We start from the raw sequence: 55870 nt of genomic DNA on the forward strand, positions 1-55870 counted from the left end.
CTCCCGGACCGGTCACACCATACGAATCAGCGACCCGCGAAGTACGGGTCTAGAGCGGGGTCACATAGGCACCGGCGATACCGCCGTCCACCAGGAACTCTCCGGCGGTGATGAAGGAGGAGTCGTCGCTGGCGAGGAAGGCGACCGCGGCGGCGATCTCCTCCGGCCGGGCGAAGCGGCCCAGCGGGATGTGCACCAGCCGGCGGGCCGCCCGCTCCGGGTCCTTGGCGAACAGCTCGCGCAGCAGCGGGGTGTCCACCGGCCCCGGGGAGAGCGCGTTGACCCGGATCCCCTCCCGGGCGAACTGCACGCCCAGCTCGCGCGACATCGCCAGCACCCCGCCCTTGGAGGCGGTGTAGGAGATCTGCGAGGTGGCCGCGCCCATCCTGGCCACGAAGCTCGCGGTGTTGATGATCGAGCCGCGCCCGTGCCGGCGCATGTACGGCAGCACGGCCTTGCAGCAGAGGTAGACCGAGGTCAGGTTGACCTCCTGGACCTTGCGCCAGGCGGCCAGCTCGGTGGTGAGGATGGAGTCGTCCTCCGGCGGGGAGATGCCCGCGTTGTTGAAGGCGACGTCCACGCTGCCGAAGGTCTCGTAGGCCTCGTCGAAGAGCGCCTCGACCATCGCCGGGTCGGTCACGTCGGTGTGCACGAAGAGGCCGCCGACCTCCTCGGCGGCCGCCTTGCCGGCGGTCTCGTCGATGTCGGCGCAGACCACCGCGGCCCCCTCGGCGGCGAGCCGGCGGGCCGAGGCGAGGCCGATCCCGCTGCCCGCGCCGGTGATCACGGCCGTCCGGCCGACCAGCCGCCTGCAGACCGGCGCGTCCGCGTCCCGGGACTCGTGGCGACGGTGGGGGTGGGCCTTCTGGGTCACCTGGTGCTCCTACTCGTGTCGATGCTGCTCACATCCGCTCGAAGGATCGGTAGCGCTCCCAGTCGGTGATCGCGCTGTCGTAGGCGTCCTGTTCGACCCGGGCCATGTGCAGGTAGTGCTCGACCACGTCGTCCCCGAAGGCGGCGCGGGCCAGTTCGCTGCCGGCCCACAGGTCGGCCGCCTCGCGCAGCGAGCCGGGCACCCGGGCGTACTCCTCGACGGCGTAGGCGTTGCCCAGGCAGGGCGCGGGCAGGTCCAGCTTCTGCTGGACGCCGTGCAGGCCGGCGGCGATCATGCCGGCCACCGCCAGGTACGGGTTGACGTCCCCGCCGGGCACCCGGTTCTCCATCCGCAGCCCGGCGCCGTGCCCGACCACCCGGTAGGCGCACGTCCGGTTGTCCCGGCCCCAGGCGACCGCGGTCGGCGCGAAGGAGCCGGGGCGGTACCGCTTGTAGGAGTTGATGTTCGGCGCGTACAGCAGGGTGAACTCGCGCAGCGCGACCAGCTGCCCCGCCAGGAAGTGCCGCATGGTGTCGGTCATCCGGCCGTCGTCGGCGGCGAACGCGGGCGCGCCCACGGCGTCCCGCAGCGACAGGTGGATGTGGCAGCTGTTGCCCTCGCGCTGGTCGTACTTGGCCATGAAGGTGAGCGCGCAGCCGAGTTGGGCGGCGATCTCCTTGGCGCCGGTCTTGTAGACGCTGTGCTGGTCGCAGGTGGTCAGCGCGTCGGTGTAGCGGAAGGCGATCTCGTGCTGGCCGAGGTTGCACTCGCCCTTGGCGGACTCCACCACCAGGCCGGCGCCGGCCATCTCGGTGCGGATCCGGGAGAGCAGCGGCTCCACCCGGGAGGTGCCCAGCAGCGAGTAGTCGACGTTGTAGAGGTTGGCCGGGGTCAGCCCGCGGTAGCCGCCCTGCCAGGCCTGCTCGTAGGTGTCACGGAACACCAGGAACTCCAGCTCGGTCCCGATGTCCGCCTCCAGGCCGTGCTCCGCGAGCCGGGCGATCTGGCGGCGCAGCAGCTGGCGGGGGGCCGGCGCCACCGGGTGGCCGCCGTGGCCGGCCAGGTCGGCGGTGACCTGGGCGGTGCCCGGTTGCCAGGGGGTGAGGCGCAGGGTCGACAGGTCGGGGCGCATCGCGAAGTCGCCGTAGCCGGTCTCCCAGGAGGAGAGCGCGTAGCCGTCGACGGTGTTGAGCTCGACGTCGACGGCCAGCAGGTAGTCGCAGGCGTCCGCGCCGTGCTCGGCCACCTCGTCCAGGAAGAAGCGGGCCGCGAAGCGCTTGCCCTGGAGCCGGCCCTGCATGTCGGTGAAGGCCATCGCGACGGTGTGCACCTCGCCCGCGTCGACCAGGGTGCGCAGCTCGTTCAGGGTCAGCGGGGCCCGCCGGTGCGGGGTGCCGGGTGCGGCGGCCCCGGGTGCGGCGGCCCCGGGTGCGGTGGTGCGGTCGGACATGGCGGACGCCCTCCTCCTCGATCACTCAGCGAGATCAAGCGGTCACAGCGAACCGTACGGCCTGGCGCGGACGGCATGGAAGAGGGCGGACGGGTGTGGCGCGCCGACAGCCGAGGTTGACGGGTGATCGGGCGGGACGGGAGGAGAATGCGCGCCATGGATCGCAGGCCTTTTGTCGGCGTCAGCACCTATCTGGTGGACGCGAGTTGGAGCGACTGGCGGGCCCGCCGGGTGGCCCTGGTGCCCGAGCGGTACACCGCGTACGTCCGGGACTCGGGCGGGGTCGCGGTGCTGCTGCCGCCCGACGCCCCCGAGCGGGCACCGGAGGTGCTGGCCCGGTTGGACGCGCTGGTCATCGCGGGCGGGCCGGACATCGACCCCGCCTACTACGGGCAGCCGCCGCACCCGATGAGCGACGTCGACACGGTCGAGCGCGACGTCTGGGAGTCCGCGCTGCTGCGGGCGGCGCTGGCGGCCGGGATGCCGCTGCTGGGGATCTGCCGGGGCATGCAGGTGCTCAACGTGGTGTGCGGGGGCACCCTGGTCCAGCACCTGCCGGACGTCGTGGAGGTGGACGTGCACGGCGGGACGCCCGGCAAGTACGGGACGCACGTGGTGCGGCCGGTGCCCGGGACGCTGCTGGGCGGGCTGCTGCCGGAGCCGGAGCTGACCGTGCCGACCTTCCACCACCAGGCGGTGGACCGGCTGGGGACCGGGCTGCGGGTGAGCGCGCACGCGCCGGACGGGACGGTGGAGGCGGTGGAGGGGCCGGGGTTCACGCTCGGGGTGCAGTGGCATCCGGAGCAGGGCGACGATCTGCGGGTGATGCAGGCACTGGTGCGGGCCGCCACGGCGGCGCGGTCGGTGCAGCTGGAGCCGGTCGAGGTCGGGTAGGGCCCGGTGGTCCTCCTTCGGATCCTGCCGGGCGCCCGGCAGGATCCGAAGGGCACTAGCGGTGGGTGGCGGGGACCGGGGCGGGGAGGGCGTCGGCGGCGGTGAGGAGGGCGGGGAGCATCCGGGTGGCGTGTTCGGCGTAGCCCCGGGGGGACGGGTGGACGCCGTCGGGGCCGAGGAGGTGGTCGGCCCGGTCGCGGAACTCGGGGCCCGAGGAGACGGCCACCGGGGTGCCGGTGCGTTCGGCGGCCCGGGTCTGGCGGTGGGCGAGGCGGCGGGAGCGGGGTGCGCCGAGGAGGCGGGCCGGGGCGCGGAAGCCGGGGGCGTGGCCGGGGTCCGGGCAGGGCACCACGACCGGGTGCCAGCCGGTGTCGCGGAGCCGCTGGAGCACCACGGCGAAGCGGCGGGCGGCGCGGCCGACCGGGAGCGGGAGGAGTGCGTCGTTGCCGCCGACGATCAGCACCGCGAGGCCGGGCCGCATCCGGTCCGCCCGGGTGACCTGGTGCCGCAGGGCCGCGGTGGTGGCGCCGACCCGGGCGAGGACCCGCAGCTCGACGGGGCGGTCGAGGTGCTCGCCGAGGGCCTGCGCGAGGCGGGCGCCGAGGGTCTCCTCGGGCCGGGTGGCGCCGAAGCTCCGGGCGAGCGAGTCGCCGAGCATCAGCAGGGTGAGCGGCTGGGGGTCGGCGGGTTCGGCCGGGCCGTAGCGGCCGTCGGCGGGCGGGACGGTCCAGTCGGCGGGCGGGCGGCGCATCAGCAGCCGGTTGTAGAGGAGGGCGGCGGTGAGCCGGGCCCGGGCGAGCGGCCGGCGGGTGGCGGGGGTGGGCATGGCGGGCTCCGGGGGCGGGACGGCGGCGGGGGCGGGGTTGAGTGGTGGTGGCGGCTCAGGCGGTGGTGAGGACGACGGCCGCGTTCTGCCCGCCGAACCCGCTGGAGACCGAGACGGCGGCGTCCAGGGCGAGCCGTCTCGGCACCTTGGCGACCACGTCGAGGCCGAGGGCCTCGTCGGGCCGTTCGAGGTTGGCGGTGGGCGGGACCAGTCCGTGCTGGAGGGTGAGCACGGTGACCGCCGCCTCGATCGCTCCGGCACCGCCCATGGTGTGGCCGATCGCGCCCTTGAGCGAGGTGACCGGCGGCGGCCGGTGGAAGACCCGGTGCAGGGCCGCCGCCTCGGCCGTGTCGTTCAGTCGGGTGCCGGTGCCGTGCGCGTTGACGTGCCCGATGTCGTGCGGGGCGAGTCCGGCGTCGGCGAGGGCCGCCCGGATCGCCCGGGCCAGGCCCTCACCCCCGGGGTGCGGGGCGGTGAAGTGGTGGGCGTCGGCGGTGGAGCCGTGGCCGGCCAGGTAGGCGCGCGGCCTCGCGCCGCGCGCCCGGGCGTGCGCGACCCGCTCCAGCACCAGGACGCCCGCGCCCTCGCCGAGCACGAAGCCGTCCCGGTCCGCCTCGAAGGGGCGGGACGCGCCGGCCGGGTCGTGGCGTCGCCGGGAGAGCGCGCCGAGCCGGTCGAAGGCGGTGGCCACCATCGGTGCCCGGGGGCAGTCGGTGCCGCCGGCGAGGACGAGGTCGCAGGTACCGGCCCGGAGCAGGTCGCAGGCGACGGCGAGGGCGGTGGTACCGGAGGCGCAGGCGGTGCTGGTGACGAGGTTGGGCCCGCGGGCACCGAGGTCGAGGCCGACCTCGCCGGCGGCCATGTTCGGGATCGAGCGGGGCAGCATCAGCGGGGAGACGAGGTCGGCCCGGCCGTCGGCGAGCCGGGCGTACTCGGTTTCGTAGGTGAGGGTGCTGTTGGCGCTGACGCCGAGGACGACGCCGACCCGGGCGGCGTCCCAGGCCGACGGGTCGAGCCCGGCGTCGGCGACGGCCTCGCGGGCGGCCAGGACGGCGAGTTGGGCGAAGCGGTCGAGCCTGCGGACCAGCCGGCCGCCGAGCAGCTCAGCCGGTTCGAATCCGTCGGCCTGGCAGGAGAAGTCGACGGCCAGGCCCGCGAGCCGGGGGTCGGTACGGGCGGTGGACGTGCCGTCGAGCAGGCGGGCCCAGCTCGCCCCGGCGCCGAACCCGGCGGGTGTGACCAGGCCGAGCCCGGTCACGGCGACCGCCCGTGTCAAGCGGGTGCTGCGAGTGCCGGGGGTGCTCAACTGACGGCGCTCGACGCGAGGGTGGTGCTCGCGGCGGTCGCGGGATCCGCGGCCCGGGCGGCGTCCGCGCGGGCGGCCAGGTCTCCGAGGGTGGACTCGGGGCGGATGTCGCTGACGGTCGCGCCGATCCGCTCCTCGACCAGCAGGGAGAGTTCGACCAGGGCGAGGCTGTCCAGCTCCAGCGAGGCGAGCGTGGCCCCGGGCGCGACCCGGTCGGCCGGAACGTCGAACTCGGTGACCAGGCAGTCGCGCAGGACGGTGAAGGTGTCGGACATGGGGTTCCTCTCGGGAGATGGTGGGAGGGGTGACGGGTTCGGTGGTCAGCCCGGTTCGGGTGCCGCCGGGGCCGCCGGACAGGTGGCCGCTGCCGAAGGTTCGCGGCCGGGCAGCCGGAACCAGGCGAGCAGGACGGCCAGCACGGCGACCGCCGCGCCGACTTGGGCGGCGGCGCTCAGGCCCTCGGTGAACGCGGCCCGGTCGCCCGGTGCGGCGTCGGCCGCGACCGTGGCGAGCACGGAGCCGAGCACCGCCACGCCGAGCGTCGAACCGACCTGCCGGGTGGCGTCGTTGAGGGCCGAGCCGACCCCGGCCATGGCCAACGGCACGGCGCTCATCACGAGTTCGGTGGCGACCGGCGCGAGCAGACCCGCGCCGAGCCCGGCGACCGCCTCGAAGAGGAGCACCGGGGCGTCCCCCGTCTCCGCTTCGAGCAGGGCGAGTTGGACGAATCCGGCGGCGATCAGCAGCTGGCCGGCGGCCACCGGCACCCGGGCCCCGGCATGTCGGGCGACCACCGGCCCCAGAACGGCGCCGACGGCCAGCCCCAGCGAGAGCGGCACCATCCGCAGCCCGGCCTGCCAGGCCGAGAGGCCGCGCACCTGCTGGAGGTGGAGGGTGAGCAGGAACAACGCGCCGAACATCGCGAAGGACATCAGCGCCAGGCTGGCCGTGGCCGGCCAGACCGGCCCGCCGCGCAGCAGCCGGAAGGGCACCATCGGTGCGGCGCAGCGGAGTTGGCGCCAGAGGAAGAGGGCGAGCAGCCCGGCGGAGGCGGCGAACGCCGCGAGCACCGCGGCGCTGGTCCAGCCCCGTCCCGGCGCCTCGATGACACCCCAGACCAGGGTGAGCAGGGCGGCGCAGGAGAGCGGTGCGCCGAGCCGGTCCAGCGGTCGGGCCTCGGGGTCGCGGGACTCGGGGACGACCGGGGTGACCGCCAGGATCACGGCCACCACGGGGAGGTTCAGCCAGAACGCGGCCTGCCAGCCGTGCCGTTCGACCAGCCAGCCGCCGACCACCGGGCCGAACAGTGCGCCGACGCCGGCCACCGCCGCCCAGATGCCGATCGCCCGCCGCCGGTCCTCCGGCGCGTCCAGCACATGGACGACGGTGGAGAGCGTGGCGGGCATGAAGAGCGCCGCGCCGAGGCCCATCGCGCAACGGGCGGCGACGAGTTGGCCGGGGGTGCCGCCGAGCGCGCCGGCCACCGAGGCGAGCGCGCAGAGCGCGAGTCCGGCGGCGAACGCGCGGCGCCGCCCGTACCGGTCGCCGAGGGCGCCGGCGGCGAGGACGCAGCCGCCGAGGGCGAGCGCGTAGCCGTCGACGATCCACTGCGTCCCGGCGAGGGTGGGGCCGAGTTCGGCGCGCAGGCCGGGGATCGCCACGTTGAGCACGGTGAAGTCGAGACCGAGCAGGAAGAGCGCGGAGCAGACGACGCCCACCGCGCCCCACGCCCGCCGCCTCCCCACCGGCCCGGGGGCGTCGGGGACGGCGGGGGTGTCGGGGACGGCGGTGTCGGGGACGGCGGCGGGGGCGGAGGAGGGTTGCATGCGGCCGGCCCTCAGGCCGCCGGCCGGAGCGGCTCGTCGCGCCGCCGGAACCCGATCCGGTAGAGGGTGGCCGCGCCGCGCAGGAAGGTGACTTCGCAGGCCCGCAGGTACCGGCGGTAGCGGCGGTAGCCGTCCGGGCCGACGAGTCGCTCGGCCTCCGCGCGGGCCCGCAGCAGCCGGGCGGACCAGGCCCCCAGGGTGCGGGCGTAGTCCTCGGCCGAGGCTCGGACGAGGACGACGGCGAAGTACGGGTCGCTCGCGAGGACGATCTCGCCCAGCCGGGGCAGCACCGCGCCGGGGAAGATCTCGGCGGCGACGAACGCGCCGACCGGGCCGTCGCCGCCGAGTACGCCGTCGTACGCGATGGTCTGCAGCGACATCCGGGCACCGGGACGCAGCCAGCCGTGGCAGCGCTCGAAGTAGGCGCGGTAGGCGGCGAGTCGGGCGGCGGCGTCCAGGTCGGCGGTGGCGAAGTGCTCGAAGGCGCCGACCGAGACGATGCCGTCGTACGGCCGCTCGGGCCGGTGGCCGTCCCAGCTCTCCAGTCGGACGTCGACGCCGGGCAGTCCGAGCGACCGGACGTGGGCCTGCTGGGCCCGGGAGAGGGTGAGCCCGGTGGCCTCGGCGGCCCGGCCGGTGCCGACGGCGCGGGCGAGCAGGCCGCCCCAGCCGCAGCCGACGTCGAGCAGGCGCAGCCCGGCCCCGGGGGCGGCGCCGGCCAGGTCGAGGTGGAGGTCGAGCTTGGCGCGCTGGGCGCGGGGCAGGGACGTGGTGTCGGGCTCGGCGGGGTCGATGCCGTCCCAGACGGCGGCGGAGTAGCTGAGCGTCTCGTCGAGCCAGAGGGCGTAGAAGTCGTTGCCGAAGTCGTAGTGGAACTCGATGTCGGCGGCGCTGGTGCCGACGGTCGCGGTGCCGTCGGTGGTGGCGGTGTCGTCGAGGGTGGTGGTCATGCCTCTCCTGTCCGGGGGGCGGGGAACGCGGGTCAGTTGCGGGCCGCGCGGGCGTCGAGCGCCCGCGCGCGGCGTTCGACGAACCGGGCGGCGCGGGCGTCGAGCCGGGCGAGGTGCTCGGCGAGCCCGTCGCGGGCCCGCTCGCCGTCCGGGCCGAGTCCGGTCAGTTCGAAGACCCGCAGGGAGCGGAGCAGCGGGGCGAGCACCTCGTCGTGGTGGACCCGCAGGTCGTAGACGCCGGCGACGGCGATCTCGCCGGCCAGGGCGGCGAAGCCGGGCATGCCCTGGCCGGGCATGGCGAACGCGCGGACCGTGGCGTCGAGCCGGAGGAGCACCTCGTCGGGGTCCAACTCCAGTGCGGCGCGCAGCAGTTCGCGATAGAAGACCATGTGCAGGTTCTCGTCCTGGGCGACCCGGGCGAGCAGCCGGTCGCAGACCGGGTCGCCGCTGAGCCGGCCGGTGTTGCGGTGGCTGACCCGGGTGGCCAGCTCCTGGACGGCGGCGTAGGCCACCAGGCCGAGCACGCCGTCCGGCACGGGCAGGGTGCCGGTGGCGAGCTGGGCCGCCCGGGCGCGCTCCAGGGCGACCGGGTCCACGGCGCGGGTGGCGTGCAGGTAGGCGCGGATGGCGGCGGCGTGCCGGTCCTCCTCCGCCGTCCAGTGGTGCAGCCAGGCACCCCAGGCGCCGTCGCGGGAGGTCTGCGCGCCGATGGTCCAGTGGTAGCCGGGGAGGTTGTCCTCGGTGAGCAGGTTGACCACCAGGGCGGAGCGGACGGCGGGGGCGAGCGCGGACTGCTCCGGCCGCCAGGGCTCGCCGCCGAGCGGTCCGTCGAAGTCCCGGCCGAGGCTCCACGGCACGTACTGGTGCGGGAACCACTCGCGCGCGGCGTTGATATGACGATTCATCAATTCGTCCGCGACGGGCTCCAGTTCGGAGAGCCAGTGGACGGCTCGCGCCGCGTTGATCTTCACGGGCGTCGATCGTGGCGCAGGCGCACGGGGGCGCGCAAACCGGGCTCACCCGGTCGAGTGAGCCCCCCGCGCCAAGTTCACGCCGGAGGCCCAGTGGCCGGGCGGGTCGGCGTGCCTGGGCGGACCGGAGCCGTCCGGACGGGCCGGAGCGTGCGGGCGGGCCTCAGCGTCCGAACGGGCCGGAGCCTCAGGCCGGCGGCAGTCCGGCGGCCACGGCCAGGACCCCGGCCGCCCCGGCGGCCAGCAGGGTGAGCACCACGCCGCGCCGGGCGAGCACCAGCCAGAGCAACGCCGCCGCGAGGACGCCCCACTGCCAGCCGTACCCGAGCGCGGCGGCGAGCGGCAGCGCCGAGCCCGCGATGGCGCCGACCACGGCCGGCCCGGCGCCGGTGAGGAAGTCCTGCACCCGCCGGTCGGCCCGGAGCCGGTCGAAGTGCCGGCCGCCGAGGATCACGAAGAGGAAGGACGGCGCGAAGGCGACCGCCGCCGCGAGCAGCCCGCCGGCGATCCCGGCGGCGGCGTAGCCGACCACGGCGACCGTGTGCACCACCGGCCCGGGGGTGACCTGGCCGAGGGCGACGGCGTTGAGGAACTGTCCGTCGGTCATCCAGTGGTAGCGGTGGACGGCGTCGTCCCGCATCAGCGGGATGATCACGAACCCTCCCCCGTACGAAAGCGCACCCACCTTGAACGCCACCCAGGCCACCGCGCCGAGCCCACCGAGCGCGCCGAGCGCGAGCGGCCCGGTGGCGAGCGGCAGCCCGGCGGCCCGCCCGCCCATGCCTCCGGTGCGGCCGTCCGGGGCGGGTCCGTTCGAGGGGCCGCGTCCGCGTCCTCGTCCCCGGACGGCGATCTCGGTCAGCCCGGCGGCGATCAGCACCAGCACCAGCCAGGGCCCGGTCAGGACCGCCGCCGCCGCTCCGGCCAGCGCGTACCCGGTCCAGCGGGCGCGGGCGGACCGGGCCCGGCCCATCCGGCCGAAGCTGGCCGGGACCAGCGAGGTCGCCGCCTGCACGGCGACCGCCGGTACGGCCGCCCCGGCGCCGGCGGCGGCCCCGAGCACCCACAGCGGCGGATCGCCGGCCAGGAACAGCACCGAGAGCGCCAGGATCAGCACCAGCCCGGGCCCGATGAAGCAGGCCCCGCCGACCAGCGCGCCCGGCAGCCCGCGCAGCCGCCAGGCGGTGAAGACGGCAAGCTGGGTGGAGGCCGGTCCTGGCAGGAGGTTGGTCGCCGCGATGCCGTCCTCGAACTCCTCCGGGGTCAGCCACCGCCGCCGCTCCACGCAGAGCCGGCGCAGCAGCAGGATGTGCGCGGGCGGCCCGCCGAAGCCGGTGATCCCGATCCGGCCCCACTCCCGGGCGATCGTGCCGAGGCCGACCACCCGTCCGGACTCCCCGGCCCCTCCGATGTGCGAATCCGGCAGCATGCGCGTCTCCCCTGTTCAGTGGCGGCGCGACGATACCGGACGGGGGTTACGGCACGGCAATGACAACGGTCTCCAATGCAGCCTTTGGATCTTCGTTCGATGTGCGGTTCACTTCGAGTGCGGGGTCGACACGCACTCCGCCCCTTACCTCCATGCGTTCCTGAGCCCCGGGAGAGGACGTCGATGGCCGGCCACGAACACTCCGACCATGATCATGAGCATGACCACGAGCCGGTCCACAGCGCCCACTCCCACGGTGGCCACGCGCACGGCGGCGGCCACGGTGGCCACGGCGGCCACTCGCACGGCGTCGCCGCCGACGCCGACCGCCGGTGGCTGCTGAGCGCCCTCGCGCTGATCGTGGTGTTCATGGCCGGCGAGGTGGTGGTCGGCCTCGCTGCCGAGTCGCTGGCGCTGATCTCGGACGCCGCGCACATGCTCACCGACGCCGCTTCGATCGCCCTCGCGCTGATCGCCATGCGGCTAGCCGCCCGCCCGGCGCGCGGCGGTTACACCTACGGGCTCAAGCGCGCCGAGATCCTCTCCGCGCAGGCCAACGGCGTCACCCTGCTGATCCTGTCGGCCTGGCTCGGCTACGAGGCGATCAGCCGGCTGCTCGATCCGCCGGAGGTGACCGGTTCGCTGGTCCTGATCACCGCGCTGGTCGGGATCGTGGTGAACCTGGCCGCCACCTGGTGCATGTCCAAGGCCAACCGCAGCTCGCTGAACGTCGAGGGCGCGTTCCAGCACGTCCTCACCGACCTGTACGCGTTCATGGCCACCGCCGTGGCCGGCCTGATCGTGGTGACCACCGGCTTCGCCCGGGCCGACTCGATCGCCTCCCTCATCGTGGTCGCGCTGATGCTGAAGGCGGGCATCGGCCTGGTCCGCGACTCCGGGCGGATCTTCCTGGAGGCCGCGCCCGCCGGGATCGACCCGGACGCGGTGGCCGACCGGCTGGTCGCCCAGCCGCTGGTCGAGGAGATCCACGACCTGCACATCTGGGAGATCACCTCCGGCCAGCCCGCGCTCTCCGCGCACATCCTGGTCACCCCGGGCGGCGACTGCCACGCCGTACGGCGCGAACTCCAGCGCCGGCTGTCCGGCGAGTACGGGATCACCCACAGCACCCTCCAGGTCGACCACGTCGGCGAGGACGAGGCGGGCGCCCTGCTGCAGATCACCGACCCGGGCGACCTCACCCCCGATCACTGCGCCGACGCCCACGGCCCCGTCCACCGCGCCGGCCCGCACGAGCACTAAGCCGTTCCCGTCGGTGCGGTACGGCATGATCGGAGGCGTGACCGCACCCCGCCTGATGCTGCTCGACTCCGCCAGCCTCTACTTCCGGGCCTACTTCGGCGTACCGGACACCCTGCGCTCGCCGCAGGGTGAGCCGGTCAACGCCGTCCGAGGCCTGCTGGACTTCATCGCCCGGCTGGTCCACGACCACCGGCCCGACCAGCTGGTCGCCTGCATGGACGCCGACTGGCGCCCGCAGTGGCGGGTGGACCTCATCCCCTCGTACAAGACCCACCGGGTCGCCGAGGCCGCCCAGGACGGCGAGGAGGAGGTGCCGGACACCCTCGCCCCGCAGGTCCCGGTGATCGAGCAGGTGCTGGACGCGCTCGGCATCGCCCGGATCGGCTCCGCCGGCTACGAGGCGGACGACGTCATCGGCACGCTGACCACGCAAGCCACCGGGCCGGTGCAGATCGTCACCGGCGACCGCGACCTCTTCCAGCTGGTCGACGACGCCCGCGCGATCACCGTGCTCTACCCCGTCAAGGGCATGGGCAACCTCCAGGTCACCGATGACGCGGTGCTCCAGGAGAAGTACGGCGTGCGCGGCGCCCAGTACGCCGACCTGGCCGCCCTGCGCGGCGACCCGAGCGACGGCCTGCCGGGCGTCAAGGGCATCGGCGAGAAGACGGCGGCCCAGCTGATCCACGAGTACGGCGACCTCTCCGGCATCCGCGCCGCCGCGCAGGACATCGGCTCCGGGCTCACCCCGGCCCGGCGCCGCAACCTGCTGGAGGCCTCGGCCTACCTGGACGTGGCGCCGACCGTGGTCGGCGTGGCCACCGACGCGCCGCTGCCCGCGTTCGACCCGGCCCTGCCGAGCGAGCCGCTCGACCCGATGACCCTGGAGGCGCTCGCCGCCCGCTGGGGTCTCGGTACCTCGCTGGAGCGCGTCCTGGAGGCCCTGTCCCGCTGATCCCCCCTACCTCCGCACCCCGCAGGGGCCCGTCGCACCGCGCGACGGGCCCCTGCGCTTTGCTTTGCCATCCCGTGAGCTCTTGACTGCAAGCTACTTTGCATTGCAAAGTTCAGTCACTGACACGACGTCACCAGGGGTGGACATGGACACACTGCACCGGGACAGCCCGGCCGAACTGCTCGCCGCGGCGGAGGGGCTGCGCGCCCGGGCCCGCACCCGCCTGCGCGGCGAGGGCGTCCCGCTGCTCGGCTTCGGGCTGCTGGCCCTGGCCGCCGCGCCGATCGCCGGGCAGGCCTACAACTTCGGGGCCAACGGTCGGAGCATCGACTCCTACCCCGCCTTCGCCTATGCGCAGCTCACCGGCCTGTGCGTACCGCACGCGCCCGGTGCCGACTGCGAGCCAGGCGAGTTCGACGGGGCCGTGCTCCGCTTCCTCGGCTGGGGCGTGTGGTTCGCGCTGCTGCCGCTCGCCTGGTTCGCCCTGGCCCGCTGGTACCGGCGGCGCGGCGAGGCCCGCGGCATCGTCCCGCACCGCAGCGCCTGGCTCGGCGCCACGGCCGGCGCCGGGGTCCTGGTCGCCGCCGTCCTGATGGCGCTGCTGTTCGCCGACCGGATGCCGTTCGCGCTGTCCGTCCTCGGCAACACCTACGCCTCGCCCTGGTACGTGGTCGGCATCGGGCTGCTCGTGCTCGGGCTGACCGAGCGCAGCCCGCTGGTCGCGGGGGCGGGCGCCGTCCACACCGGGCTGCTCACCGGCTACCTCTCGGCGTCCTGGGACAGCGGCTGGCTGCCGTGGCTCCACCGCTCCGGCAGCGACTGGGCCGACGGCCCCGGGCTGAAGGCCCTGCTGCTGGCCGGCGTGCTGCTGGCCGCCGGCCTCGCCCAGTGGACCGCGGCACGCCGGACGCCCGGCGCATCCCTTACGGTCACCTCATGAGCGTTGCGGACGACACCGAGGAGCGGCATCCGACCCTGGCCCTGGACGACACCGTCCACCAGCGGGTCCGGCTCGGGATCCTGGCGGTCGCCCGCGAGGCCGAGAGCGTCGAGTTCGCCTTCCTCAAGCAGGAGCTCGGCCTCACCGACGGCAACCTCTCGCGCCATCTGAAGGTCCTGGAGGACTCCGGCCTGGTCGCGGTCACCAAGGGCTACGCCGGACGCCGCCCGCGCACCTGGGTCACCCTCACCTCGGGGGGCGCCGAGGCCCTCGACCGTGAACTCCGCGCCCTGCGCGAACTGGTCCGCCGCCTCGACGCGGCCGGCCCGCCACCGGCCTGAGACCGCTGACACCGGCCTGAGACCGCTGACACCGGCCTGAGACCACCGTCGCGCACAGGAAGTCGGCCGGTCCGACTTCCTGTGCGCGAGCCGATCTGAAATGATCATGGCGCGCCGCCGGGGGGACGGGCCGGTCGGCCGTGGACCTGGACCAGGGGGCGGGCAGATGCTGGAGACCTTCGAACGAGCGGCCCGGCAGGCCGGATTCACCCTCGACGACGCCCAACGCGCCGCCGCCACCCGGCTCTCCCGCCTCGGCACCGAACTCGCCGGGCGCCGACGCCTCTTCGCCGGCCCGCCCCCGCGCGGGCTCTACGTCTGGGGCCCGGTCGGCCGCGGCAAGAGCTGGCTCACCGAGACCTTCTACGAAGCACTCCCCCTCCCCCGCAAGCACCGCGTGCACTTCCACGCGTTCTTCCGGGAGTTCCACACGGTGTACGCGCGCCACCGCCGGGAGCGCAACGCCTGCGACCTGGCCGTCGCGGAACTGCTCGGCGACTGCCGGCTGCTCTTCTTCGACGAGTTCCACGTGCACGACCCGGGCGACGCCATGATGATGGGCCGGGTCCTCACCTCGCTCTTCGAGCGGAGGATCACCCTGGTGGCCACGTCGAACTACCCGCCCGCCGGCCTGCTGCCGAACCCGGTGCACCACCACATGTTCGAGCCGACCATCAAGCTGCTCGAAGCCTCGCTGGACGTCGTCGAGGTCGCCGGCCCCCGCGACTACCGCGGCGAACGCCCCGCCCAGGGCGCCCGTTCACGCTTCGAGACCGGACGCTATCTCGGCCCGGCCGACCCCCGGCAGCTCCGCGCCGCCGGCCTCGAACCGCCCACGGCCGACGAGCGCCGGCAGCTCGACGTCGGCGGGCGCACCCTCACCGCCCGCGCCGTACGCGGCTCCCTGGTCTGGTTCGACTTCCACGAGCTGTGCGCGGAACGCACCTCCACCATCGACTTCCTGACGCTGGCCGACCGCTACGACACCTGGGTCCTCGCCGGCCTGCCCCGCCTCTCCTCGACCGACCGCGACGCCGCCCAGCGCTTCGCCAACCTCGTCGACGTCCTCCACGACCGCGACGCCCGGCTCCACCTCGTCGCCGACGCCCCGCTCGCCGAGGCCCTGCACGGCGACGCCCTCCCGCTCGACATCGCCCGCACCGCCAGCCGGCTGCGACTCCTCACCCCCGCCTGACCCGCACCTGGGCAGCGCGATGCCGGGCTTCGAAAGGGTTCGAAGCCCGGCATGACCCGGCCGCGAAAGCGGTCAGCTGACGGAGGAGTAGGCGATGATGCCGCGGCGGAGGCCGTCGACGGCCTTCCGAGCGTTCTTGCGGAGGTCCGCGTCCTCGCCGGCGGCGTCCTGGATCTGGCCCAGGACGTCGATCAGCTGCTTCGTCCAGCGGACGAAGTCACCGGCCGGCATGTCGGCGTCGCGCAGGACGGAGTCCAGCGAGTGGCCGAGCGCCCAGCGGTAGGCGACCCAGGCGAAGCCGAGGTCGGGTTCGCGCTGGCCGACGCCCTCTGCGGTGTTGATCCGGTGCTGCTCCTCCAGCGCGTCCAGGTGGCCCCAGATGCGGACCATCTCGCCGAGCGCCGTCTTCGCCGCGCCCTCCGGCACCCGGGGGGCGGTGGCGTCGTCGGACTGGCGCGCCTCGTAGACGAGCGCCGAGGCGCAGGCGGCGAGTTCGGCGGGGGCGAGTTCGCTCCACACGCCCTCGCGGATGCACTCCGAGGCGAGCAGGTCGAGTTCGCCGTAGAGCCGGCCGAGCCGCTTGCCGTCCGCGGTGACGGTGTCGCCGCTGAGGTAGCCGAGGTCGGTGAGCAGCCCGCAGACCCGGTCGAAGGTGCGCGCGATGGTGTGCGTGCGGGAGCGCATCCGGCGTTCCAGCAGCTCGGTGTCGCGGTGCAGCCGGTGGTAGCGCTCGGACCAGCGGGCGTGGTCCTCGCGCTCGTCGCAGCCGTGGCACGGGTGCTGGCGCAGTACGGTGCGCAGCCGGGTGATCTCCGGGTCGTCGGCGGCGGCCGCCCGGCCGCGCCGGAACCGCTCGGGCTCCAGGTGGCCGGCCTTGGTGCGCAGCGCCGAGGCGAGGTCGCGCCGGGACTGCGGGCTGCGGGGGTTGAAGGACTTGGGGATGCGCAGCCGGTCGATCGCGGCGACCGGGTGCGGGAAGTCGATCATCGCCAGCCGCTTGACCTGCCGCTCGGCGGTGAGCACCACCGGGCGCGGCCCGTCCTGGTAGTCGGGGTGGCGCAGGCCGCCGCGCGGTGAGCGGTTGACCGGCGGCAGGCCCGGGTCGAGGACGAGGGCGAGGCCGGCGAACTTGCCGGTGGGGACGTGGATGACGTCGCCGGGCTTGAGGTGCTCGATGGACTCGATGGCGGCGGCCCGGCGCTGGCTGCTGCCCTCGCGGGCGAGGTCGTTCTCCCGGTCCTTGAGCTGGCGGCGCAGCGCCATGTACTCCTCGAAGTCGCCGAGGTGGCAGGTCATGGACGCGCGGTAGCCGTCCAGGCCCTCCTCGTTGCGCTGGACCTGGCGGGCGATGCCGACCACCGAGCGGTCGGCCTGGAACTGCGCGAAGGACGTCTCCAGCAGTTCGCGCGAACGGTGTCGGCCGAACTGGGAGACCAGGTTGACGGCCATGTTGTAGGACGGCCGGAACGAGGACTTGAGCGGGTAGGTGCGGGTGCCGGCGAGGCCGGCCAGCGCCTCCGGGTCGAGGCCGCGCTGCCAGAGCACGACGGCGTGGCCCTCGATGTCGATGCCGCGCCGGCCGGCCCGGCCGGTGAGCTGGGTGTACTCGCCGGGGGTGATGTCGGCGTGGGTCTCGCCGTTCCACTTGACGAGCTTCTCCATGACCACGGAACGGGCCGGCATGTTGATGCCGAGGGCCAGGGTCTCGGTCGCGAAGACGGCCTTGACCAGACCCTTCACGAACAGCTCCTCGACCACTTCCTTGAACCGGGGCAGCATGCCGGCGTGGTGGGCGGCGATGCCGCGCTCCAGTCCGTCCAGCCACTCGAAGTAGCCGAGGACGTGGAGGTCCTCGTCGGGGATGTCGGCGCAGCGCTCCTCGACGAGGGCGCGGACCAGGGCGCGGTCGGCGTCCTTGTTGAGCCGCAGGCCGGAGGAGAGGCACTGCTGGACGGCGGCCTCGCAGCCGGCCCGGCTGAAGATGAAGGTGATCGCGGGCAGCAGGCCCTCGGCGTCGAGCCGGTCGATGACGTCGACCCGGCCCGGGGTCCAGACCTTGCCGGGGCGCCCGTTGGGCATGGAGCGGCCGCGCCCGCGCCCGAACTTGTCGCGCGGGTTGCGGTCCAGCTCGCTGCGGGCGAGGCGGACCAGCTCGGGGTTGACGGCCTTGCCGGGGTTGCGCAGGTTGTTCCTGGGGCGGCCGTCCCGGTCCGGGCTGGCGAACAGGTCGTACATCCGGTTGCCGGCCATCACGTGCTGCCAGAGCGGGACGGGCCGGTGCTCGGAGACGATCACCCTGGTGCCGCCGCGGACGGTGTCCAGCCAGTCGCCGAACTCCTCGGCGTTGGACACCGTCGCGGAGAGCGAGACCAGGGTGACGGACTCGGGGAGGTGGATGATGACCTCCTCCCAGACGGCGCCGCGGAAGCGGTCGGCGAGGTAGTGGACCTCGTCCATCACCACGTAGCCGAGGCCGTCGAGGGTGCTGGAGCCCGCGTAGAGCATGTTGCGGAGCACCTCGGTGGTCATCACCACGACCGGGGCGTCGCCGTTGACGGAGTTGTCGCCGGTGAGCAGCCCGACCTTGGCGGCGCCGTAGCGCTTGACGAGGTCGCCGTACTTCTGGTTCGACAGCGCCTTGATCGGCGTCGTGTAGAAGCACTTGCGCCCGCCCTGGAGGGCGAGGTGGACGGCGAACTCGCCGACGATGGTCTTGCCGGATCCGGTGGGAGCGGCGACCAGGACGCCCTCGCCGGCCTCCAGGGCGCGGCAGGCCTCCAGCTGGAAGTCGTCCAGCGGGAAGTCGTACAGCTGCTGGAAGCCGTACAGGGCGGTGGCCTGCTCCTTGGCCCGCCGGCGGGAGGCCGCGAAGGCCTCGGCGGGGCTGAGCTCCCGGTCGTCGGAGGGCTCGGGCTCAGGGGTGTTCATCGCCGTCCGGGGGTCGTTGGTGTGATCTCGCATCTCAGCGAGAGGTTACCCGGCATGACCGACATCGATAGCACCGTTTTTCCCGGGCAACGGATCGGATCTCTCTCACATCCATAGTTGCAAATGTCTTCAACCGGTCGTCCGGTGACCAGCTTCGAACGTCTCCGGTCATTCGCGGTGGCGCGCCGGGGTGCCTCCCTACATTCGGTGCCACATCCCGGTGGCACCCACCGGGCTCACGGGAGGTAGCGCGCGATGGCGAATCTGGAGACCTCGCTCAAGGAGGCCATGGCGATCGAGGGCGCGATCGGCGTGGCCCTGGTCGACTACAGCAGCGGTATGGCGCTCGGCAGCCTCGGCGACGGCGGCGAGCTGGACCTGCACGTCGCCGCCGCCGGGAACACCGACGTGGTGCGGGCCAAGATGCGGGCGATGGAGATGCTCAACCTGCTCGACAACGAGATCGAGGACATCCTGGTCAGCCTGACCAGCCAGTACCACCTGCTCCGGCCGCTGACCACGCAGAGCGGCCGGGGGCTGTTCCTGTTCCTGGCGCTCAACCGGGGCCGTGCCAACCTCGCGATGGCCCGGCACCAGCTGAAGCGGATCGAACTCGTGCTGGAGCTCTGACGCCGCCGGACCACCCGAGCAGGCCGAAGCGGCCTGGACCCACCAGGGAGGGCCGCCGTGGCGGTCGCGCTGTACCAGGCCAAGGCCGAGTTCTTCCGGATGCTCGGCCACCCCGTCCGGATCCGGGTGCTGGAGCTGCTGCAGGCCGGACCGACGCCCGTCCGCGCGCTGCTGGCGGAGCTGGAGGTCGAACCGTCCAGCCTCTCGCAGCAGCTCGCGGTACTGCGCCGGTCCGGCATCGTCACCGCCACCCGGGAGGGCAGCACGGTGGTGTACGCGCTGGCCGGCGGGGACGTCGCCGACCTGCTCCGGGCGGCGCGGCGGATCCTCACCGGGCTGATCTCGGAGCAGCACGTGCTGCTCGCCGAGCTCCGCGCCGCCGCGGACCAGGCCCCGGGGGCCGGGCGCGAGCCGGGGTGACCGGGCCGCGCCGGGCCCGCCGTGACCGGACCGCGCCGGGCAGGGCAGGGCAGGGCCTAGCCGAGCAGCTCCGCCAGCCCGTCCGCCAGCACCCCGTACTCGGGCGCCCGGTTGTACAGCTGCGCGCACACCCGCAGCACCCCGCCGCCCGGCCACGGCCGCGCCACCGTCCGCACGGCGTGCCGCCGCCACATCGCGGCCATCAGCTCCTGCGCCTGCGGCTGCGTCTCGGCGACCGCGGGCGGCAGCCGCAGCACGCGCATCGACAGCCCGGCCGAGGTCGGCAGCGCGGCCAGCCCGGTGCGCTCGGCGACCAGCGCGGCGCCGTACGCGGCCAGCCGCTCGTTGTGCTCGCGGACCAGCCCCGGGCCGAGCCCGTCCAGCACGTCGAGGCCGGCCGGGGCGGCCAGCCAGGGCGTGTAGTCCAGCGTGCCGCGCCATTCGACGGAGGCCGGGTAGCCCTGGTGGTCCTCCCAGGAGAGGAGCAGCGGACGGATCTTGCCGACCCACTCCGGGCGGACCACCAGCACGCCGGTGGCTCGCGGGGCGAACGCCCACTTGTGCAGGTTGCCGAACCAGAAGTCGGCCTCGACCGGGACCGGCCCGGCCAGCATGCCGGGCTCGTGCGCGGCGTCCACCACGGTGGTCACGCCGCCCGCGCGCAGCGCCCGGAGCAGCTCGGGGGTGGCGATCCGGCGGGCGGTCGACGAGGTGATGCCGTCCAGGACGGCGAGCACCGTGCGGTCGGTGACCTCGGCCAGCACGGCCTCCCGGACGGCGTCCCCGTCCGGGAGGTCCAGCGGCAGCCGGACGGTGCGCAGCTCGGCGCCGACCTCCTCGGCGCGGCGCCGGACGGCCTCGTTGACCGTGCCGTAGCCGTGGTCGGTGACCAGGACGTGGTCGCCGGCGGCGAGCGGGACGTTGGCCAGGGCGACGGCGATCGCGTCGGTCACGTTGGGGACCAGGGCGAGCAGCTCGGGTTCGGTGCCGAGCGCGGTGGCGAGCCGCGCCCGGGCGGCGGCGACCCGTCCGGGCAGGTCGGCGAAGAAGCCGTCCGGGTCGGCCTCCTGCTCCTCGTACAGGCGCCGCTGGAGCTGCTGGACGGGGACGGGGACGGCGCCGAAGGAACCGTGGTTGAGGTGGACCACCGCCGGGTCGAGCGAGAACAGCCCTTCGGTCCCGGCCAGCGGCTCGGGGGGTAAGACGGTCCACGGGCGATCGGTCACTGCATTCCTCCTGGGGGGTCTGGGGATTCTGGCCCTGTTATCTGGATCACGTGCTGTGTGACATTTCACATGTCGCGCTACTGGTGGCGAGTCCGTTCCGCGGCGAGCATCGGGTGGTGACCATCTCCGACTCCTACTCTCCCTCAGCGCCCGGACCGGCCGCTTCGGTTTCGGTACCCCGCGAACGATCACGCTCAACCAGGACGGTACCCAACTCCCGCTGCTCCGCTCCAGCGGTCCCGAGGACCGGTTCGACCGGCTCCACCTCCTCGACCTCACCACCGGCGCGGAGCGCGAGGTCGCCGACCCGACCGCGCTGGCCCCCGGCCGCACCGGCTCGACCGCCGACCTGCCCGCCGTCGAGCGCCGACTGCGCGAGCGGTCCCGGCTCACCGCCGCCGGCATCGGCACCTTCGGCGCCACCCCGGACCTCGCCGTGGCCGTCTTCGCCCTCGACGGCCGGCTCTTCCGGACCGCGACCGCGACCGGCCGGACCGTCGAACTCCCCACCGCCGGGCCCGCGTTCGACCCCCGCCCGGACGCCACCGGCCGGCGCGTCGCCTATGTCGCGGACGACGCGCTGTACGTCACCGACGCGGACGGAGAAGGCGACGGCGACGGCGCCCGCCCTGGTCCCGGCCGCCGGCTCAGCCCGGACGACGGCGCCCGCTGGGGCGTCGCCGAGTTCGCCGCCGCCGAGGAGCTGGGCCGCCACCGCGGCCACTGGTGGCGGCCGGACGGCGGCGCCGTACTCGCCGCCCGGGTGGACGAATCCGCCCTCCCGCCGCGCCACTTCGCCGACCCCGCGCACCCCGAGCAGGCCCCCGAGCAATTCGCCTACCCGCAGGCCGGCGGCCCCAACGCCGACGTCCGGCTCCTGGTGCTCGGCCTGGACGGCACCCGCGTCGAACTCCGCTGGGACACCGGCGCCTTCCCGTACCTGTGCGCCGCCGAGTGGGCCGGCCCGGACGAGCTGCTGCTCACCGTCGCCGACCGGCTGCAGCAGAACGTCCTGCTGCTGAGCGCCGACCCGGCCACCGGCGCCACCACCGAACTCTCCCGCACCACCGACGAGTTCTGGGTGGACGACCTGCCCGGCACCCCCGCCCGGCTGGCCGACGGCCGGCTGCTCACCGTCCTCGACACCCCCGAGGCCCGCGGCCTGGCCCTGGACGGCAAGCCGCTGGACACCACCGGCCTGCAGATCCGCCGGGTCGTCGGCCGGCTGCGCGGCCGGCTGCTCTGCGAGACCGGCGAGGGCGACCCGTTCGACCAGCACGTCCACCTGATCGACCCGGACGGCGGGGCGCCCGAGCGGCTCTCCGAAGGGCCGGGCCTGCACAGCGCGCTGGCCGCCGGCGACACCCTGCTGCTCACCTCGGCCGGCCCGGACGGCGTGCGCCGCGAGGCCCGCACCCCGCACGGCACCGTCACCCTCACCGACCTCGCCGCCGCCCTGCCGTACCGGGTCGAGCCGCTGCTGGCCCGGGTCACCGAGCGCGGCCTGCCGAGCGCCGTGGTCTACCCCCGCGGCCACCTCCCCGGCCGCAGGCTGCCCGTGCTGCTCGACGTCTACGGCGGCCCCGGCTTCCAGGCGGTGGCCAACGAGCCGCGCCGCTGGCAGCTCAAGCAGTGGTGGGCCGACCAGGGCTTCGCGGTGGTCACCGTCGACAACGGCGGCACCCCGTTCGTCTCCCCCGCCTTCACCCGGACCGTCTTCCGCCGCTTCTCCCAGGTCGCGCTGGACGACCAGGTGGCCGCGCTGCGGGCGCTCGGCGCCGCGCACCCCGACCTCGACCTCGGCCGGGTCGGCGTGCGCGGCTGGTCGTACGGCGGCTACTTCGCGGCGCTGGCCGTGCTGCGCCGCCCGGACGTCTTCCACGCGGCCTGCGCCGGCGCCCCGCCGACCGACTTCCGGCTGTACGACACCGCGTACACCGAGCGCTACCTGGACCTGCCCCAGCAGAACCCGGAGGGCTACGCGGCCGACTGCCTGCTGGACGACGCGGCGTCACTCGCCCGGCCGCTGCTGCTGATCCACGGCCTGGCGGACGACAACGTGCACCCCTCGAACACCCTGCTGCTCTCCCAGGCGCTCACCCGGGCCGGACGGCCGCACAGCCTGCTGGCCCTGCCCGGCATCACCCACATGACCCCGGGCGGCGTGCAGGAGCAGCTGGCCCAGGCCGAACTCGCCTTCCTGCGCGCCTCCTTGGGGTGATCCATTGTGCCGGGGCGAGCCCGCCTGCCAGACTCCCACCATGATCGGCACCCCGGCGGGGCGCCGCACGGAACGGGGAGGACGAACGGATGAGGACCAGCAGACCGGGACCGGTCGCGCAGCGGGAGTGGACCCCGGTGACCGTCGTCAACGGCGGGCTCGCCTTCACCCTGGAGCTGGGGCTGCTCGCGGCGCTCTGCTACTGGGGTTTCAAGACCGGCTCCGGCACGGTCACCCGGATCCTGCTCGGGGTGGGCGCGCCGGCGCTCGCGGCGCTCACCTGGGGCCTGTTCCTGGCCGCCGGCGGGCCGACCTTCCCGCTGCCGACCGCCGCGCAGATCGCCCTCAAGCTGGTGGTCTTCGCGATCGGCGCCCTGGCCCTGCACGCCGCCGGACGGACCACCCTGGGGCTGGTGTTCGGGGCGCTGGCGCTGATCAGCGTGGTCGTGGAGTACACCGCGGGCTGACCGCACCGACCGCACACCCCACGCGCGCGCCGCACGACCACCCCACCCGGGCCGTGCGGCGCTCCGCGTTCCGGCCCTGACCCACGGGCGAACCTGCGAGCGGGCGGGCCGATTTCGCCATCTTCCGCACCACCCATGCCATGTGAAATATTACCTGCGCTCCCCGACCGTCGGTCACCCCTCCGACACCCCACCGTCCGGAAAGGACCGGTCAGTTGCGCAAAATGTCCGCGGTACTCGCGGCCGCGCTCACCACGAGCGCGATAGCGGCCACCCTCCTCGGCACTCCCGCCCAGGCCGCTCCCCCCGCCACCACGGCGGCCGTCACCGCCCAGGCCGCCGAGCCCGGCGGCCTCGAAGCCCCGCCGGCCCCGCTCGCCCCGCAGGAGCGCGAGCGCCAGTCGCTGCGCACCAAGGCGCTGGAGCAGCTCAACAAGGGCGCCGTGGCGAAGACCACCGACCACAGGGCGCCCGCCAAGGTGCGGATCGGCAACGACTACGTCCAACTCGCGCAGGAGCGCAAGGACAAGGTCTTCGTGATCCTCGCCCAGTTCGGCGACCAGGTGGACAACACCACGCTGTACAACGGTCAGCCGCGCTACGCCGGCACCCCCGGCCCGGCGCACAACACCATCCCCAAGCCCGGCAGGAGCGACAACCACACGCTCTGGAGCCAGGACTTCAACCGGCAGTACTACCAGCAGCTGTTCTTCGACGACACGCCCGGCGTGGTCTCGATGCGCAACTTCTACCGCACCCAGTCCTCCGGCCGGTACGACCTCGACGGCACCGTCAGCGACTGGGTCACCGTGCCCTGGAACGAGGCCCGCTACGGCTCCAACAAGGGCCCGCAGGGCTCCGGCGCCTGGACCCAGGGGCAGGAGTTCATCCGGGACGCCGTCAAGGCCTGGTACGACAGCCGGATCGCCGCGGGCCGCTCGGCCGCCGACGTCAAGGCCGAACTGGCCCAGTACGACGTCTACGACCGCTACGACCACGACAAGGACGGCGAGTTCGACCAGCCCGACGGCTACCTCGACAACGTCGTCGTCGTGCACGCGGGCGTCGACGAGACCTGGGGCGGCGGCGCCCAGGGCGCCGACGCGCTGTGGGCGCACCGCAGTTGGACCTTCCCGGACGCGACCGGCCGAACCGGCCCGGTGGGCAACCGGATCGGCGGCGCACCGGTCGGCGACACCGGCCTCTACGTCTACGACTACGTCCAGGCGGGCGAGAACAGCGGAGTCGGCCTGTTCGCCCACGAGTTCGGCCACAACCTCGGCCTGCCCGACCTGTACAGCACCAGCGGCGGCGACAACAGCGTCAACTTCTGGTCGCTGATGTCCTCCGGCTCGTACCTGGGCAAGGGCAGGAACACCACCGGCGGCTACCCCGGCGACCTCGACGCCTGGAGCAAGCTGCAGTTCGGCTGGCTCAACTACGACGAGGCGCAGGCCGCCACCCGCTCCAGCCACGCGCTCGGCGTCAGCGGCTACAACACCGACCAGGCGCAGGCCGTCCTGGTCCACCTGCCGGACGGCACCACCAGCACCGACCTCGCCGACCCGCGCGAGGGCGCCCGGCAGTGGTGGAGCGACACCGGCGACAACCTGGACAACGCGCTGGCCCGCGACGTCGACCTCGGCGCCGTCACCGGCCCGGCCGCCCTCGACGCGGCGGTCTGGTACGACATCGAGCAGGACTACGACTTCCTGACCGCCGAGGCCTCCACCGACGGCGGCAGGAGCTGGACGGCCCTGCCCGGCACCGTGGACGGCACCCCGCTCGGCAACACCAGCGCCAACGTCCCCGGTCTGAGCGGCACTTCCGGCGTCTACCGGCAGCTGCACATCCCGCTGGACGGCTACGCCGGCAGGACGGTCCGGCTGCGGCTGCACGTCACCTCGGACGGCAACACCCACGGCCGGGGCGTCCTGGTCGACGCCGTGCGGATCACCGCGGGCGGCACCGAGCTGTTCGCCGACGGCGCCGAGAACGGCTCCAACGGCTGGGCCACCACCGGCTTCACGGCCATCACCGGCCGCACCGTGGTCAAGCAGCACCCGCGCGCGTACCTGGTGGAGAACCGCCGCTACACCGGCTACGGCGAGTTCCTGAAGACCGGCCCGTACAGCTTCGGCTACACCGGGGTCGAGGGCAAGAAGGACATCGTCGACAACTACCCGTACCAGGAGGGCGTGCTGGTCTGGCTCTGGGACACCGGCTACGGCGACAACAACACCAAGGACCACCCGGGCGGCGGCCTGATCCTGCCGATCGACGCCCACCCGACGCCGATCCGGTTCGCCGACGGCACCCTGGCCAACGGCCGGGCGCAGACCTTCGACGCGACCTTCTCGCTCAGGCCGACCACCGCGTTCACCCTGCACAAGGCGGGCGTGCCGGTCCGGATCGGCTCCGAGCAGGCCGTCCCGGTCTTCAACGACCGCGCCGGCGTCTACAGCGACCCGGCCACCCCGCAGCTCGGGGTGAAGGTGCCGGACACCAACACCAGGATCGAGGTCGTCCGCGAGTCCCAGGGCGGACGGATCACCACCGTCCGGGTGGGCCCCGCTTCCTGAACCAACAGGCCGACCGCCCCGGTCCTCCCACCAGGAGGACCGGGGCGGTCTCCTGGCTCAGGCCCCGGCCCGCGCCCGCCGCAGGCTCAGCGCGGCGGTGGCGGTGCCGAACACGGTCAGCGCGCCGAGCCCGAAGACCATGTACCGGGCGCCGTCCAGCGTGGAGTCCCCGCCGACGCTCACCAGCGTCCCGGCCAGCGCCGAGCTCACCGTGAAGGCGATCAGCTGGGTGGTGTTGAGGCCGGCGGCCGCCTTGGCGCCCTCCACCTCGTCGTCGGTGCTGCGCATCGCGGTGACGCTCAGGTGCGGGAAGGCCGCGCCGATGCCGGTGCCGCCGGCCACCAGCACCACCGCCCACAGCAGCACCCGGCCGCCGGACGCCTGCGAGGTCTGCAGCAGCCCGTAGGCCAGCAGGCCCGCCGTGAGCACCGCCGGGCCGATCCGGACGGCCAGCGAACGGGCCCGGTCCGAGCGCAGGTTGACGCTGAACAGCTGGGCGGACGTCCAGCCGACCGACACCGTCGCGCCGAGGAAGCCGGCCGCCAGCGGGCTCAGTCCGCCCAACTCCTGGCCGAACAGCGGGATGAAGGTCTCGGTCATCACGCCCGTGCAGTACACCGCCACGGTCAGGTAGATCCACTTGAGGTGGTTGCCCCGCCGGTAGGTGAGCTTCGGCAGGACGGTCGCCGACCCGCGGCGCTCCACCAGCAGGAAGCCCGCCAGCAGCGCCAGGCCCGCCGCGATGCACAGCGCCGTCGCCCAGCCGCGGGGCACCGTCGAGCTGATGCTGAAGGTGGCCGCCGCCAGCGTCAGCAGCAGCAGCGAGGCCAGCGGCAGCGGTTCGGCGGGGCGCCCCGACCCGGACGGGCCGGGCAGCGAGCGCCGGGCCAGGACGGCCAGCACCACCGCGGCTACCAGGAGCACGACGTAGGCGCCGCGCCAGGCGTCCAGCTCGGCGAAGAGTCCGCCGAGCGAGGGGCCGACCAGCGTGCCCACGCCCCACATCGCCGACACCAGCCCCGCCGCGCGGGTCCACAGCCGCTCCGGCAGCGCGGTGCGGATCACCGCGTAGCCGAGGCCGGCCAGCAGGCCGCCGCCCAGGCCCTGGACGACCCGCCCGACGATCAGCGCCTCGATCGACGGGCTGGCCGCGGTCAGGCCGGCGCCGGCGGCGAACACCAGGAAGCCGGTCAGGTAGGCGCGGGAGGGCCCGAGCCGGGCGAGCAGCCGGCTGACCAGCATCGCGGCGGTCACCGCGGCGATCAGGAAGCCGGTCGCCACCCAGGCGTAGAAGCGGGCGCCGCCGATGTCCTCGACGATCGAGGGGAGCAGGGCGGCGGTGAAGTAGAGGTTCATCGCGTACAGGGCGACACCGCCGGCCATGATCGAGGCCGGGGCGGCGAACCGCTTGGAGAACAGTTCGCCCCAGCCGGAGGACGCCCGCGGCGCCGCCTCCGGAGCGTGCGGTCCCTGGTCGGCGTCGGTGGCGGCGGTCCGGGCGGGCGAGGTTTCGGTCACGTGGACACGCTAGGAGTTCAAGTCGACTTGAAGTCAAGGACCCGGCGCCGGACGGGTGACCCCGACGGGCCCGTCCCCGGGAACGACGGAGCGGCGGAAGGGCCCGCCGGGTCCGACGACCCGGTCGGACCCGGCGAGCCCACCCCACCCGGCAGAGATCGACCGGGTGGATCCCGGTCGGGCGCGGCCCTCATCACAGGCTCCCCGCCACGCCCGACCGGGGGTCGGCACACGAGGAGCGGTGCTCCTCGCGCGTTCGGTGCCGTACCGTCCGCCGTGGGGCGTCGGACGGTACGGCGGTTCAGCCGCGGCCGGGGGCGCGCCCATCGGCAGGCGCCCTCGGCCGCGAGACCGCGTCCCGGATCAGTTCTCCGGGAAGTGGCAGGCCGCCTCGCGCCCGCCGGGACCGGCGATCCGCAGCAGCGGCCGCTCGGTGCGGCAGATCTCCCGGGCCTTCGGGCAGCGCGGGTGGAAGCCGCACCCGGACGGCGGGTCGGCCGGGCTCGGCGGGTCGCCGAGCAGCACGATCCGCTCGCGCGCCCGCTCGGCGGCCGGGTCCGGCAGCGGCACCGCGGAGAGCAGGGCCTTGGTGTACGGGTGCGCCGGGTTGCCGTACACCTGGTGCTTGTCGCCGATCTCGACGATCCGGCCGAGGTACATGACCGCGACCCGGTCGCAGACCCGCTTGACCACCGAGAGGTCGTGCGCGATGAAGATGTACGCCAGCCCCAGCTCGTCCTGGAGCCGCTCCATCAGATTGACCACCTGGGCCTGGATGGAGACGTCCAGCGCGGAGACCGGCTCGTCGGCGACCACCAGCCGGGGCGAGGTGGCCAGCGAGCGGGCGATGCCGATGCGCTGGGCCTGGCCGCCGGAGAACTCGTGCGGGTAGCGGTCCAGGTGCTCGGGGATGAGGCCGACCAACTCCATCAGCTCGGCCGCCCGCTTGCGCGCGTCGGCCGCGCCGCTGCCCTGGACCAGCAGCGGCTCGGAGATGATCCGGGCCACCGTCTGCCGGGGGTTGAGCGAGGAGTACGGGTCCTGGAACACCATCTGCAGGTGCCTGCGGTGCGGGCGCAGCTGGGCCTGGGTCAGGCCGCCGATCTCGGTGCCGTCGAAGGTGACGGAGCCCGAGGTCGGGTCGATCAGCCGGACGATCATGCGCCCGGTGGTGGACTTGCCGCAGCCGGACTCGCCGACCAGGCCGAGCGTCTCGCCGGCGCCGACGTCGAAGCTGACGCCGTCCACCGCCCGGATCGGGGCGCCGGGCCTGCCGGTGCGGGAGCGGCGGCCGGGGAAGGTCTTCACCAGATCCCGGACCGTCAGCAGGGGTTCGGTCATCCCAGGGCTCCTTCCGGCACCAGCGGCAGGTGGCAGGCGGCCTGGTGGCCGGGGGCGAGCGGGCCGAACTCCGGCCGCTCGGACAGGCAGCGGGCGTGCTCCTCGGCGGTGGCGGCGGCGGTGCGGACGCAGCGCGGGGCGAAGGAGCAGCCGGGGGCGGGGGCGATCAGCGACGGCGGGCTGCCGGGGATGGCCCGCAGCGGGGCGTCGTCGGTGTCGTCCAGGCGGGGCAGCGAGTCGAGCAGCCCGCGGGTGTACGGGTGCGCGGGGGTGGCGAACAGCCGCTCCACGGGCGCCTGTTCGGCGGCGCGGCCGCCGTACATGACGAGCACCTCGTGGGCGACCCGGGCGACCACGCCGAGGTCGTGGGTGATCATCACGACGCCGAGGCCGCGCTCCTGCTGGATCCTGGCGATCAGGTCGAGGATCTGGGCCTGGACGGTGACGTCGAGCGCGGTGGTCGGCTCGTCGGCGATCAGCAGCTCGGGCTCGCAGGCGAGCGCCATGGCGATCATGACGCGCTGGCGCATGCCGCCGGAGAACTGGTGCGGGTACTCGTCGACCCGGCGGGCCGGCTCGGGGATGCCCACCTCGGCGAGCATCTCCACGGCGCGCTGCCGCCCGGCCTTGCGGGAGGCCTTGAAGTGCACCCGGTAGTGCTCGGCGATCTGCTCCCCGACCGGGTAGAAGGGGTGCAGGCTGGACAGCGGGTCCTGGAAGATCATGGCGATCCGCCGGCCCCGGACGGTGCCGAGCTCCCGCTCGCCGAGGCCGTTGAGCTCCTGGCCGTTCAGCCGGATCGAGCCGCCGACCCGGGCGCCGCGGTGCAGGCCCATGACGGCGAGCGAGGTGACGGACTTGCCGCTGCCGGACTCGCCGACCAGGCCGAGGGTCCGGCCGGCCTCGACGGTGAAGGTGATGCCGTCGACGGCCCGGACGGTGCCGCGCGGGGTGTCGAAGGAGACCCCGAGGTCCTCGACCTCCAACAACGCAGTCATCAGTACCTCACTCTCGGGTCGACGAAGGCGTAGAGCAGGTCGACCAGCAGGTTCGCGACGACGATGAAGAAGGCCGCGAGCAGGGTGACACCGAGGATGACGGGCTGGTCGGAGCGGAGCAGGCCGTCGTAGAAGAGCCGTCCGATCCCGGGCAGTCCGAAGATCGACTCGGTGATGACGGCGCCGGCCAGCAGGCCGCCGAGGTCCATGCCGAAGATGGTGAGGATCGGCGTCATGCCGGAGCGCAGCCCGTGCTTGACGGTGACGGTGAGGGCGGGCATGCCCTTGGCGCGGGCGGTGCGGATGTACGGCTCGGCCATCGCCTCGATCATCGAGGTCCGGCTCTGCCGGGCGTACTGGGCCGCGTAGAGCAGCGCCAGGGCCGTCCACGGCAGCAGCAGGTTGGCGGCCCAGGAGAGCGGGTCGTCGGTGAGGTCGTGGTAGGCCGGGTACGGCAGCAGGTCCGCGGTCCGTACGATGCCCCAGATCAGCATGATCGAGGTGAAGTAGACCGGCAGCGAGGCGGCGCCCACCGACAGGACGGTGAGGATCTTGTCGGTGGCGGTGTTCTTGCGCAGCGCCGAGGTGATGCCGGCGCCGAGGCCGAGGATCAGCCAGAGCACGGCCGAGCCGATGGCGAGCGAGACCGAGACCGGCAGGCGGTCGACCAGCAGCTCCCAGACCGGCAGCGAGTACTCGTAGGAGTAGCCGAGGCAGGGGAAGCCGCAGTGGCTGGCGCTGGGGCCGCTGCCGTAGTCGCGGCCGGCGACGATGCCGGCGAGGTAGGCGCCGAACTGCTCCCAGACCGGCTTGTCCAGGCCCATCGCGGCCTTGACCTCGGCCAGCCGGTCGGGGCCGCAGGTCTTGCCGCAGGCGGCCGCCGCCGGGTCGTTGGGCAGCAGGTAGAAGATGGTGAAGGTGATGGCGCAGATGGCCAGCAGGATGCCGGCCACGCCGAGCAGCCGGCGGCCGAGGTAGAGGATCACGCCCGTCCGCCCTTCGGGTCGAGGATGTCGCGCAGCGCGTCACCGAGCAGGGTGAAGGCGAGCACGGCGACGAAGAGGAAGACCGTCGGGATGAGGAAGTACGTCGGGTCGGTCTCGTAGAAGACGATCGACTCGGCGATCATCTGCCCCCAGGAGGGGGTCGGCGGCCGGACGCCGACGCCGAGGTAGGAGAGCGCGGCCTCGGTGGCGATCATGCCGGGGATCAGCAGGGTGGTGTAGGCGATGATCGGCCCGGAGACGTTGGGCAGGATCTCCCGGGTGAGGATGCGCCAGGAGCGGGCGCCGCCCACCTTGGCGGCCTCGACGTACTCGCGGTGCTTGAGCGAGAGGGTCTGGCCGCGGACCACCCGGGCCACCCCGGGCCAGCCGAACAGGCCGATGACCACGGTCATCAGCAGGATCCGGTTGACGTCCTTGGCCACCGACATCATCGCGATCATGAAGATCAGCGAGGGGAAGGACATCGTGAGGTCCATCAGCCGGGACAGCGCGCTGTCGACGCGGCCGCCGAAGTAGCCGGCCGCGATGCCGGCCAGGGTGCCGGCGATCACGACGACGGCGGTGGCGACGAAGGCGATCAGCAGGGACACCTGGCCGCCGTGCAGGACGCGGGCGAACAGGTCGCGGCCGCTGGCCGGCTCGACGCCGAACCAGTGCCGGGCCCCCACGCCGCCGAAGTCGCCCTTGGGCAGGCCGCCCAGGTAGGCGTCGATGGCGCGCTTGTCGAACTCCTCGGCGCTCCAGCCGCCGAGCGCGCTCAGCGGGCCGGCCAGCGCGGCCAGCAGGATCAGGAAGGCGACCATGACCAGACCGAACCGGGCCGAACCCTTGGCCCACAGCTGGTCCAGGACCAGCCGCCAGGGCCCGCGCCCGGAGGGCTTCGCGGGGCCCGCCGCCGCGACGGGCGCGGCGGCGGGCTCAGTGGTGGTTCCGCTCATTGCCGGACGACCCCTCAGCCCTGGCTCTTGGCGGGGTCCTTGAGGCCGACGGCGGCCATGTCGATCATGCCGGCGTAGCCCGGGGCGCCGAACGCGCCGGCCACGTTGGTGCCGACCAGCAGCGCGCGGCGCTGCCACATCAGCGGAACGGCCGGAGCCTTCTTCATCAGCTCCTCGTCCAGCTTCCTCCAGGCCTCGTTGGCCTCCTTCACGTCCGAGAGGCCGGCGATGCGGTCCATCTCGTCCATGGTGGCCTGGTCGCGGAACTGGCTGTAGTTGCCCTGGTTGCCCTTGTCCTTGATGGTGCGGCCGTCGAACAGGAAGGGCAGGAAGGTGGCACCGGACGGGTAGTCGGGGCACCAGCCGTTGATGGTCAGCTCGGGCGCGGCCTTGGCGTCGCCGAGGGTGTCGGTGAACGCCGACGGGTCGACGGTGTTGACGGTGACCTGGACGCCGGCCCTGGCCAGCGACTGCTGGATCGCCTCGCCGCGGGTCTTGTCGCCGAGCGAGACGGTGAGCGCGACCTTGAGGTCGGCCTTGCCGGCCGCCTTGAGCAGCTCCTTGGCCTTCGCCGGGGCGCCGGCGGCCGGGACCCTCAGCGGGTCGGCCTTGACGCCGCCGGTCAGCGACGGCGGCAGGAAGGAGGTCGCGACGTCGGCGATGGCGGGGCCGCCGAACGCGGTCACCTGGGCCTCGCGGTCGACCGCCCACATGACCGCCTCGCGGACCTTCGGGTCGTCGAACGGCGCCTTGGAGGTGTTCAGGTAGAGGCTGTCGGTGCAGCCGGTGCGCTCGGCGACCAGCCGGGCCTTGACGTCGGGCTTGGGCAGCACCTTGGAGACCGACTCGGGCCGCATCCAGGGCATCTCAATGGCGGAGGCGTCGGCGCCGTCGCTGGCGATGACGCGGTCGTCGACCTGGCCGCCCTTGAGGCCCTGGGTGACCACGATCCTGTCCGGGTAGGCCTTGCGGATCGGGTCGGTGGCCGCGTCCCAGTTGCCGTTGCGGACCAGCACGAGCTGCTTGCCGCGGTCGTAGCTCTCGATCTTGTACGGGCCGGAGGAGAACGGCCGCATGTCGTACTGGGTGCCCTTCTCCTGGGCCGGCGGCACGGGCGCGAAGGTGGGCAGGGTCGCGGTGTAGGAGAACTCGGCGACCGGGCGCTTGAGGCGGAAGACGATGGTCCTGTCGTCCGGCGTCTCGATGCTCGGCAGGTGCTCGCCGTTCAGCGGGCCCTTGTAGTTCTCGCCGCCGGCCAGGTACTGGACGGCGTAGTCGGGGCCGCCGGTGAGGTCCGGGGAGAACGAGCGCTCGACGTTGTACTTGATGTCGGAGGACTTGATCGGGGAGCCGTCCTCGTACTTCAGGCCGTCGCGCAGGGTGAAGGTCCAGGTCCGGCCGCCGTCGGAGGGGCGGCCGACGTCGGTGGCGAGGTCGGGGACGATCTCGTTGCCGGCCTCGCCCGGCTGGGCCTTGAAGGTGACCAGGGTGCGGTAGATCAGCCGGGTGCCGAAGTCCATCTGCGGCAGGGTCCAGTTGCGGGCCGGGTCGAGGTGGGCGAAGTCCTGGTTGGTCAGCACGGTGAGGGTGCCGCCCTTGACGGGCGTGCCGCCCACCAGCGTGCCGGTGTCGGCGCCGGGCCCCTTGGTGGAGGTGGCGGCGGTGTCGCCGGAGCCGCTGTCGTCCTTGTCCTTCTTGCCGCAGGCTCCGAGCCCGAGGGTGAGTGCCGCCGCGATGGCCGCCGCGAGGGCGGTCTGGGTACGCCTGTTCATAATGACTCCGCAGTGGGGGGCCCGCTGTGAAGGCCCGTCGTCCGACCCCGGGGGTGGATCCGGGGCCCGGCCGGGAGGGCGACCTCAGGGGGTCTAGCCGCTCCGCCGGTGTGACCCGTAACATAGTAATGTGAAATTGCACTGCACAAGAGGTGGCGCCGCCCGTTACCGAGCTGTGTCCGTGCCGCGCCCCCTCCCCCAACTCCGTACCACCCCGCTTAGGAGCACCCGGTGACCCTCCGTCAGACCGGTCTCAACACCGGAAGCCACGACCTTCCCGTGTCCGCCGCGCTCAACGCCTTCATGGGCACCGCCTGGGCGCCCACCCCGCTCCCGGCCGACGACCGCGTGCCCGGGTACGCCGTCACCCCCGGCCGCCGCACCCGGCTGTCCGCGGCCTTCCCCGGCGAGCGCCTGATCGTCCCGGCCGGCCGGCTCAAGGTCCGCAGCAACGACGTCGATTACCGCTTCCGCCCGCACAGCGCCTACGCCTGGCTCACCGGCCTCACCGGCGAGGACCAGGTCGGCCACGTGCTCGTCCTGGAGCCGACCGGCACCGACGGCCACGAGCCCGTCCTCTACCTGCGCCCCCGCTCCCCGCGCGGCGGCGACCCGGTGCGCGGCGCCGAGTTCTTCCGGGACCGCCGCTACGGCGAGTTCTGGGTCGGCCGCCGCCCCGACCTCGACGAGGCCGCGCGGCTCACCGGCGTCCGCGTCGAACACCTCGACGAACTCGACAAGCTGCTCACCGGCCCGCAGCCCACCACCCGGGTGCTGGCCGGCGCCGACCCCGAGCTCGACGCCGCCACCGGCCGCCCCGGCTCCGCCGAACTCACCGCCGCCGACGGCCTGTTCGCCGCCGTCCTTTCCGAACTCCGACTCGTCAAGGACACCTGGGAGGTCGAGCAGCTCCAACTCTCCGTCGACCACACCGTGCTGGGCTTCGAGGACGTCGTCCGCGCCCTGCCCGCCGCGCTGCGCCACCACCGCGGCGAGCGCTGGATCGAGGGCGTGTTCAACCTGCGCGCCCGCGCCGAGGGCAACGGCACCGGCTACGAGACCATCGCCGCCTCCGGCGCCCACGCCTGCGTCCTGCACTGGATCCGCAACGACGGCGCGCTCGACCCGAACGCCCTGCTGCTGCTCGACGCCGGCGTGGAGACCGACACCCTCTACACCGCCGACATCACCCGCACCCTCCCGCTGAGCGGCACCTTCACACCCGTCCAGCGCCAGGCCTACGAGCTCGTCCTCGCCGCCCAGCAGGCCGGCATCGACGCCCTGCGCCCCGGCGCCCGCTTCCGCGACTTCCACGCCGCGGCCGCCCGGGTCATCGCCGAGGGCCTCGCCGACTGGGGCGTCCTGCCCGTCTCCGCCGAGGAGGCGCTCGCCGAGGACAGCGGCCTCTACCGCCGCTACACCCTCTGCGGCACCGGCCACATGCTCGGCCTCGACGTCCACGACTGCGCCCGGGCCCGCGCCGAGACGTACCTGGACGGCGTCCTGGAGGAGGGCCACGTGCTCACCGTCGAGCCCGGCCTCTACCTCCAGCCCGACGACGAGACCCTCCCCGCCGAACTGCGCGGCCTCGGCATCCGGATCGAGGACGACCTGGTGATCACCGCCGAGGGCGCGCGCCTGATGTCCGGCGCGCTCCCGCGCACCGTCCCGGCCATCGAGTCCTGGATGGCCGAACTGCTGGGCTGAGTCCGCGGTGCCGGCGCTACGGCGGCCGGGCCGGCGCCGTTCGGGGCCCTCGGGCCGTCGGGCTCACCGCCCGGCGGCCCGGGCCTCCCCCCACAGCCGCGCGACCAGCTCCGCCGCCGGGCCGCCGCGCGCCGCCCGGTGCCCCGTCCCGGCCCACAGGTGCATCGCCGCGGTGTCACCGCGCCGGGTCGCCGCCGCGCGCAGCGGCTGGGTCAGGTGGTGCACCTCCGGATAGGCCGCCGGGGCGAACGACCCGTACCGGTCGATGAACGCGTTGCGCAGCCCCCGCGCCGGGCGCCCGGTGAACGCCCGGGTCACCGCCGTCGCCTCGAACTCCGTCAGCGCCGCCCGGTGCGCCGCCGAGGTCCCCGCCTCGTCCGCCCGCAGCAGCGCCGTCCCCAGCTGCACCGCCACCGCCCCGGCCCGCAGCGCGGCCGCCACCGCCGGACCGTCCGCCAGCCCGCCCGCCGCGACCAGCGGCAGCCCCGTCACCGCCCGTACGGCGGCCAGCAGTTCGAGCAGCGGGACGTCCCCCGGCCGGTCCGCCACCCCGTGGGTGGCCCGGTGCCCGCCCGCCTCCGGACCCTGCACGCAGAGCGCGTCCATCCCGGCCGCCTCGGCCCGGCGTGCCTCCTCCGGCGTGGTCACGGTGCCCACCTGGACGGTCCCCGCCGCCCGCAGCGCCCGCGCCTCCTCGGCGGCGGGCAGGCCGAAGGTGTAGGAGACCACGGGGACCGGCCCGGCCAGCAGCGCGGCGATCTTGGCGTCCCAGTCGTCCCGGTCCGGCCCGATCTCCTCCGGCAGGACGACCCCGTGGCGCTCCGCCTCCGGCCGCAGCCGCTCCCGGTAGGCGGCGACGGCCGCCGCGTCGCCCGGCGCGGCCGGTGTGGTCGGCACGAAGAGGTTCACCCCGAACGGACGGTCCGTCAACTCCCGGGCGCGGTCGATCTGTTCGGCCATAGCGTCGGCGGAGCGGTACCCGGCGGCCAGGAAGCCCAGCCCGCCCGCCCCGTTCACGGCGGCCACCAGCTCCGGCGTGGACGCCCCGCCGGCCATCGGCGCGGCGATCACGGGCACCGCGAGTTCGTCGAGTCGGACAGCCATCCGGGGATCCTCCGATCGCGCGGCACACGGATCCGCCCACCCTACGCCCGCCGCAGGTCACCCCCTGCGCCGGATCAACCCCCGCGCCGGATCAGCCCCCGCGCCCGCGCCTCCCGCACCGCCGCCGTGCGCGACTCGACCCCCAACTTGGTGTAGACGCGCACCAGGTGCGACTTCACCGTCGCCTGGCTCAGGTGCAGCCGCAAGCTGATCGCCTGGTTGGTGAGCCCGTCCGCGACCAGCCCCAGCACCTCCGTCTCCCGTACGCTCAGCGCCGCCGCGGGCGTCCGCATCCGCTCCAGCAGCCGGTCCGCCACGGTGGGCGCCAACGCCGGCCGCCCGGCCGCCGCCGACCGCACGGCCCGGGCCAGCTCCTCCGGCGGCGCGTCCTTCAGCAGGTACCCGGTCGCCCCGGCCTCCAGCGCCGGCAGCGTGTCCGCGTCGGTGTCGTAGGTGGTCACCACCAGGACCCGCGGCGCGCCCGCGCCCCGGGCGGTGATCGCGGCGGTGGCCTGCGCGCCGTTCATCGCCGAACCGGGCCCGAACTGGAGGTCCATCAGCACCACGTCCACCGCCAGCTCCGCCGCCAGTTCGACGGCGCGCTCGGCGGTCGCGGCCTCCGCGACGATCGCGAAGTCCGGCTCGCTCTCCAGGACGGCCCGCAGGCCCGCCCGGACCACCGGGTGGTCGTCGGCGAGCAGCAGGCGGATCACGGCCTCGGTCATGACGGCTCCCCGGTCGTCTCGGACGCTTCGAACGCTCTGCCGGGCAGCGGCAGCAGCACGGCGAGCGCCGTGCCCTCCCCCGGCGCGGACTCCACCGCGAAGGTCCCGCCGAGCGCCCGCGCCCGGGCCCGCATCGACGGCAGCCCGTACCCGCCGTCCCCGCCGTCCGCCGCAGCCGCCGTGTCCCCCACCGCCGCAGGGTCGAACCCCGCCCCGTCGTCCACCACGTCCAGCGCCACCTCGCCCGCCAGGAAGCTGAGCGTCACCTCGGCGTGCGTCGCCCCGGCGTGCCGCACCGTGTTGCCGAGCGCCGACTGCGCGATCCGCAGCAGCGCCACCTCGTGCGGCACCGGCAGCCGGACCCGCTCACCGGAGACGTGCAGCCGCACCGGCAGCCCGCCGCGCACCGTCGTCGTGGCGCACAGCCGCTCCAGCGCGACCGGCAGGGTGTCGCTCTCCAGCGCCGGCGGCGTGAGCGCGCGGACGAAGCGGCGGGCCTCGTCGAGGTTGTCCTGGGCGGCCTGCCGGGCCTGTTCGACGTACTCGGCGGCGGCCCCGGTGCGCTCCGGCAGGGCGCGCTGCGCGGCCCGCAGCAGCAGTTGGATGCTGGTGAGACTCTGCGCGAGGGTGTCGTGGATCTCCCGGGCCAGCCGTTCGCGCTCGGCGAGCACCCCGGCCGCGTGATGGGCGGCGGCGAGGTCCGCGCGAGCGGCGGTCAGATCGTCGATCAGGCGGCGGCGCTCCTCGCTCTCCCGGTAGAGCGCCTGGTAGCCGAGGACGGTCGCGGCGGCGACGGCGGCCCCCAGCAGCGGCCCGATCGCCGGCGCGACGCCCACCGTGTGCCGGTGGGCGGAGTAGGCGACGACGGCCGCGACGGCGGTGAGCCCCACCGCCACCGGCCCGGCCCGCCGGCCCAGCAGGTGCAGTTCCAGGAAGTACAGCGGGAAGGCCAGCCAGACGCCGTCCGGGGTGGCCACCAGCAGGCCCACCCAGGTGGCGCCGAGGAGCGCGAGCCAGAGCGCGGCGGCCCGGCGGGAGCGGCCGACGGCCCCGATCAGCGGCCCGCCCGTGTAGACGGCGGCCATCGCGGTCGCGGCGGCCAGGACGGCCGCCGGATCGCCGTCGCCCCCGGCCAGGGCCCGGACGACGGCGAGCGCGAGCAGGCCCGCCACGAGCAGGTGCAGGCAGACCCGGAGGACGCGGGCGACGGGGGTGGTGCGGGGTCGATCGGTCGCCATCCGTCCAGCCTAGGGTCCGGGCCGCCGAGCGGCATCAATCAAAAGGTTGAACTCCGCCACTGCCCTTCGATGCCGAGGATCCAATCCCCGGTGCGATGCCCGGCGGGCCCCCGTTCGGCCAGGCTCGTCACTGTCCCGGTGGGATCGGTGTCGCAGTGGATCAGCGTTTCAGTGGATCGGACGGAAGGACGCGTGGTGTTCGTCGCCTGGAGGGATCTGGGGTTCGCCAAGGGGCGGTTCGCCCTGATGGGGACCGTCGTCGTGCTGATCACGGTGCTGGTCGGCCTGCTGTCCGGCCTGACCGCCGGGCTGGGCCGGCAGAACGTCTCGGCGATCACCGGCCTGCCCGCGGACCACCTGGCCTTCGGCCGGCCCGCCGACGGCCGGCAGCTGTCGTTCACCGACTCCCAGGTCACCCCCGAGCAGTGGCAGGGCTGGGCCCGCACCCCCGGCGTCACCGGCGCGCAGCCGCTCGGCATCGCCACCACCAAGGCGGCGGCCGGGCCGCGCACCGCCGCACTCGCCGTCTTCGGCGTCCCGGACGGCTCCGCGCTGGCCCCGCAGGGCGGCTCGCTCGCCCCCGGCCGGGCGGTGCTGTCGCGGACCGCCGCGCAGGACCTCGGCGGCCTGCGGGCCGGCGACGCGTTCACCCTCGCGGGCCACCCGCTGACCGTCGCGGCCGTCGCCGGCGACGCCTCGTACAGCCACACCCCGGTGGTCTGGACGACCCTGGCCGACTGGCAGTCGGCCGCCCCGGGCGGCACCGGCCACGCCACCGTGGTCGCGCTCAGCACCACGGCGGGCGCCGACCTGGCCGCCGCCGACGCCGCGCTCGGCACCGAGACCCGCCACCGGGCCGACGCGCTCGCCGCGATCGGCTCCTACACCTCGGAGAACGGCTCGCTGCAACTGATGCGGGGCTTCCTGTTCGCCATCTCGGCGCTGGTGATCGGCGCCTTCTTCACCGTCTGGACGATCCAGCGCAGCGGCGACATCGCCGTCCTGAAGGCGCTCGGCGCCTCCACCCGCTACCTGCTGCGCGACGCGCTGGGCCAGGCCGTCCTGCTGCTGGTCCTCGGCACCGCGCTCGGCACGGCCGTCGCCGTCGGCCTCGGCGCGCTGATCGGCCCCGCCGTCCCGTTCGTCCTGGACGCCCCGACGGTGCTCGTGCCCGCCGCCGTCATGATCGCGCTCGGCGCGGTCGGCGCGGCCCTGTCCGTCCGCCGCATCACCGCCGTCGACCCGCTGACCGCCCTGGGGAGCGCCCGATGACCCTCCACCTCGACCGCGTCACCCTCAGCTACCCGGACGGCGACGGCCGGCTGACCGCCCTCGACGAGGTCTCGCTGACCGTCCCCGCGGGCACGCTCACCGCCGTGCTGGGCCCGTCCGGCTCGGGCAAGTCCAGCCTGCTGGCGGTCGCCGCGACGCTGATCGCCCCGGACTCCGGCCGGGTGGTGGTGGACGGCACCGACACCGGCGGGCTGAACCGCGCCGAACTGACCGCGCTGCGCCGGCACCGGATCGGCATCGTCTTCCAGCAGCCCAACCTGCTGCCCTCGCTGACCGCCGTCGAACAGCTCCAGGTGATGGCCCACCTGGACGGCCGCTCCCCGCGCGCGGCGCGCCCCCGCGCCCTGGAGCTACTGGCCGCCGTCGGCCTGCGCGACCTGGCCGGCCGCCGGCCGCACCAGCTCTCGGGCGGTCAGCGCCAGCGCGTCAACATCGCCCGCGCGCTGATGAACGACCCCACCGTGCTGCTGGTCGACGAACCCACCAGCGCCCTCGACCACGAACGCGGCGCCGCCGTCCTCGCCCTGCTGACCACCCTCACCCACCACCGCGCCACCGCGACCGTCCTGGTCACCCACGACCGCACCCACCTCACAGCGGTCGACCAGATCGCCGAGGTCCACGACGGCCGTCTGGCGGTGCCTTCGGCACTCTGAGCTACTTCTTGGCGGCCAGCACGTCGTCCACCGAGAGCGTCACCGACGCACCGATCGACTCCGGTAGCGCGAACGTCTGCCCGGGGTGGTGAACGGCGTGCACCCGGTACTCACCGTCCTGCGGATCGGTGAGCACCATGACCCGGGCGTTGGCCCGGTCGACGATGACGTAGACCGGAATCCCCGCCGAGGCGTAGACCGTCGGCTTCCGCTTCAGATCGTCACTCAGGTTGGAGGAGGTGACCTCCAGGACGAGGCGGAAAACAGCCGGGTCGTAGCAGTTGTACTCGATCAGATGGTCGTCGATGTCGGCATCGACGACGGCGAGGTCCGGTACGGCGTAGTCGGACGGGCCGTCCGGCAGCCAGATCCCGACACCCTGCAGGACATCGTCGTCGGCGAGACCCGCTGTGAACAGGACGCGCATGAGGCGGCTGAGGGATCGGCCGTGGGAAGCATTCGGCGGCGGCGTCACGACGATCTGGCTCCCGATGATCTCGACCCGGTGCCCAGCGAACTGGCTGGAGATCAGCTCAGCCGCTTCGAGCAGCGTCGGCTGCTCGATGGGTCCTTCCACTACGGCGGCGGACATGGAGTTCTCCTTGTTGCCGATGTCGGGAACATCATCGTAGGACGCGGGCCCGCTACCGCACCCGATCCAGGACTATTCACCCGAACGGGTGGTTTACCCCTACCGGGCCCGCAGGCGCAGGCCGGTGCGGGACTCCTCCTCGGCCGCCTCCTCCTGACCCTCGGCCCACAGGGAGCGGACGTGGCTGAGGTGGCGGGTCATGCAGGACTCGGCGGCGGGGCCGTCGCCGGCGATCATCAGGTCGAGCAGCTCCAGGTGCTCCTCGGCGGAGGAGACGAGTTCGCCGCGCTCGGCGAGCCGGTTGAGGCCGTAGAGGCGGGAGCGCTTGCGCAGGTCCCCGACGACCTCGACCAAACGGGCGTTGCCGGCCAGGCCGAGCAGGTCGAGGTGGAACTGGCGGTCCGCCTCCAGGTAGCCGATGAGGTCCTGCTTGCCGGCCGCGACGACGATCGCCTCGGCCTGCGGGCGCAGCGCCTCCAGCTGCTCGGCGGTGGCGGTGCGGGCGACCCGGCCGATGGTCGGGACCTCGATGAGCGCGCGGATCTCGGTGAAGTCGTCGAGGTCCCGCTCGGTGAGCTCGGTGACCCGGAAGCCCTTGTTGCGGACGGCCTCGACCAGGCCCTCGCGGGCGAGGTCGAGCATGGCCTCGCGGACGGGGGTGGCGGAGACGCCGAAGTCGGCGGCGAGGGCGGGCGCGGAGTAGACGACGCCGGGGCGCAGCTCGCCGGAGATCAGGGCGGCCCGCAGGGCGTGGGCGACCTGGTCGCGCAGCCGCTCCTGGACGGAGATCAGGGTGCGGGGTTTGAGGTCGGCCATGGTGTTCCTCCGGTGAGTGCAGAACACCAGCGTACAATGTCACGTTACGTTGAGTGTGCAACATCTTGCGATTCGGACGGCCCGTCAACGCCCGCATCCATGGTCGGACCCCATGGTGGCAGGGCCGCCGCCCGGTGACAACGGTCCGGCGACCCTCCTCTCCCTGACCGGAACGCAAAAAAGCGGCCGACGTGGCGGGGGATCCCTTCCCACCACGCCGGCCGCAGCTCCGGCCGGTCACATCAACGACCAACCCCCGTCCGGGGTAACGGACTTGGGGGGCGGGTACCGGCACGCGCCGAGCGCCGGCACCCGAACGGTCGGGCCCCACAGCAGACCCGCGCCGACCGGAAGACCGGTCAGCCCACCCCGCGCCGGTGCACCTCGGCCGCGACCGCGAGATCCTGCCAGGCCATGCCGACACTCTTGAAGAACCGCGGCCGGTCGACCGGCACCGGAGCCTCCCCGCGCACCAGCTCGGCCAGGTTCCACAGCGGTTCGGCGCCGGTCACACCCGCCATCAGCAGGTCGCCGGCCTCCCGCAGCGCGGCGGCCCGGGCCTCCACGTACAACGCGGACCGGCCCACCAGCACCTCGTCCACCTCGCGCGCGGCCACCTCGTGCGAGCCGACCGCGGCCACCGCCGCGTGGTCCGGCACCAGCGCGCCGTCGAACAGCGGCGTGCGCGCGGTGGTGCAGCAGACCACCAGGTCGGCCCCGGCCACGTCGGCCGGGGTGCCGACGGCGGCGGCCAGGCCGCGGGCCCGGGCGTACCGGACCAGCGCCTCGGCCGGCCCGGCGCTGCGCGCCACCACGGTCACCCCGGTCAGCCGGCGGATGCCGAGCAGCGCGTCCAGGTGCCCGTACGCCTGCGGGCCCGCGCCGAACAGCACCAGGTGCTCGGCCTGCGGCACCGCCAGCCGGTCCAGCGCGACGGCGGTGACCGCGGGGGTGCGCAGCGCGGTGAGCGCGGCACCGTCGAGCAGCGCGACCGGCTGCAGCGTCGGACCGTCCAGCAGCAGGTAGCTGCCGGTGATCCGGGGCAGCCCGGCGGCGGGGTTGGCCGGTGCCACACCGGCGATCTTCACCCCGGCGTACGCGGCGGAGGCGGCCGGCATCAGCAGCAGTTCCCCGGCCGGCACCGGCATCGCCGAGCGGGCGGGGGCGGCCTCCGGGTCGAGCCCGTCGAGCAGCACCTGTTCGATCACCCGGGCCGCCTCCTCGGGCGTCAGCCCGACCTCGCCGGCCGGCAGGACGTCCGGGGCGGAAATGCCCGATGCGGCGGTGGCCGGTGGGCCCGGCGTGGCGGGCTGGAGCGGCTCAGCCGCCACGCCGGGCGGTACCGGGGCCGTCCGCAGGTCGCCGCTCACAGCAGGAATCCCGCGCCGAGCATGTCCTGCGGGTCCAGCACGAAACGGTGCTCGCCGGTGCGGTGCGCGGTGCCGGTCACCTCGGTGACCACCCCGTCGCCCCACGGGTCGCCGCCGGGCAGCACCCGCCCGCCGAAGACGGTGCCGACGATCGACTCGTGCCGCAGCTCCGCGCCGGGTTCGAGCCGCCCCTCGGCGGCCAGGACCGCCAGCCGGGCCGAGGTGCCGGAGCCGCACGGCGAGCGATCGATCTGGCCGTCGGCGAAGACGGTGACGTTGCGCTGGTTCAGCGCGCCGTCCACCGCCGGGAGTTCCTCGTACAGGATGACGCCGTAGACGCCCGAAAGCCGCGGGTCCACCGGGTGCCGGACGGCCGGGGAGTCGGCCAGCGCGGCCCGGATCTCCCGGCCGATCGCGGTGAGCTCGGGCAGCCGCGCGAGGGTCACCGAGAGCCCGAGGGCCTCGGCCGGCGCCGAGACGTAGCAGGCGCCGGAGTGCGCGACGGCCACCTCCACGGTGCCGCGCGAGGTCTCGACCGGGAGCTTCAGCCCGCTCACCCAGGAGGGCACGTTGCGGAAGGCCACCCCGGTGGTCCGCCCGGCGGCCCGGTTCACCAGCGCGGTGACCCGGCCGGACGGCACGTCGATCCGGACCCGGGCGACGCCGTACGCGGGCGCGGCGACCAGCCCGGAGTCGACCGCCCAGGCGCCGAGCGCGATGGTGCCGTGGCCGCAGGCGGTCGAGTAGCCGTCCTTGTGCCAGAACAGCACGCCCAGGTCGGCGCCGTCGTCGTCCGGCGGCACCAGGAAGCCGCCGTACATGCCCGCGTGGCCGCGCGGCTCGCGGGTGAGCAGCCGCCGGACGTCGTCGAGCGGGCCCGGCCGGGGCGCAGTGGCGGTGCCGCCGGCCCCGATCGCGATGGCCCGCCGCTCCGCGACGCTGTCGCCGGGGATCACCGGTGCGCCGGCGACGACGATCCGGAACGGTTCGCCGGCCGTGTGGTAGTCGACCGTGTCGACGTGCACGGTCTCGACGTGCACGGTCTCGACGTGCACCCTGTCGACGTGCACCGTCTCGGGCCCCGCCCGGTCCGGGAGGCCCGCCGTCATCAGGCGGCCCCGCCCGGCAGCAGGGTGATCGTGCGGCTCTGGGTGTAGAAGTCCAGCGCGGCCTGCCCCTGCTCCCGAGCACCGTGGCTGGCACCCTTGGCGCCGCCGAACGGCAGGTGGAAGTCGACGCCGCTGGACGGCGCGTTGACCCGGATCATGCCGGCGTTCAGGCGGTCGGCGGCGGCGAGCGCCGCGTCCAGGTCCCGGGTGTGCACCGAGGCCGACAGCGTGTACGGGGTGTCGTTGGCGAGCGCGACCGCCTCGTCCAGGTCGGCCGCCGCGTGCAGCACGGCGATCGGGCCGAAGAACTCCTCGCGGTGCAGCGGGTGCTCGTCCGGCACCCCGGTGACCAGGGTCGGGTCCAGGTACCAGCCCGCCCGCTCGGGCACGCCGCCGCCGGTCAGCACCTCGGCGCCGGCCTCCCGGGCGGAGGCGACGGCGGCGGTGATCTCGTCCCGAGTGGCCTCGTTGATGACCGGCCCGCAGGAGGTCCCGTCGACCTGGGCGAGCGCCTTGACCAGCGCGGCGCGCAGCGGCTCGTACGCCTCGCCGACCGCGACGACCCGGCTGGTGGCGGTGCACTTCTGCCCCGCGTACCCGGCGATCGCGGCGGCCAGGTGGGCGGCGGCCTGGTCGATGTCGGCGTCCGGCAGGACGATCGCGGCGTTCAGCCCGCCGAGTTCGGCCTGGACGGGGATGCCGCGGTCGGTGGCGGTGCGGACCACCTGGCGGCCGACCCCGGTGGAGCCGGTGAAGGAGACCACGTCGGCCGCGCCGACCAGCGTGCCGCCCTCCGCGCCGCCGCCGGGCAGCACGGTGAAGACGTCGGCCGGCAGCCCCGCCCCGGCGACCAGCTCGGCCAGCCGCCGGGCACAGCCGATCGCCTCCGAGGAGGGCTTGAGCACGACGGTGTTGCCGACGGCCAGCGCCGGGGCGGCCTTCCAGGTGGGGATCGCCAGCGGGAAGTTCCACGGCGTGATCAGCCCGGCCACCCCGTACGGGCGGCGGCGGGTGAGCAGCAGGCCCGGCCCGCCGGCGGTCTCGTGCACCTCGCCGGAGGCCGCGAACGGCGCCTGCGCGTAGTAGCGCCAGATCGCGACGGTGCGGGCGACCTCGCCGCGCGCCTCGGCGATCGGCTTGCCGACCTCGCGCACGACCAGCTCGGCCAGCTCCTCGGCGTGCGCCTCGACGGCCTCGGCGATCCGGGTGAGCGCGGCCGAGCGGCCGGCGGCTCCGGCGGCGAGCCAGCCGGGCTGGGCGGCGCGGGCGCGGTCGACGGTGGCCAGGACGGCCTCGGCACCGGGAGCGGGCGCCTCGGCGACGAGGTCCGCGGGGTCGGCGGGGTTGTACGAACGGATCGTCACTGCGGGCAGCCCTTCGGGGGGATCGTCGGGTTTTCGGAGCGTGTGACCGGAGCGGGTGACCGGACCAGGCCCGCCCCGGAGGCCGGGTCAGAGCAGGAAGCCGGCCGGGAACGGGTCGCTGGGGTCGAGGAAGTACTGGGCGGTGCCGGTGATCCAGGCCCGCCCGGTGACGGTCGGCACCACCGCCGGCCGTCCGGCCACCTCGGTCTCCTCCACCAGCCGCCCGATGAAGGTGGTCCCGATGAAGGAGTCGTTGCGGAAGTCCCGGTCCAGCGGCAGTTCACCGCGCGCGTGCAGCTGGGCCATCCGGGCCGAGGTGCCGGTGCCGCAGGGCGAGCGGTCGAACCAGCCGGGGTGGATGGCCATCGCGTGCCGGGAGTGCTCGGCGGTGGAGCCGGGGGCAAGCAGCTGGACGTGGTGGCAGCTGTGGATGGACGGGTCCTCCGGGTGCACCGGCCGGTCCGGGCCGCCGTTGATCGCGTCCATGAGGGCCAGGCCCGCGTCCAGGATCTCCTGCTTGCGCTCCCGCTCGAACGGCAGGCCGAACTCGGCGAGCGGCAGGATCGCGTAGAAGTTGCCGCCGTACGCGAGGTCGTAGCTCACCGTGCCGTGGCCCGGGACCTCGATCTTGCGGTCCAGCGCCACCGAGTACGAGGGCACGTTGCGGATGGTGACCGCCGTGGCGGCGCCGTTCTCGACCGCGACGTCCGCGACCACCAGGCCCGCCGGGGTGTCCAGCCGGACCGTGGTGACCGGCTCGACGACCGCCACCATGCCGGTCTCGACCAGCACGGTGGCCACGCCGATGGTGCCGTGGCCGCACATCGGCAGCAGTCCGGAGACCTCGATGTAGAGCACGCCGAAGTCGGCGTCCGGCCGGGTCGGCGGCTGCAGGACGGCGCCGCTCATCGCGGCGTGGCCGCGGGGCTCGTACATCAGCAGGGTCCGGAAGTGGTCCAGGTGCTGCTGGAAGTGGACCCGGCGCTCGGCCATGGTGGCGCCGGGGATGACACCGAACCCACCGGTGATGACCCGGGTGGGCATGCCCTCGGTGTGCGAGTCGACGGCGTGGAAGACGTGACGGCTGCGCATCTGCTGACGCTCCGTGGGTGGGGTGGTGGGTGGCGGACGTCGGGGCCCGAGCGGTCCGGCAGGGGGTGGACGGCCGGACCGGAGGGTGGCCCGGAGGCCGGCTGCCCCCGCAGCCGGCCGTCCCGTACACCGGAGACTGGCGATCCGGTGCGGGTCAGGCGAGGCCCTCGGCCAGCGCCTTCTCGGTGGCCGCGCGGACGGCCGCCTCGATCTCCGGGGTCAGCGGCAGGCGCGGCGCCCGGGTCGGACCACCGGGGCGGCCGGCGATGTCCATGGAGAGCTTGATCGCCTGGACGAACTCGGTCTTGGAGTCCCAGCGCAGCAGCGAGTGCAGCGCCTTGTACAGCGGCAGCGCGGTGCCCAGGTCGTGGGCGACGGCGGCCTGGTACAGCGCGACGCTCGCCTCCGGCAGCGCGTTCGGATAGCCGGCGATCCAGCCGACCGCACCGGCCAGGGCCAGCTCCAGCAGGACGTCGTCGGCGCCGATCAGCAGGTCGAGGCCGGGGGCCAGCTCGGCGATCTCGTACGCCCGGCGGACGTCGCCGCTGAACTCCTTGACCGCGACGATCGAGCCCTCGCCGTGCAGCTCGGCGAGGAGCGTCGGGACGAGGTCGACCTTGGTGTCGATCGGGTTGTTGTAGGCCACGATCGGCACGCCGGCCTTGGCGACCTCGGCGTAGTGGCCGCGGACGGCGTCGTGGTCGGCGCGGTAGGCGTTCGGCGGCAGCAGCAGGACGGAGCCGGCGCCGGCCTCGGCGGCCTGCTCGGCCCAGCGGCGGGACTCGGCACTGCCGTAGGCGGCGACGCCCGGCATCACGCGGGAGCCGTCACCGGCGGCCTCGACCGCGACCTCGACGACCTTGGCGCGCTCCTCGGCGGTCAGGGTCTGGTACTCGCCGAGCGAGCCGTTGGGGACGACGCCGTCGCAGCCCGACTCGATCAGCCAGCGGACGTGCTCGGCGTAGGCGTCGTAGTCGACGGAGAGGTCCGGGCGCAGCGGGAGCGTGGTGGCGACCATGATGCCGCGCCAAGGCCGGGTGGTGTCGTGAGAGGTCAGGGACACAGATGACTCCTTGGTGAGGTGTGACATTTTATTAGACGGCGTGCGGTGGAGACAAGGGTCACCACCGGGCGTTTTCGGCCCGATTCGGACCGACCGGCGGGCCGGCAGGACCGGACCGGGCGGACCGGCAGACCCATCCGGTCATGCCGATCCTGCCCAGGTCCCGCCGGTCCTACTGCTCCCGCTCGGCCGCGAGTTGTCCGAGCGGAACCGGGCAGGAGAACGGCCGGCTGTCCGCCCGGACCTCCGCCGGGTCGGCACCGCCCGCCAGGCAGGCCACGGCCGGACCGCACATCCGACCCTGGCACCAGCCCATCCCGGCCCTGGTCAGCAGTTTGACGGTGCGCGCGTCGCCCGCTCCCAGCTCCTCCACCGCCTCACGGATCCGCCCAGCCGGGACCTCCTCGCAGCGGCACACCTCGGTGTCGTCCCGCAACCAGTCGGTCCAGCCCGGCCCGGGCCGGTGGGCGGCGGCCATCAGCTCGGCGAAGGCCCGCAGCCGGGAGCGCCGGCGCAGCAGCGCGGTGCGGACCGGCCGGTCCGCGACCGCGTGCGCCGCCAGCTCGCCCTCGGCGATCGCGAGGTCGGCGCCGCCGACGCCGCAGGCCTCGCCGGCCGCCCAGAGCCCGGGGACGGTGGTCCGCAGGCGGGCGTCGACCTTGAGCGCGGCCGTCCCGTCGGGGGTCGCCCGGACGGCCGCGCCCAGCTCGGTGGCCAGTTCGATCTGCGGCACCAGGCCGTGGCCGACCGCGAGCGCGTCGCACGCGATCCGCCGTTCGCTGCCCGGCACCGGACGCCACTCGGCGTCCAACCGGGCCACCGTGACGGCGGTGACCCGATCGGTGCCGTGCGCCTCGACCACCGCGCTGCGCGGCCGCAGCCGGACACCGTGGCGCAGCAGCGCCGAGCCGTGTCCGGCGCCCTCGACGAGCTTGGCCGGGACGGCGGCCAGCACGCCGGGGCGTCGGGCGTACCCGAGGTACGCGGTGGCCTCCACCACGGCCGGCACCTCGGCGCCGGCGGTGACCAGGGAGGAGGCCGCCGCCAGCAGCAGCGGCCCGCTGCCCGCCACCAGGATCCGTCGGCCGGGCAGCACCAGACCGGCCTTGAGCATGGCCTGCGCGCCGCCGGCCGTGACCACCCCGGGCAGGGTCCAGCCGGGGAAGGGCAGCTGCCGCTCGTACGCGCCGGTGGCGAGCAGCACGGCACCGGCCCGGACGGTGGCCCGGTCCTCGGCGTCCGGGCCGGTGGTGGCGTGCAGGCGCCAGTCGCGGTCCCCGTCCCGCTCCAGCGCCCAGACCTGGTGGCCGGTCAGCAGCTCGACGCGGCCGGCCGCGCGGTGGGCGGCGAGCCGGTCGGCCAGGTCGGTGTAGACGGACCAGCCGTGGTGCAGCTTGTCGGGCCGGGCGGCGCCGAGGCCGGGCGCGGGGTGGCGGTAGAACTGGCCGCCGGTGCTCCGGCCGGCGTCGACCAGGGCGCAGCGCAGCCCGAGGTCGGCGGCGGTGACGGCGGCGGCGAGGCCGGCGGGGCCGGCGCCGATCACCGCGAGGTCGTGGAACGGGCCACCGGCACCGGTGGCTCCGGCGGACTGCGCGGGCTCAGACTTCGAGGTCGGCACGGCCGTGGCCCTCCTGGGTGGTGACGGTGGTGCCGGGCTCGGCCGGCAGCAGACAGGTGCGCTGGTTGGGCCGCCCGTCGACGGTGGCCAGGCAGTCGAAGCAGGCGCCGATCCCGCAGAACGCCCCACGCGGCTTCCCGCCGACCCGGGTGGTGCGCCAGGCGAGCACGCCGTCGGCCCACAGGGCGGCGGCGATCGTCTGCCCGGGCAGCGCGGGCACGGGCCGGCCGTCGAACTCGATGGCGTGCGCGGGCCCGGGCTCGGCCCGGACCAGCTCCGCGGGGGTACGGGTACGGCGCATGGGTGGGGGTTCTCCGTTCAGCTCATGAGCCGATCGTCCGATGGTCCGATTGCCCAATGGTCCAATGGCCCGACAGGCCGACTACTGGCCCTTCCGGGTGTCCGTGGACTTTGCAAAGTGCACTTTGCAAAGTCGTCGCACACTTTGCAAAGTGCACGGCAGCCCTCATCCGCCGTCGGCGTCGCCGCCCTCGACAGGGAAGCCCTCGGCGGGGAAGCGGTCGGCCCGGAAGGGGGTGAGGTCCCGCTCCGGCTCCTTGCCGGTGAGCTGCTGGGCGATCAGCAGCCCGGTGGCGGGCGCCAGGCCGATGCCGGCGCCCTCGTGGCCGCAGGCGTGGTACAGCCCGGGCACCCGGGGGTCGGCGCCGATCGCCGGCAGGTGGTCCGGGAGATAGGGCCGGAAGCCGCGGTAGGCGCGCATCACGTTCACCCCGGCCAGGACCGGGAAGAGCCCGGCCGCCTGGGCGGCCAGCCGGTGCAGCACCTCCACCGAGAGCGTCCGGTCGAAGCCGACCCGCTCACGGCTGGCGCCGATCAGCACCGGCCCGCCCGGCGTCCCCTCGACCACGGCCGAGGTCTGCAGCGCGGCCGAGCCGCTGGCGACGTCGGCGACGTAGTCGGCGGCGTACACCTTGTGCCGGACGATCCGCGGCAGCGGCTCGGTGACCAGGACGAACCCTCGCCGCGGCAGCACCGGCAGCCGGACGCCGGCGAGCGCGGCCAGCTCACCGCCCCAGGTGCCGGCGGCGTTGATCACGGCGGCCGCGTCCAGTCGCCGCCGCTCGGTCTCGACCCCGCGCACGGCGCCGTCGGCCCCGATCCGCAGCGCCCGGACGGCCTCGCCGGCGTGCAGCCGGGCACCCGCCCGGCGGGCCTCGCGCAGCAGGTGGGCGGCGGCCAGCGCGGGCTGGACCTGGGCGTCCTGGGGGTAGTGGAATCCCCCGGCCAGACCCGGGGCGAGGTGCGGCTCCAGCTCGTTCAGCCGCTCGCCGGGGATCTCCTCGGCGAGCACGCCGACCCCCGCCTGCTCGGCCGCGAAGGCGCGCAGCGCCTCCTGCCGTTCGGGCGTGCCGGCGACGACCAGGCCGCCCTTGGCCTCGTACTCGACGGCGGCGCCGAACTCGTCGGCGAGTTCGCGCCAGAGCCCGCCCGAGAAGAGGGCGAGGTCGAGTTCGGGGCCGGGCTCCTTGTCGGAGACGAGCAGGTTGCCCTCGCCGGCGCCGGTGGTGCCGCCGGCGACCGGGCCGCGGTCGACGACGTCGACGGCGAGTCCGGCCCGTGCGGCGTAGTACGCGCAGGCGGCGCCGACGACGCCGGCACCGACCACCACGACGTCCGGGAGTCTCTGTGAGTGGGACACGCCAGTAATATGTCACATGCCATCGCAGCCGCCAAGACCGCCTCGGGGAGCGAACGGGCGAGTCGTACCAAAAAGCCCCGGCCCACCGCAAAACGGCGGGCCGGGGCTCACGGCGATCAGGTCACCGGCCGGATCGGATGATCCGGATCAGATCATCGGATCAGGTGATGTCGTCCATCTGCTCGTGTCGGGCGGCCGGCACGTGGCCGGAGGCGCTCGGCGTGGCGGAGGCCTCGATCGCCTCGGCCCCGGAGACCGGCGCCACCGACAGGTCGAGGTGCGACGCCTCCTCGTCGTCCAGCGCGAGGTCCGGGTTGCGCCGGGCCCGGCGCCGGTCGTTCAGCATCGCCACACCGACGGCGATGAAGTACAGCCCCCAGATCGGCGCGGCGAGCGCCAGCATGCTCAGCGGGTCGGCGCTCGGCGTCGCGAAGGCGGCGAACACGGTGATGCCCATCACCATGCCGCGCCACCAGCCGAGCAGCCGCTTGCCGGTGACGACGCCGACCAGGTTCAGCATGACGAGCAGCAGCGGGAACTCGAAGGCCAGACCGAAGACCATCACCAGCCGGGTGGCGATGTCGAAGTAGTCCGCCGGCGGCAGGATCGGCACGGTCTCGTTCGGCGTGAACGAGATGAGCACCTCAATGGTCAGCGGCAGCAGCAGGATGGCCAGCGTCACACCGGCCAGGAACAGCGGCGCACCGCACGCCATGAAGATGATCGTGTACTTGCGCTCGTGCTTGTGCAGGCCGGGCGCCACGAAGGCCCACAGCTGGTAGAGCCAGACCGGGACGGTGGCGACCACGCCGGCGGTCAGGGCGACCTTGAGCATCCAGTTGAAGCCCGCGGTCAGACCGATGGTGGAGACCTGCGCGCAGCGGCCCTTGGTGGTGGCGATGGTCTCCGGGGTGCACTGCGGCAGCGGCTTGAGCAGCAGTGTCTCGATCTGCTTGTGGAAGATCAGCGCGACGATCGTGAACAGCACGATCGCCAGGACCGACTTGACCACGCGGTTCCGCAGTTCCCGCAGGTGGTCGGCGAGGGCCATCCGTCCCTCGGGATCCTTGGGCGCCTTCGGCGCCTTGGTGAGCTTGCTCAACCCCGGTCCTCAACTCGTGCGTCGAAACCCGCCGGTCGACGGGCCTCCAGTGGTCGCGTGTGCCGCGCGCTCAGCGCGCCCCACCCTCCGGGGCGGAGTGTCCTGCGGACTGCCCGGCGGGCTGCTCGCTCACCGGGCGGGCGCTCGCGGACGCGCCCGGGGCGGACTGGATGGTCTTCGCGGCGGTACCGTCGGCGACCGCCGGGGCGGGCGCGGCCGGGGTGTCGGCGGTGCCGTCGGTGCGCATCGCCTTGGCCTCGCTCTTGAGGATCCGCATCGACTGGCCGAGCGAGCGTGCCAGGTCGGGCAGTCGCTTGGCGCCGAAGAGCAGAATGGCAATAACCACGACCACCAGGATCGCGGTGAACGAGACCCGCATGCTCGACCACCTTCAGTCTTGGCGGCACCGAGGGGGCCGCCCGCTGCGGGGATGGTAACCGCTGCGGGTGACACCGTGACGACGGCCGCCCGAACAGGACAGCGGCCCCATTCGCACTCAGGAGCCTTCTGAGAGCGTAACCCGACCCCACCTCCGCGCAGCAGCCCCCCGGCAGCCCCGCCCGACGTTCCCGACAGGTCGGCGGCGGGATGCGGGCTGGGCACGCCCGGCGGACGCGGCGGACGCGCTCCTCCGACGAGGCCGACGCGCCGTACCGACGCGCCCCCCTAGAAGCCCCGCCGACGAAGCCGCCCGATGGGCCCGCCCGTCAGGAGCGGCCCGGTGCCGAGGCCGCGAGGTCCTCGGCCGCCTCGGCCAGCGCCCGGGAGGCGGCGTCCACCCCCTTGGCCAGCGCCCGCACGTCCAGCCAGAGCCGGACCGCGAGAACGCCGAGCACCAGCAGGCCGGCGGTGGCGAGGAGGACGGCGGCGACGAGCATCCAGGACATGGCCCCACCCTATCGGCCCGCCCGGTCCCGCCCCCGCGAGCCCGCGACGGACCGACCAAAGCAGACCGGCCCCGGCCGACCGGCTCACTGCTCGGCCGGCACCAGCCGCATCGTCCGCACCCCGGCCGCGGTCAGCGCCGCGACGATCTTCTCCCCCGCGGGCTTGCGCACCGCCGCCCCGCACAGCGGGCAGCCGAAGCTGTAGTGCGCCTGCGTCGCCGTCCGGCCGAACGTCAGGCGGAACCCCTCGGCGGGCACCTCCACCTTCTCCCGGCACTCGGAGCAGTACACCTTGAATCTGGTACCGGGCTCCACGGCTCAGACCAGCCCGTCACCGTAGTGGGCCAGCGCCTCCAGCGCCGCGGCCCGCGCCTGCTCGGCGAGCCCGGGCGGCGAGACGATCCGCCCGTCGCGGCCCAGCCGCAGCGCCAGCGGGCGCAGCTGGGAGGGGTCGGCGCTGCGCAGGGTGATCCGCAGCCCGCCGTCGGGCAGTTCCTCGGCGTGGTCGTGGGTGTAGTACTCGGCGACCCAGCGCCCGCCGGAGGAGACCTCGACGACCACCTCGGGGTCGTCGGCGGACGGGTTGACCAGGCCGCCGGAGAGGTCGCGCGGCTCGCGCTTGGGCGGGTCGGCGGGGACGTCGAGGACCTTGATCTCGGCGACCCGGTCGAGCCGGAACATCCGGTGGTCCTCGGAGGTCCGGCACCAGGCCTCGAGGTAGGTGTGGCCCTCGGTGAGCAGCCGGATCGGGTCGACCTCGCGCTCGGTCATGCCGCCGCGGCCGTGCGAGTAGTAGCGCAGCCAGAGCCGGCGGCCCTCGCTGAGCGCGCGGTCGATGTCGGCGAAGACGTGGCTCTCGGCCTCGAAGGTGACGCCGACCCGGGCGCTGCCCTCGGCGCTCTCCCCCGCCGCGTTCTCGATCTTGGCGACGGCCCGGGTGAGGGCCTCGCGGTCGCCGGCCCGTAGACCGGGCAGGCCGGCCACGGCGCGGGCGGCGACCAGCAGCGCGGTGGCCTCGTCGGCGGCCAGGCGCAGCGGCTGGGCGACGTCGTCGACGTTGTGCCACCAGATCCGCTCGCCGTCGGTGTCGATGTCGAGCAGGTCGCCGCCGCGGAAGCTGGTGCCGCACATCGGCAGCACGTTGAGGTCGGCGATGAGTTCGCGCTCGGTGATGCCGAAGGCGCGGGCGACCTCGGCCACCTCGGCGCCGGGGCGTTCCCGCAGGTAGGTGACCAGCGAGAGCATCCGCCGGGTCTGGTCGATCGCGTTACTCATGCCCGCACACTCTCCGTCTCGGCACTGTCCACCAGAACACCGGCCACCACGGCACCGTCCGCCACGACACCGGCCACCGCGCGCAGCCGGTCGACGACGTCGGCCCGGAGTTCCTCGGGGCCGACCACGAGCACGTCCGGCCCGAATTCGGCGAGGTCGGCGCCGAGCCCGTTGCCGTAGGGGATCTCCAGCTCGTCCCAGTGGTCGTCGGCGCGCCGGGTGCTGAGCGCCTTGGTGCGCAGCGGGAAGCCGGCGCCGCGGCGGATCCTGACGACGGCGGTGGCGGTGGCGCCCTCGCCGGCGAACTTGGCGACGGTGGCCCGGACGTCGACGTGTTCGGGCACGGTGCCGAGGAAGGCGCCGGAGCGGGCGCGGACCTTGCCGGTGATGCGGCTGAGGCGGAAGACCCGGGCGTTCTCGCGGTCGCGGTCCCAGCCGGCCAGGTACCAGTGGCCGCGCCAGCATTCCAGGGCCCACGGTTCGACGCTGCGCTGTTCGGCGGCGGCGGCGCCGGCCTTGCGGTAGTCGAAGGTGACCGGGCGGCGGTCGCGGGCGGCGGTGAGGAGCGGTTCGAACGCGGCCTCGCGGGCGGGGATGCGCGGTTCGAGGGCGGGCCGGCCCTCGGTCTCGGTGAAGGGGACGCCGGCGGCGCGCAGCTTCTGGAGGGCGCCGCTGGCGGCGCCGGACATCTTGGCCTGCTGCCAGACGCGGGCGGCGAGGGTGAGCGCGGCGGCTTCCTCGGCGTCGAGGGCGATCTCCGGCAGGCGGTTGCGGTCGGCGCGGGCGAGGTAGCCGAGTTCGCCGTCGAGGGCGTTCTCGTCGACGTCGATGACCAGTCCGAGTTCGCGCAGGTCGTCCTTGTCCCGCTCGAACATCCGGTTGAAGGCTTCCTCGCTGCTGTTCTGCCAGGCTTCGCGGTAGGCCTCGATGGATTCCCGCAGCTCCTTCTTGGAGAGCGGACGTCTGGTGTTCATCAGGCACAGGGCGAGATTCATCAGCCGCTCTGCCTTGGCGATCGCCATCGCTGACCCTTCCGGTGTGCCGCGCAGCGCGCGGGGTTGCGCCCGCCGGGGCGTCGTGAACCCGGCGGGACCGACCGTACCGGTAGCGGTACTCCGTGCAAAAGCCGAGTGGGGGAACGCGTGGGGCCGCACCCCGCGGACGGGGTGCGGCCCTGGTGTTCAGCGCGCTCCTGCGGGGCGTGCTCAGACGCCGATCAGGTCGACGACGAAGATCAGGGTCGAGCCGGCCGGGATGAGCGGGCTCGGCGACTGGTTGCCGTAGGCCAGGTGCGGCGGGATGGTCAGCTCGCGACGGCCGCCGACCTTCATGCCGGCGACGCCCTGGTCCCAGCCCTTGATGACGCGGCCGCCACCGAGCGGGAACTTGAAGGTCGAGCCGCGGTTCCAGCTGGCGTCGAACTCCTCGCCGGTCGCGAAGGTCACGCCGACGTAGTGGACCTCGACGACCTGGCCGGGCTTGGCCTCTTCGCCGGTGCCGACGACGATGTCGCGGATCTTGAGCTCGGCCGGCGGGTCGCCGACCGGGAAGTCGATCTCAGGCTTGCTCACTGTGCCTCTTCTCACGGTTGGTTCGGTCCATGACCAAGCGGCGGGCGCCCGCACCCGGTCCGTTCCCGGACCACGGTACGGGCGCCCCCCGCCCGTCCGGGCCCGGCCACGCGGCCGGCCCCGGAGGTCACACGCACACCATTGTCACCCGAAAGTGGATCAGCCCTGACCGGAGTCGAGGATGTCGACGACGAAGACCAGCGTGGAGTTGGCCGGGATGTCGCCCTGGGCCTGGTCCTTGTAGCCGAGCGAGGCGGGGATGACCAGTTCGACGCGGCTGCCGATGGTCTGGCCCTCCAGGCCCTGGTCCCAGCCGGCGATGACCTGGCCGCCGCCGAGCGGGAAGGAGAACGCCTGGCC

General features: G+C 74.3%; 52 protein-coding genes (1 of these 52 cut by a window edge). 14 read left to right on the forward strand and 38 right to left on the reverse strand.

Going from position 1 to position 55870, the window contains the following annotated elements; all coding sequences use genetic code 11:
- Window positions 1–49: 49 nt before the first annotated feature.
- On the reverse strand, window positions 50–874 hold the full coding sequence (locus ACFP3U_RS06955) for a 3-oxoacyl-ACP reductase (protein ID WP_380224349.1): 825 nt from the start codon (window positions 872–874) through the stop codon (window positions 50–52).
- Window positions 875–902: 28 nt separating this feature from the next.
- Window positions 903–2324 (reverse strand): glutamine synthetase family protein, encoded by a 1422-nt coding sequence (locus ACFP3U_RS06960; RefSeq protein WP_380224351.1) that lies wholly within the window; start codon window positions 2322–2324, stop codon window positions 903–905.
- A gap of 156 nt (window positions 2325–2480) precedes the next feature.
- Here ACFP3U_RS06960 and ACFP3U_RS06965 point away from each other — a divergent pair, with 156 nt between their 5' ends.
- Complete coding sequence (locus ACFP3U_RS06965; RefSeq protein ID WP_380224352.1) at window positions 2481–3218, forward strand: gamma-glutamyl-gamma-aminobutyrate hydrolase family protein; 738 nt, start codon at window positions 2481–2483, stop codon at window positions 3216–3218.
- A 55-nt stretch (window positions 3219–3273) separates the two neighbouring features.
- Here the strand turns inward: ACFP3U_RS06965 and ACFP3U_RS06970 are convergent, their stop codons facing one another.
- The 7 genes from ACFP3U_RS06970 to chrA all read right to left on the reverse strand — a co-directional run bounded on the left by ACFP3U_RS06970 (window position 3274) and on the right by chrA (window position 10526).
- Window positions 3274–4044, reverse strand: a complete 771-nt coding sequence (locus tag ACFP3U_RS06970; RefSeq protein WP_380224353.1) for an SGNH/GDSL hydrolase family protein — start codon at window positions 4042–4044, stop codon at window positions 3274–3276.
- Between the two features lie 55 nt (window positions 4045–4099).
- Complete coding sequence (locus ACFP3U_RS06975; protein WP_380224354.1) at window positions 4100–5320, reverse strand: beta-ketoacyl-[acyl-carrier-protein] synthase family protein; 1221 nt, start codon at window positions 5318–5320, stop codon at window positions 4100–4102.
- Between the two features lie 26 nt (window positions 5321–5346).
- Window positions 5347–5625 (reverse strand): acyl carrier protein, encoded by a 279-nt coding sequence (locus tag ACFP3U_RS06980; RefSeq protein ID WP_380224355.1) that lies wholly within the window; start codon window positions 5623–5625, stop codon window positions 5347–5349.
- 45 nt (window positions 5626–5670) lie between these two features.
- Complete coding sequence (locus tag ACFP3U_RS06985) at window positions 5671–7176, reverse strand: MFS transporter (protein ID WP_380224356.1); 1506 nt, start codon at window positions 7174–7176, stop codon at window positions 5671–5673.
- 11 nt (window positions 7177–7187) lie between these two features.
- Window positions 7188–8126: a class I SAM-dependent methyltransferase gene (locus tag ACFP3U_RS06990; protein WP_380224357.1), complete on the reverse strand. Its 939-nt coding sequence runs from the start codon at window positions 8124–8126 to the stop codon at window positions 7188–7190.
- Between the two features lie 32 nt (window positions 8127–8158).
- Window positions 8159–9097 carry an acyl-ACP desaturase gene (locus tag ACFP3U_RS06995; RefSeq protein WP_380224358.1) on the reverse strand — a complete coding sequence of 313 codons (939 nt, stop codon included), beginning with the start codon at window positions 9095–9097 and terminating at the stop codon, window positions 8159–8161.
- 187 nt (window positions 9098–9284) lie between these two features.
- Complete coding sequence (chrA, locus tag ACFP3U_RS07000) at window positions 9285–10526, reverse strand: chromate efflux transporter (RefSeq protein WP_380224360.1); 1242 nt, start codon at window positions 10524–10526, stop codon at window positions 9285–9287.
- 183 nt (window positions 10527–10709) lie between these two features.
- Between chrA and ACFP3U_RS07005 the strand changes: the two genes are divergently transcribed.
- The 5 genes from ACFP3U_RS07005 (at window position 10710) to zapE (ending at window position 15220) form a co-directional block, all read left to right on the forward strand.
- Complete coding sequence (locus tag ACFP3U_RS07005) at window positions 10710–11789, forward strand: cation diffusion facilitator family transporter (protein WP_380224362.1); 1080 nt, start codon at window positions 10710–10712, stop codon at window positions 11787–11789.
- A gap of 55 nt (window positions 11790–11844) precedes the next feature.
- A complete protein-coding gene (locus ACFP3U_RS07010) occupies window positions 11845–12744 on the forward strand; it encodes a 5'-3' exonuclease (protein WP_380224537.1) in 900 nt (299 codons plus the stop codon).
- 145 nt (window positions 12745–12889) lie between these two features.
- Window positions 12890–13684: a hypothetical protein gene (locus tag ACFP3U_RS07015; protein WP_380224364.1), complete on the forward strand. Its 795-nt coding sequence runs from the start codon at window positions 12890–12892 to the stop codon at window positions 13682–13684.
- A complete protein-coding gene (locus ACFP3U_RS07020; RefSeq protein WP_380224365.1) occupies window positions 13681–14025 on the forward strand; it encodes a winged helix-turn-helix domain-containing protein in 345 nt (114 codons plus the stop codon). Before ACFP3U_RS07015 ends, ACFP3U_RS07020 begins: the two co-directional genes overlap by 4 nt.
- 166 nt (window positions 14026–14191) lie before the next feature.
- A complete protein-coding gene (gene zapE, locus ACFP3U_RS07025) occupies window positions 14192–15220 on the forward strand; it encodes a cell division protein ZapE (RefSeq protein ID WP_380224366.1) in 1029 nt (342 codons plus the stop codon).
- Between the two features lie 72 nt (window positions 15221–15292).
- On the opposite strand, the gene ACFP3U_RS07030 is transcribed toward zapE, so the two are convergent.
- Window positions 15293–18148, reverse strand: coding sequence for a DEAD/DEAH box helicase (locus ACFP3U_RS07030; protein ID WP_380224538.1), 2856 nt, complete (start codon window positions 18146–18148; stop codon window positions 15293–15295).
- Between the two features lie 255 nt (window positions 18149–18403).
- Here ACFP3U_RS07030 and ACFP3U_RS07035 point away from each other — a divergent pair, with 255 nt between their 5' ends.
- Complete coding sequence (locus tag ACFP3U_RS07035; protein ID WP_380224367.1) at window positions 18404–18778, forward strand: hypothetical protein; 375 nt, start codon at window positions 18404–18406, stop codon at window positions 18776–18778.
- 57 nt (window positions 18779–18835) lie between these two features.
- Window positions 18836–19198, forward strand: a complete 363-nt coding sequence (locus ACFP3U_RS07040; RefSeq protein ID WP_380224368.1) for an ArsR/SmtB family transcription factor — start codon at window positions 18836–18838, stop codon at window positions 19196–19198.
- 56 nt (window positions 19199–19254) lie between these two features.
- Here the strand turns inward: ACFP3U_RS07040 and ACFP3U_RS07045 are convergent, their stop codons facing one another.
- Window positions 19255–20424, reverse strand: coding sequence for an aminotransferase class V-fold PLP-dependent enzyme (locus ACFP3U_RS07045; protein ID WP_380224369.1), 1170 nt, complete (start codon window positions 20422–20424; stop codon window positions 19255–19257).
- Window positions 20425–20860: 436 nt separating this feature from the next.
- On the opposite strand from ACFP3U_RS07045, the gene ACFP3U_RS07050 reads away from it, so the two are divergent.
- The 3 genes from ACFP3U_RS07050 (at window position 20861) to ACFP3U_RS07060 (ending at window position 25694) form a co-directional block, all read left to right on the forward strand.
- The gene (locus tag ACFP3U_RS07050; protein WP_380224370.1) at window positions 20861–22645 is read left to right on the forward strand and encodes a S9 family peptidase; all 1785 of its coding nucleotides are present in this window, start codon (window positions 20861–20863) and stop codon (window positions 22643–22645) included.
- An 89-nt stretch (window positions 22646–22734) separates the two neighbouring features.
- Window positions 22735–23112, forward strand: coding sequence for a YrdB family protein (locus tag ACFP3U_RS07055; protein WP_380224371.1), 378 nt, complete (start codon window positions 22735–22737; stop codon window positions 23110–23112).
- 224 nt (window positions 23113–23336) lie between these two features.
- Window positions 23337–25694 carry an immune inhibitor A domain-containing protein gene (locus ACFP3U_RS07060; protein ID WP_380224539.1) on the forward strand — a complete coding sequence of 786 codons (2358 nt, stop codon included), beginning with the start codon at window positions 23337–23339 and terminating at the stop codon, window positions 25692–25694.
- A 57-nt stretch (window positions 25695–25751) separates the two neighbouring features.
- Here the strand turns inward: ACFP3U_RS07060 and ACFP3U_RS07065 are convergent, their stop codons facing one another.
- The 6 genes from ACFP3U_RS07065 to ACFP3U_RS07090 form a co-directional block, all read right to left on the reverse strand.
- The gene (locus tag ACFP3U_RS07065; protein ID WP_380224372.1) at window positions 25752–27212 is read right to left on the reverse strand and encodes an MFS transporter; all 1461 of its coding nucleotides are present in this window, start codon (window positions 27210–27212) and stop codon (window positions 25752–25754) included.
- A 363-nt stretch (window positions 27213–27575) separates the two neighbouring features.
- A complete protein-coding gene (locus ACFP3U_RS07070; RefSeq protein WP_380224373.1) occupies window positions 27576–28553 on the reverse strand; it encodes an ABC transporter ATP-binding protein in 978 nt (325 codons plus the stop codon).
- Window positions 28550–29551: an ABC transporter ATP-binding protein gene (locus ACFP3U_RS07075; RefSeq protein ID WP_380224374.1), complete on the reverse strand. Its 1002-nt coding sequence runs from the start codon at window positions 29549–29551 to the stop codon at window positions 28550–28552. The genes ACFP3U_RS07070 and ACFP3U_RS07075 overlap by 4 nt, the downstream gene beginning before the upstream one ends.
- Window positions 29551–30537 (reverse strand): ABC transporter permease, encoded by a 987-nt coding sequence (locus ACFP3U_RS07080; protein ID WP_380224375.1) that lies wholly within the window; start codon window positions 30535–30537, stop codon window positions 29551–29553. The genes ACFP3U_RS07075 and ACFP3U_RS07080 overlap by 1 nt, the downstream gene beginning before the upstream one ends.
- Complete coding sequence (locus ACFP3U_RS07085) at window positions 30534–31496, reverse strand: ABC transporter permease (protein ID WP_380224376.1); 963 nt, start codon at window positions 31494–31496, stop codon at window positions 30534–30536. Before ACFP3U_RS07085 ends, ACFP3U_RS07080 begins: the two co-directional genes overlap by 4 nt.
- A gap of 14 nt (window positions 31497–31510) precedes the next feature.
- The gene (locus ACFP3U_RS07090) at window positions 31511–33268 is read right to left on the reverse strand and encodes an ABC transporter substrate-binding protein (RefSeq protein ID WP_380224377.1); all 1758 of its coding nucleotides are present in this window, start codon (window positions 33266–33268) and stop codon (window positions 31511–31513) included.
- 303 nt (window positions 33269–33571) lie between these two features.
- On the opposite strand from ACFP3U_RS07090, the gene ACFP3U_RS07095 reads away from it, so the two are divergent.
- Window positions 33572–34975, forward strand: a complete 1404-nt coding sequence (locus ACFP3U_RS07095) for an aminopeptidase P family protein (protein ID WP_380224540.1) — start codon at window positions 33572–33574, stop codon at window positions 34973–34975.
- Between the two features lie 63 nt (window positions 34976–35038).
- Here the strand turns inward: ACFP3U_RS07095 and ACFP3U_RS07100 are convergent, their stop codons facing one another.
- The 3 genes from ACFP3U_RS07100 to ACFP3U_RS07110 form a co-directional block, all read right to left on the reverse strand.
- Window positions 35039–36079: a nitronate monooxygenase gene (locus tag ACFP3U_RS07100; RefSeq protein WP_380224378.1), complete on the reverse strand. Its 1041-nt coding sequence runs from the start codon at window positions 36077–36079 to the stop codon at window positions 35039–35041.
- Window positions 36080–36153: 74 nt separating this feature from the next.
- Window positions 36154–36804 carry a response regulator gene (locus ACFP3U_RS07105; RefSeq protein WP_380224379.1) on the reverse strand — a complete coding sequence of 217 codons (651 nt, stop codon included), beginning with the start codon at window positions 36802–36804 and terminating at the stop codon, window positions 36154–36156.
- Window positions 36801–38042 (reverse strand): sensor histidine kinase, encoded by a 1242-nt coding sequence (locus ACFP3U_RS07110; protein ID WP_380224380.1) that lies wholly within the window; start codon window positions 38040–38042, stop codon window positions 36801–36803. Before ACFP3U_RS07110 ends, ACFP3U_RS07105 begins: the two co-directional genes overlap by 4 nt.
- Before the next feature lie 195 nt (window positions 38043–38237).
- Between ACFP3U_RS07110 and ACFP3U_RS07115 the strand changes: the two genes are divergently transcribed.
- On the forward strand, window positions 38238–39314 hold the full coding sequence (locus tag ACFP3U_RS07115) for an ABC transporter permease (RefSeq protein WP_380224381.1): 1077 nt from the start codon (window positions 38238–38240) through the stop codon (window positions 39312–39314).
- Window positions 39311–39991, forward strand: a complete 681-nt coding sequence (locus tag ACFP3U_RS07120; RefSeq protein ID WP_380224382.1) for an ABC transporter ATP-binding protein — start codon at window positions 39311–39313, stop codon at window positions 39989–39991. Before ACFP3U_RS07115 ends, ACFP3U_RS07120 begins: the two co-directional genes overlap by 4 nt.
- 1 nt (window position 39992) lies before the next feature.
- Here the strand turns inward: ACFP3U_RS07120 and ACFP3U_RS07125 are convergent, their stop codons facing one another.
- The 18 genes from ACFP3U_RS07125 to ACFP3U_RS07210 form a co-directional block, all read right to left on the reverse strand.
- Window positions 39993–40583, reverse strand: a complete 591-nt coding sequence (locus tag ACFP3U_RS07125) for a Uma2 family endonuclease (RefSeq protein WP_380224383.1) — start codon at window positions 40581–40583, stop codon at window positions 39993–39995.
- 99 nt (window positions 40584–40682) lie between these two features.
- A complete protein-coding gene (locus tag ACFP3U_RS07130) occupies window positions 40683–41399 on the reverse strand; it encodes a GntR family transcriptional regulator (RefSeq protein WP_380224384.1) in 717 nt (238 codons plus the stop codon).
- A gap of 359 nt (window positions 41400–41758) precedes the next feature.
- A complete protein-coding gene (locus ACFP3U_RS07135; RefSeq protein ID WP_380224385.1) occupies window positions 41759–42769 on the reverse strand; it encodes an ornithine cyclodeaminase family protein in 1011 nt (336 codons plus the stop codon).
- Entirely contained in the window at window positions 42766–43878 is a 1113-nt protein-coding gene (locus ACFP3U_RS07140) for a proline racemase family protein (protein ID WP_380224386.1), read from the reverse strand. The genes ACFP3U_RS07135 and ACFP3U_RS07140 overlap by 4 nt, the downstream gene beginning before the upstream one ends.
- Window positions 43878–45242: an aldehyde dehydrogenase family protein gene (locus ACFP3U_RS07145; RefSeq protein WP_380224387.1), complete on the reverse strand. Its 1365-nt coding sequence runs from the start codon at window positions 45240–45242 to the stop codon at window positions 43878–43880. Before ACFP3U_RS07145 ends, ACFP3U_RS07140 begins: the two co-directional genes overlap by 1 nt.
- A gap of 87 nt (window positions 45243–45329) precedes the next feature.
- Entirely contained in the window at window positions 45330–46334 is a 1005-nt protein-coding gene (locus tag ACFP3U_RS07150) for a proline racemase family protein (RefSeq protein WP_380224388.1), read from the reverse strand.
- A 154-nt stretch (window positions 46335–46488) separates the two neighbouring features.
- A complete protein-coding gene (locus ACFP3U_RS07155) occupies window positions 46489–47352 on the reverse strand; it encodes a dihydrodipicolinate synthase family protein (RefSeq protein ID WP_380224541.1) in 864 nt (287 codons plus the stop codon).
- A 217-nt stretch (window positions 47353–47569) separates the two neighbouring features.
- Window positions 47570–49015 carry an FAD/NAD(P)-dependent oxidoreductase gene (locus ACFP3U_RS07160; protein WP_380224389.1) on the reverse strand — a complete coding sequence of 482 codons (1446 nt, stop codon included), beginning with the start codon at window positions 49013–49015 and terminating at the stop codon, window positions 47570–47572.
- Window positions 48996–49316, reverse strand: coding sequence for a (2Fe-2S)-binding protein (locus ACFP3U_RS07165; protein WP_380224390.1), 321 nt, complete (start codon window positions 49314–49316; stop codon window positions 48996–48998). Before ACFP3U_RS07165 ends, ACFP3U_RS07160 begins: the two co-directional genes overlap by 20 nt.
- A gap of 165 nt (window positions 49317–49481) precedes the next feature.
- Window positions 49482–50675 (reverse strand): NAD(P)/FAD-dependent oxidoreductase, encoded by a 1194-nt coding sequence (locus ACFP3U_RS07170; RefSeq protein WP_380224391.1) that lies wholly within the window; start codon window positions 50673–50675, stop codon window positions 49482–49484.
- A gap of 160 nt (window positions 50676–50835) precedes the next feature.
- A complete protein-coding gene (tatC, locus tag ACFP3U_RS07175; RefSeq protein ID WP_380224542.1) occupies window positions 50836–51726 on the reverse strand; it encodes a twin-arginine translocase subunit TatC in 891 nt (296 codons plus the stop codon).
- 121 nt (window positions 51727–51847) lie between these two features.
- Window positions 51848–52156: a Sec-independent protein translocase subunit TatA gene (gene tatA, locus ACFP3U_RS07180; RefSeq protein ID WP_380224392.1), complete on the reverse strand. Its 309-nt coding sequence runs from the start codon at window positions 52154–52156 to the stop codon at window positions 51848–51850.
- A gap of 328 nt (window positions 52157–52484) precedes the next feature.
- Window positions 52485–52664, reverse strand: coding sequence for a hypothetical protein (locus tag ACFP3U_RS07185; RefSeq protein ID WP_380224393.1), 180 nt, complete (start codon window positions 52662–52664; stop codon window positions 52485–52487).
- Between the two features lie 84 nt (window positions 52665–52748).
- Window positions 52749–52955, reverse strand: a complete 207-nt coding sequence (locus ACFP3U_RS07190; protein WP_380224394.1) for a hypothetical protein — start codon at window positions 52953–52955, stop codon at window positions 52749–52751.
- 27 nt (window positions 52956–52982) lie between these two features.
- Window positions 52983–53939: a helix-turn-helix transcriptional regulator gene (locus ACFP3U_RS07195; RefSeq protein WP_380224395.1), complete on the reverse strand. Its 957-nt coding sequence runs from the start codon at window positions 53937–53939 to the stop codon at window positions 52983–52985.
- Window positions 53936–54961, reverse strand: a complete 1026-nt coding sequence (locus ACFP3U_RS07200) for a helix-turn-helix transcriptional regulator (protein ID WP_380224396.1) — start codon at window positions 54959–54961, stop codon at window positions 53936–53938. Before ACFP3U_RS07200 ends, ACFP3U_RS07195 begins: the two co-directional genes overlap by 4 nt.
- A gap of 183 nt (window positions 54962–55144) precedes the next feature.
- Window positions 55145–55525, reverse strand: coding sequence for an FKBP-type peptidyl-prolyl cis-trans isomerase (locus ACFP3U_RS07205; RefSeq protein WP_380224397.1), 381 nt, complete (start codon window positions 55523–55525; stop codon window positions 55145–55147).
- Between the two features lie 144 nt (window positions 55526–55669).
- Window positions 55670–55870 carry the final stretch of an FKBP-type peptidyl-prolyl cis-trans isomerase gene (locus ACFP3U_RS07210; protein WP_380224398.1) on the reverse strand. Its footprint extends 1107 nt past the window's final position, so 201 of the gene's 1308 nt are visible here — the last part of the coding sequence; its start codon lies off the right edge, out of view — the gene reads right to left on this strand; the stop codon is at window positions 55670–55672.

The sequence above is a fragment of the Kitasatospora misakiensis genome (assembly GCF_042656005.1).
Classification (GTDB): domain Bacteria; phylum Actinomycetota; class Actinomycetes; order Streptomycetales; family Streptomycetaceae; genus Kitasatospora; species Kitasatospora misakiensis.

Coding starts and splice junctions, on each gene's coding strand:
- ACFP3U_RS06960 (WP_380224351.1), bottom strand. CDS start 2,324: ATGTCCGACCGCACCACCGCACCCGGGGCCGCCGCACCCGGGGCCGCC.
- ACFP3U_RS06965 (WP_380224352.1), top strand. CDS start 2,481: ATGGATCGCAGGCCTTTTGTCGGCGTCAGCACCTATCTGGTGGACGCG.
- ACFP3U_RS06970 (WP_380224353.1), bottom strand. CDS start 4,044: ATGCCCACCCCCGCCACCCGCCGGCCGCTCGCCCGGGCCCGGCTCACC.
- ACFP3U_RS06980 (WP_380224355.1), bottom strand. CDS start 5,625: ATGTCCGACACCTTCACCGTCCTGCGCGACTGCCTGGTCACCGAGTTC.
- ACFP3U_RS06985 (WP_380224356.1), bottom strand. CDS start 7,176: ATGCAACCCTCCTCCGCCCCCGCCGCCGTCCCCGACACCGCCGTCCCC.
- ACFP3U_RS06990 (WP_380224357.1), bottom strand. CDS start 8,126: ATGACCACCACCCTCGACGACACCGCCACCACCGACGGCACCGCGACC.
- chrA (WP_380224360.1), bottom strand. CDS start 10,526: ATGCTGCCGGATTCGCACATCGGAGGGGCCGGGGAGTCCGGACGGGTG.
- ACFP3U_RS07005 (WP_380224362.1), top strand. CDS start 10,710: ATGGCCGGCCACGAACACTCCGACCATGATCATGAGCATGACCACGAG.
- ACFP3U_RS07010 (WP_380224537.1), top strand. CDS start 11,845: ATGCTGCTCGACTCCGCCAGCCTCTACTTCCGGGCCTACTTCGGCGTA.
- ACFP3U_RS07015 (WP_380224364.1), top strand. CDS start 12,890: ATGGACACACTGCACCGGGACAGCCCGGCCGAACTGCTCGCCGCGGCG.
- ACFP3U_RS07020 (WP_380224365.1), top strand. CDS start 13,681: ATGAGCGTTGCGGACGACACCGAGGAGCGGCATCCGACCCTGGCCCTG.
- zapE (WP_380224366.1), top strand. CDS start 14,192: ATGCTGGAGACCTTCGAACGAGCGGCCCGGCAGGCCGGATTCACCCTC.
- ACFP3U_RS07030 (WP_380224538.1), bottom strand. CDS start 18,148: ATGAACACCCCTGAGCCCGAGCCCTCCGACGACCGGGAGCTCAGCCCC.
- ACFP3U_RS07035 (WP_380224367.1), top strand. CDS start 18,404: ATGGCGAATCTGGAGACCTCGCTCAAGGAGGCCATGGCGATCGAGGGC.
- ACFP3U_RS07055 (WP_380224371.1), top strand. CDS start 22,735: ATGAGGACCAGCAGACCGGGACCGGTCGCGCAGCGGGAGTGGACCCCG.
- ACFP3U_RS07060 (WP_380224539.1), top strand. CDS start 23,337: ATGTCCGCGGTACTCGCGGCCGCGCTCACCACGAGCGCGATAGCGGCC.
- ACFP3U_RS07070 (WP_380224373.1), bottom strand. CDS start 28,553: ATGACCGAACCCCTGCTGACGGTCCGGGATCTGGTGAAGACCTTCCCC.
- ACFP3U_RS07075 (WP_380224374.1), bottom strand. CDS start 29,551: ATGACTGCGTTGTTGGAGGTCGAGGACCTCGGGGTCTCCTTCGACACC.
- ACFP3U_RS07085 (WP_380224376.1), bottom strand. CDS start 31,496: ATGAGCGGAACCACCACTGAGCCCGCCGCCGCGCCCGTCGCGGCGGCG.
- ACFP3U_RS07090 (WP_380224377.1), bottom strand. CDS start 33,268: ATGAACAGGCGTACCCAGACCGCCCTCGCGGCGGCCATCGCGGCGGCA.
- ACFP3U_RS07095 (WP_380224540.1), top strand. CDS start 33,572: ATGGGCACCGCCTGGGCGCCCACCCCGCTCCCGGCCGACGACCGCGTG.
- ACFP3U_RS07100 (WP_380224378.1), bottom strand. CDS start 36,079: ATGGCTGTCCGACTCGACGAACTCGCGGTGCCCGTGATCGCCGCGCCG.
- ACFP3U_RS07105 (WP_380224379.1), bottom strand. CDS start 36,804: ATGACCGAGGCCGTGATCCGCCTGCTGCTCGCCGACGACCACCCGGTG.
- ACFP3U_RS07110 (WP_380224380.1), bottom strand. CDS start 38,042: ATGGCGACCGATCGACCCCGCACCACCCCCGTCGCCCGCGTCCTCCGG.
- ACFP3U_RS07120 (WP_380224382.1), top strand. CDS start 39,311: ATGACCCTCCACCTCGACCGCGTCACCCTCAGCTACCCGGACGGCGAC.
- ACFP3U_RS07125 (WP_380224383.1), bottom strand. CDS start 40,583: ATGTCCGCCGCCGTAGTGGAAGGACCCATCGAGCAGCCGACGCTGCTC.
- ACFP3U_RS07130 (WP_380224384.1), bottom strand. CDS start 41,399: ATGGCCGACCTCAAACCCCGCACCCTGATCTCCGTCCAGGAGCGGCTG.
- ACFP3U_RS07140 (WP_380224386.1), bottom strand. CDS start 43,878: ATGACGGCGGGCCTCCCGGACCGGGCGGGGCCCGAGACGGTGCACGTC.
- ACFP3U_RS07150 (WP_380224388.1), bottom strand. CDS start 46,334: ATGCGCAGCCGTCACGTCTTCCACGCCGTCGACTCGCACACCGAGGGC.
- ACFP3U_RS07155 (WP_380224541.1), bottom strand. CDS start 47,352: ATGGTCGCCACCACGCTCCCGCTGCGCCCGGACCTCTCCGTCGACTAC.
- ACFP3U_RS07165 (WP_380224390.1), bottom strand. CDS start 49,316: ATGCGCCGTACCCGTACCCCCGCGGAGCTGGTCCGGGCCGAGCCCGGG.
- tatC (WP_380224542.1), bottom strand. CDS start 51,726: ATGGCCCTCGCCGACCACCTGCGGGAACTGCGGAACCGCGTGGTCAAG.
- tatA (WP_380224392.1), bottom strand. CDS start 52,156: ATGCGGGTCTCGTTCACCGCGATCCTGGTGGTCGTGGTTATTGCCATT.
- ACFP3U_RS07185 (WP_380224393.1), bottom strand. CDS start 52,664: ATGTCCTGGATGCTCGTCGCCGCCGTCCTCCTCGCCACCGCCGGCCTG.
- ACFP3U_RS07195 (WP_380224395.1), bottom strand. CDS start 53,939: ATGAGTAACGCGATCGACCAGACCCGGCGGATGCTCTCGCTGGTCACC.
- ACFP3U_RS07200 (WP_380224396.1), bottom strand. CDS start 54,961: ATGGCGATCGCCAAGGCAGAGCGGCTGATGAATCTCGCCCTGTGCCTG.